The organism is Leisingera sp. SS27 (genome assembly GCF_028368855.1).
Classification (GTDB): domain Bacteria; phylum Pseudomonadota; class Alphaproteobacteria; order Rhodobacterales; family Rhodobacteraceae; genus Leisingera.
In genome coordinates, this window is the sequence record NZ_JAQNCY010000016.1 from 1 (window position 1) to 57,253 (window position 57,253).

Sequence of the window (57,253 nt, forward strand, 5' to 3'; positions counted from 1 at the left end):
CGGACCGGACCCCAGGACCTACCCCAAAATCATTCCGAACTACCTGTCCGCCGAGACCGACTGCCGGACAATCGTCGACGGCATCAATATCGCCCGGCGCATTGCCCGGCATAATCCTTTGGCATCCAAGATTGCCGAGGAATTCCGCCCCAGCGCTGGCCTGGCAATGGAAGATTACGAAGGAACACTGGATTGGGCGCGCAGCAACTCGGTTTCAATTTATCACCCCACTGGCACCTGCAAGATGGGAGCGGGGGAGAATGCAGTGGTAGATGAAAAGCTGCGCGTTCACGGCGTCGAAGGGCTGCGTGTTGCCGATTGTTCCATCATGCCGGAAATCGTCTCCGGCAACACCAACGCACCCGCGATCATGATTGGCGAAAAGGCCAGCGACCTGATCGTAGGCTAACAAATGAAGCCCCGAGCTTCCTCCTACGCTCACCCGAAACCCAAGCATTCGTTCCAAAGGAGAACCCGCCATGAAAATGACCACCGAAGAAGCCTTCGTCAAAACCCTGCAAATGCACGGCATCGAACACGCCTTTGGCATCATCGGTTCGGCCATGATGCCGATTTCCGATATCTTTGAGCCGGCAGGCATCACCTTCTGGGACTGCGCCCACGAAGGGTCGGGCGGCATGATGGCGGACGGCTACACCCGCGCCACCGGCAAAATGTCGATGATGATTGCCCAGAACGGCCCCGGCATCACCAACTTTGTGACCGCCGTGAAAACCGCCTACTGGAACCACACCCCGCTGCTGCTGGTCACCCCGCAGGCCGCGAACAAAACCATGGGTCAGGGCGGTTTCCAGGAAATGGAACAGATGCGCATGTTTGCCGACTGCGTCTGCTACCAGGAAGAAGTGCGCGACCCCTCGCGCATGGCCGAAGTCCTGAACCGCGTCATCATGCAGGCCAAGCGCAACTCAGCGCCGGCCCAGATCAACGTGCCGCGCGACTACTTCACGCAAGTGATCGACATCGACCTGCCCGCAATCGTCGACTTTGAACTGCCCTCCGGCGGCGCGGATGCGGTGAGCCAGGCAGCTGAGCTGCTGTCGAACGCCAAGTTCCCGGTCATCCTGAACGGTGCCGGCGTTGTCATCGGCGGCGCGATCCCCGCGTCCATGGCCCTGGCCGAGCGTCTGGATGCCCCGGTTTGCGTTGGCTACCAGCACAACGACGCCTTCCCTGGCTCGCACCCGCTGTTTGCTGGCCCGCTGGGCTATAACGGCTCCAAGGCCGGCATGGAGCTGATCTCCAAAGCTGACGTTGTTCTGGCACTCGGCACCCGCCTGAACCCGTTCTCGACCCTGCCCGGCTATGGCATCGACTATTGGCCGACCGATGCGAAAATCATCCAGGTTGACATTAACCCGGACCGCATCGGCCTGACCAAGAAAGTCACCGTTGGCATCGTCGGCGACGCCAAGCAGGTTGCAGACACCATCCTGGGCAAACTGTCCGACACCGCAGGCGACGAGGGGCGCGACGAGCGCAAGGCACTGATCGCGCACACCAAATCCTCCTGGGCGCAGGAACTCTCCTCGATGGACAGCGAGCAGGACGATCCCGGCACCACCTGGAACGAGCGTGCCCGCGCTGCCAAGCCTGACTGGCTGTCGCCCCGCCGCGCATGGCGTGCGATCCAAGCCGGCCTGCCGAAGGATGCGATTATCTCCTCCGACATCGGCAACAACTGCGCCATTGGCAACGCCTACCCGTCGTTTGAAGAAGGCCGAAAGTACCTGGCCCCTGGCCTGTTCGGCCCCTGCGGTTACGGCCTGCCGGCGGTTGTCGGTGCGAAAATCGGCTGCCCGGACGTTCCGGTTGTCGGTTTCTCGGGCGACGGCGCATTTGGCATCGCAGTCACCGAGCTGACCGCAATCGGCCGCGAGGAATGGCCCGCCGTGACCCAGGTTGTGTTCCGCAACTACCAGTGGGGCGCGGAAAAGCGTAACTCCACCCTGTGGTTCGACGACAACTTTGTCGGCACCGAGCTGGACCAGCAGGTCTCTTACGCCGGGATCGCCAATGCCTGCGGCCTGAAAGGCGTGATTGCCCGCACCCAGGACGAGCTGACCGACGCCCTGCGCCAGGCCTGCGAAGACCAGAAGAAAGGCATCACCACCCTGATCGAAGCGATGATCAACCAGGAACTGGGTGAGCCGTTCCGTCGCGACGCAATGAAGAAACCGGTCGCCGTTGCTGGCATCAGCAAAGACGACATGCGTCCGCAGCAGGTCTGAACCTGATGCCCGTGCCCTTTGACCTCTCTTTTGGCCAGGGGGCCTATCTGGCCGCCGCGTTATTCGCGGCGGCCGTCATCCGCGGCTTTTCCGGCTTCGGGTTTTCCGCGATCTTTATCATTCTGGCAGCGCTGACCACCAATCCGCTGCCGCTGATCCCGGTGGTGTTTTCCTGCGAAATCGCCATGACCGTGTTTCAGGCGCGCGGCATCCGCCCGCATATCGACTGGCGCCGCGCCTTTGCCCTGCTGGCAGGTGCCGCCGTCGCCACTGTTCCCGCCATCGCCATCATGGCCCGGCTGGGCGAGTACGAGGCGAGGCTGGCGATCTCCTGCCTGATCCTGGTGCTGAGCCTGGTTTTGCTAAGCGGCTGGCAGCTGGAACGCCCGGTCGGGCGCAATGGCACCGCGGGTGTCGGCGCCATCGCAGGCATCGCCAACAGCGCCGGTGTCGGCGGCCTGCCGGTGGCGGCCTTCCTGACCGCGCAACCGGTGCCGCCTGCCGTGTTCCGCGCCACGATGATCGTGTTTCTGACCGGCATCGACCTGATGGCGCTGCCGGTGATGGCCGCAAACGGGCTGGTAGGCCCGGAAACGCTAACCGGCATTTTGCTGGCCTTTCCCATCCTCGGGCTTGGCATCTGGGCCGGCTCCCGCGGTTTTCATGCGGTTTCGCAAAGACTGTTCCGGCGCGCGGTGGTGCTGATGCTGACCGCCTTTTCGCTGATCAATATTGCACGGCTGGCGTTCTGAACGCCCGACGCCCCGAACCGTAGCTACAGGACCAATGCCCGTGACCAAAACACTCTCGCCCCTCGAACTGCTGCAGGCCGAAGCCCCGGCCACCCGTCCTGTTGTTGCCCTTAGCGAAGGCACTGACCCCCGCGTCGTGGCGGGTGCCCTGGCCGCGCATCAGGCCGGTATCGCCGATGTGATCCTGATTGGCCCGCAGGCAGAAGTCGAAGCAGCCCTGCAAGCCGAAGGTGCCAGCGCAAGCGAGGGCGTCGCGGTTCATGACCCGGCCACATCCGGGCTGACCGAGGCCTTCGCGGCTGAGTACCACAGCCTGCGCAAGCACAAGGGCGTGGACGCCGCCGCCGCCCGCGCCGCTGCCGAAACTCCGCTGGTCTATGCCGCCATGCTGGTGCGTTTGGGCCATGCCACCGGCACCGTCGGCGGCGCGGTCCACACCACCGGCGATGTGGTGCGCAGTGCCATTCAGGTGATCGGCATGGCGCCGGATGCGGGCATGGTCTCCTCCTTTTTTCTGATGTACCCGCCCGAAGGCGCCCCCGATGGCGCCCGGGCGATGCTCTATTCCGACTGCGGCCTGGTGATTGATCCGAACCCCGCCGAGATGGTGTCGATCGCCGCCGCCTCGGCCCGGTCCGCACAAGCGCTGCTGCGGGTGGATCCGAAACTGGCCTTCCTCAGCTTCTCCACCAAGGGCAGTGCCAAGCATCCGGCGGTGGACAAGGTGGCCGAGGCGCTGAGCCTGTTTCAGGACGCCCACCCTGATCTGCAGGCCGATGGCGAACTGCAGTTCGACGCCGCCTTTGTGCCCGCGATCGGGGAACGCAAATCGCCCGGATCCAGTGTTGCGGGCAAGGCCAATGTGATGATCTTCCCAAATCTGGATGCCGGCAACATCGGCTATAAGATCACCCAGCGGCTGGGCGGTTATTCCGCCATCGGCCCGGTTCTGCAGGGGCTGGCAAAACCCGCCAACGACCTGTCGCGCGGCTGCAGCGCCGAAGACGTCACCCAGATCATCGCAGTCACCATCCTGCATGCGGACCACGTTCCCCCCCTTTAGAAACAGTAGGCATTTGCCTTTAGAGAAAAGTTGCAACCCCACAGGTAAAAAAGGAAAGTTTCCTGCCATGTCTATTCTGGAGCATTTCACGTTACTTCAATCGGCCGAGATAAAAAGGAAAGCCTACCTGCTTCTACCGGGCGTGGCGGTGTCGGCCATTGTAGCCATCACCGCGCAGTTCCTAGCCGAACACTATGCAACACCTGCTATGCTATTGGCGTTGCTGCTGGGTATTGCCGTCAGTTTCCTTAGTGAAGAAGGCAAGGCTATTCCCGGCATCGCCTTTTCTGCCCGCTCTCTGCTGCGGCTGGGAGTTGCGTTTCTGGGGGTTCGAGTGTCGATGGTGTTGATGATGGAACTGGGCTGGGACTTGATCGCCCTGGTTGCGGGCGGTGTGGTCGCCACCATCGTCTTCGGCTTCGCCGTGGCACGGGTTTTTGGGCACGAGTGGCGCTTTGCGTTGCTAACTGCTAGTTCGGTTGCCATCTGCGGCGCCTCGGCGGCGATGGCAGTAAGCGCCATCTTGCCAAGTGACGAACGCTCCGAGGAACGACTGATCTTTACCGTGCTGGGCGTCACCGTCCTATCAACCATGGCCATGATCGCTTATCCGATCCTGGTGAACCTTCTGGAGTTAAACTCGATCCAGGCCGGCGTCTTCTTGGGCGGCACCATCCATGACGTGGCACAGGTGGTCGGCGCGGGCTTTTCGATCTCCGAGCAGACCGGCGACATCGCCACCTTGGTCAAGCTGATGCGCGTTGCTATGCTGGCGCCCATTGTATTGTTGGCCTCACTGATGATCCGCTCCTTTACCGAGCTGCCCAGTGGCGGCAATCGCCCGCCAGTTCTGCCGGGTTTTGTGATTACATTCCTAGTGCTGGCCGGGATAAACTCCTTTGGGGTGATCCAACCAGCCGTCACCGAATTTCTTAGCCAGGCCTCGCGCTGGCTGCTACTCACCGCCATCGCCGCAGTGGGTATGAAAACTAACTTGAAACAGGTTCTGGCAGTTGGTGGCTCGGCCATTGCCGTGATCATCATCGAAACTCTGTTCATTGCCGGATTGATCCTGGCAGGGATCGAAATGCTAACCTGATCTGTGCAATCGAAAGACAGGCTCGACAATCTGCCACCCGATTAGTGTTCTCATCTGAACCCTGAAAAGTCTCAGCGGTTTAAAGGCTGGACTGGGTTCCCGAACAGCGAGAACGCTCGACTTAAAAACTCGGTAACGGAACGGGGATGTACCTGACCTGCTTCCCGGAACCTAGACCGGTGGAAGAGAGAATTTTCCCGTAATATGCCCGGCAGGCAACGCGGAGAATCCCGATGCGGAAATCACGGTTCAGCGAACAGCAGATCGCCTTCATTCTAAAGCAGGTTGATGATGGGTTGAGTGTGCAGGAAGTCTGCCGCAAGGCAGGCGTTTGCCAGCAGACCTATTACCGGTGGCGCAAGAAGTACGGCGGGCTGATGCCATCCGAATTGAGACGCCTGAAGCTGCTTGAGGAAGAGAATGGCCGAATGAAGAGGATGGTGGCCAACTTGTCCCTCGACAAAGCAATGCTTCAGGAGGTGCTGGCAATAAAGGTGTAGGGGTCGATTTAGGCTGAGTGCAGAATAGGGCGGTAAGTGTCCGTCGTCAGAGATTTTGGGCCAGTTTTGCAGCCTGAGCTAAGAGAGGGTCTGGCTCATCTTGCTGGTTTGATTATGCGGCGGATTTGCGGTGGAGCAAGCGCCGGGTTTCGATAGTCTTTCGTTTGATCCTTTCTCGTTGTTTCAGGATGGTCTGGCCGCGCCCGAAGTAGACATCGGCTGGGGTGAGGTTCTGCAGGCTCTCGTGGTATCGTCGGTGGTTGTAATGCTCGACGAAGGCATCGATCTTCTGCCTGAGATCGCCGGGAAGGAAGTAGTTCTCCAGCAGGATACGGTTCTTCAGGGTCTGGTGCCAGCGCTCGATCTTGCCCTGGGTTTGCGGGTGATATGGGGCACCGCGGACATGATCCATCTGCCGATCTTCCAGCCAATCGGCCAACTCGCCCGAGATGTAACTCGACCCGTTGTCACTGAGCAGGCGGGGCTTGTGCAGAACCTTCGCCTGATCACAACCCGAAGCCTGCAGCGCCAGGTCGAGCGTGTCGGTCACATCGCCTGACTTCATCGTCGTGCAAAGTTTCCAGGCGATGATGTAGCGGCTGTAATCGTCGAGGATCGTGGACAGGTAGAACCAGCCCCAGCCGATGACCTTCAGGTAGGTAAAGTCGGTCTGCCAAAGCTGGTTCGGTCGGGTCGTCTTGTCACGGAACTCGTCAGAGGCGGACAGAACCACATAGGCCGGGCTGGTGATCAGGTCGTAGGCCTTGAGGATGGAGAGTGTCCGACCTTTTGTGTATGACTGATCCGGTCCATGCTTCACCGAAAGGAAGCATGAATGAGCATCTCGAAAGAAATCCTGGACGAACTGCTGAAGGGCGTGGAGCGCCCTGAAGACCTGCTCGGCGATGCCGGGCTGATGAAAGAGCTGAAGATCAAGCTCATGGAGCGGATGCTGGGTGCCGAGCTGACAGCGCATCTGGGCTATGAAGAAGGCGAGGACGCGCCTGCCGGTCAGAGCAACCGGCGCAACGGCACGTCGACCAAGGTGCTGAAAGGCCAGGACGGGGAGATGCCTGTTGCGATCCCGCGGGACCGTAACAGCAGCTTCGAGCCTGAGCTGGTGAAGAAGGGCCAGACCCGGATCGATGGGATCGATGACAAGATCGTCGGGCTCTACGCCGCCGGTCTGACGGTGCGGGACATCCAGGCCCATCTGCTTGATCTCTACGGCCTGAAGGTATCGCCCGACCTGATCAGCCGCGTCACCGATGCGGTGCTGGACGAAGTCAGGGAATGGCAGAGCCGCGCCCTGGACCGGATGTATCCCATCGTGATCTTCGACGCGCTGCGGGTGAAAATCCGTGATGCTGACAGCCGGACGGTCAAGAACAAGGCCGTCTACGTCGCCCTCGGCGTCACCCGCGATGGGAGCCGTGAGGTTCTGGGCCTGTGGATCGCCGAGAACGAGGGCGCCAAATTCTGGCTCTCTGTGATGAACGAGATGAAGAACCGGGGCGTCCAAGACATCCTGATCGCTGTCGTGGACGGGCTGAAGGGCTTTCCTGAGGCCATCACCGCTGCCTTCCCGGATGCCATGGTCCAGACCTGCATCGTGCATCTGGTGCGCCATTCCCTGAATTTCTGTTCTTGGAAGGACCGCAAGGCCGTGGCCGCCGACCTGCGCCGGATTTGCAGCGCCCCGACTGCCGATTTGGCTGAAGCTGAGCTCGATGCCTTCGAGGAGAAATGGGCCGGGAAATACGCCTCCATCGCCCCGGCCTGGCGCCGGGCATGGCAGGAGGTAATCCCGTTCTTTGACTTCGATCCGGCGATCCGGAAAATCATTTACACCACAAATGCCATAGAAAGCCTGAACCGCGTGATCCGGAAATCAATCAAGACGCGTGGCTCCTTCCCGACCGACGAGGCCGCGACCAAGCTCATCTACCTCGCAATCCGAAAATTTGAGAAGGATGGCCGGAACGTACGGGAATGGTTTGCGGCCCGCAATCAGTTCGCCATAATGTTCGGCGAGCGCTTCGACGCTTGAGTATTTGAAACCGCATGGGCCGGGCCAGATACACAGACTTCAGGACACTCCCTGAGGATGCGATAGACCGATGCCTCTGACACAAAATACTTTTCCGTCTCAGTGAATTGCACGGCCAACTCGCGCGGCGACAGATCGCTTTCCTGCAGGGCCAGCTCCTTGATCTTCTCGCGCACCGGCTCAGGGATGCGGTTCTAGACCCGCGACGGCCTGGGACTGCGATCTTCCAGCGCCTCAGGGCCGCCCGACAAATACCGATCATACCAGCGGTAGAAGGTCGTTCTGGGGATGCCGAGCTTGTCCAGCGTGCGCCTGGTCGGCAGGTGCGACCCTTCCACCAGCCGGATGATCTCCAGCTTCTCAGATGCGGGATACCTCATTCGCCGTCGCCCCCATCCGCGATCATGCTTTTTTGAGCAGCCGCAACTCCAGGGCCTGCTCAGCGACAACTTCCTTTAGATCTCGGGCTTCACGGCGAAGGTCTTTGACCTCGCTCGACGTCGCCGCACGCGCCGTATCGCCCGCCAGGCGTTTCTTCCCAGCTTCGAGGAATTCCTTGGACCAGCTGTAATACAAGCTCTGCGCAATGCCCTCGCGGCGACACAGCTCTGCAATGCTGTCTTCGCCCTTCAGGCCGTCCAAGACGACCCTGATCTTCTCCTCCGCCGAGTACTGCTTGCGGGTGGCCCGACGGATGTCTTTAACAACCTTCTCGCCGTGGCTCTGCTTGGTTCCGGATTTCTGTCTCATCTCCACTCCTTGGTGGTTACGATGTGCCAGAAACCCTCTCTTATCAAATAACCCTAAACTGTCCCATTGGCGCTGACGTCAGACAAGCATTTCATCATTTTAACGTACTTATAAAGCTTTTCTCGCCATTGATGAGGGCAGTACGGTCATTCCGCTTTTTCGCAAAGAGGAAGCTTCTTATCAATTTGCTACACAGGAACTAGCCCATTTACTCTCCTCTCGATCCATCCAGGCGTTCCACCAAAAAGTCAACAAACGCGCGGATTTTGGGCGCAAGGTTCCGTTTTTCGGCAAATGTAACAGCAACATCCGCGTGGTCATGAATATATTCCGGGAACAGCCTGACAAGCTCGCCTGAGAACAGCTTTTCCGAAACCAGATATTCTGACAACCTTGCAATGCCCAGCCCCGCCAACACTGCCACATAGACGGCATCGGCACTGTTGCCTTCAAAATTCCCGGTTGCCTCAACCGAGTATTTCTTGCCATCAAATTCAGCTTGCCAGTCATTCCTTTCGACCACATTTGATGTGCGGAGGCAGTTACAGTTAGCAAGGTCACTAAATTCTTCGGGCATGCCGTAGCGTTCCAAGTAAATGGGCGAAGCACACAGGATGCGCTCATTCTTCATTATTCTCTTGGTTATGAAATCTGGATTTACGAATTGCTCACTCAAGTTGACCGCGACGTCGAAATTTTCCTCTTCCAATTCAACTTTGCGATCGGTGAGCTCCAACATGACGGTGACGTCCCGAAACTCGTCGAGAAACTTTGGAAGGAACGGGATCAGTTGAGATTTACCGAATGCGACACTAGACGCGACACGAAGAACACCTTTTGGATGCGTATCAATGTGGTGTATGTGCGCTTCGGCCTCAAAAAACTTTTCCGCCATCGCGCTGCATTTTTCGTAGAATTCGCGACCTTCGTCGGTGACGTACACTCCCGTTTGAGTGCGGTGAAGTAACCGGCATCCGACGTGGTCTTCCAACTGCCTGATCTGTTTGCTGATCGCAGAAGGCGTTTGCCCATTCGAACGGGATGCCGCCGAAATACTTCCCAAGTCCACGACCTTCACAAAAGAAATCATCTGCGAGGAAATATCCATACCGGTTAGCTCCTTTCCAATTTGGAATAGCCCCTATGCGCAATACACGGATTGGCAACACAGAGCTCAGCCCCTAATTTCTGCAGTGCAGCAAAACATACCGCAACGCAGCAAAAAGTAAAGAGTTCACCCAAATGCGATCACGACAACTTGCAAAAACGTTGTGCCAGAAACCGCATCTGAAGGTGCATCGGTGGCTCGGTCTGCAGCACGGTATGGCTGAATTTGAAGGGAAGAAACATGGAACAGAGTAGCAACTTAAAGAACATCTCTCACTTGCAGCACGCAGCAGTTGGTTTCGCAGTTCGCGTCACTTGCAAGGGCAAAGCGGTGTTAAATGACTTTTCAGACGCACTCACAAGTCTGCAAATCGGCAGAATGGAAACGGCGCTTCGTTCGATGTCTGATGACCAGCTGAAAAAAGCTGGCGTTAAGCGCCGCGATATCCCGCAGCACGCGAGATGCCTCCTTACGTGCAAATGAGTTGAATGAGGTGTTAAACAAACGCGCTTTCCTCATCTGACGAAGAGACAAAGAATTGCCGATTTCGTTTGAAACGGCATTAAGCGGCGCAAGAAAAAGGTCCTCCCAAAGATATCTTTGCGTCGCACTTGACGGCTCCTACCCTGGGCCGACTCTACCAAGACCGGCCCTCTCTCCTCCTCCCAGGGGCCGGTCTTTTTACAATTTCAGAAAATCATCTGTTTTCGCGCTTAGTCGTTTGGCTTTGTTAAAGACTCAGAAAGTTCGAGCAACAGCTTCCTGACCTCATTTGTTCAAACCGGGTCCGCACAGACCATCTGATGAGACGAAAAGGTGTCTCAGTTTGTTTGAAATGAGACACCTTTCGAGAGGTACCCCTTTCCGGCTTATTGGAACTTTTTCGATCCCGGGTGGTCAGCGATATTTGAGCGCGAGGAACAATCATCATTGGAGGAAAAGATGAAACGCCTGTTGAACCAAATTCGAAACCTGACATTGGGCCTGTTGGCTGGTTCTTTTGTATTTGTGCATGGGTCACAAGCCGGCATGCCCGGTATGCGCGGGTCGCAGCATCTTGGCATCACCGTGCCGAATGTGCAGGAAGCCGTGGATTTTTTTGTGGATGTCATCGGCTGTGAAGCCTTTTATTCGATCGGACCATTTGGTCCTTTTGAAGACGACTGGATGACCGTCAACCTCAACGTAAACGAAAAGGCAGTTATCAAAATTGCAACTCTGGTACGTTGTGGAAACGGCCCATCGCTTGAGGTTTTTGAGTATACGTCACCTGACCAAGACGCTGAACCGCCACAAAACAGCGATATCGGTGGCCATCACTTGGCATTTTATGTCGATGACATGGACGCGGCTGTCGCATATCTGAAAGAGCAAAACGTCAAGGTTCTCGGTGAGCCGCACACGTTCACCGACACTGGGATGGAAGGTCTGACTTGGGTCTACTTCATGTCACCCTGGGGAATGCAGCTGGAAATCGTGAGTTACCCGTTCGGCCAAGGGTATGAGCGGACAACCGGCAGCCGGATGTGGGATCCTCGCTACTAAATCGGAGGATCAACGAATTGAGGCCGGGTTAAGTACCCGGCCTTGCATTTGCAAAAGGGGAGGTTGTGCAATGTCAATTAAAGGTAGCCAAGGTAGCCAAATTACAAAAGTGATGTGTCGCGTCGGTCTGACGCTCTTGATGACGCTCTTTGCCATCCCGAGCCTCGCCCATTTCGAACAATTTGAACCACGTGTTGTCTTTGCCGGCGAGGTTGAAGGCAAGTTACGCGTCTTCGTCCGGATGCCCCTTGGGCTGGCATTGCTGCCCGCGGACTGGAAAAGTATAGACGACGTTCGAGATTTGCCGTTCCTTATCAAGCATGAAACTGAGGATGGCCCCACGTATCTTGTGGATCGCGACGCATTGGCTGCCTCTCCAGAGAAACCGGCACAAAGTATTTTGGCCGGGCACCGTTTCTGGATCGACGGCCAGGAGATCAGCCAACCCGAGCTGGGGCGGGCGCGGATCGCCACACAGAATACCCTGCCGCAATTCAGCACAATGAAAAGCGCAAACTCAGGTCTTCCCGACCGTTTCATTGCCACTGAAACCGGCGAAATCGACCTTTTTGACGCCACATTGGATGTCGAATTTATACTGGCGGATGCTGGGGCCAACATCGAGAGTTTCAAGGTCGTAAGCACGCTTGGCAAGGATTTCGATACCATCGACCGGCTGGCCAATGTTGTGACCTTTTATGGAGCCGGCAAACCGGCTCGGCAAACTACCATTGGCGCATTGGATATCACCTTTGGCGACGCGCCCGAAGAGATCGGCAGCGTTATCAATCAGCTTCTGCACGGCGCCAAACATATCATGAAAGGTCTCGATCACGTTCTGATCATCGCACTAATCGCTTTGACTGCTTCAAGCTGGGTTGTCGTTCTTCGGAATGCGACCGGCTTCACCGTTGGCCATTCGATTACGCTGGCCCTGGGCGCCTATGGTTTTTTCCCATCCGCGGGATGGTTTGCGCCGATGGCAGAAATCTTTATCGCCGCGACGATCCTGTTTGGTGCCTGGCACATCATCAGGGAAAGACATCGCTCTCTCGGGCTCTATGCCGTGTTTGCAATCGGATTGGTCCATGGGGTTGGCTTTTCGTTCGCGTTGGAAGGTGTTTTGCAGGCGTCGGGCGATCACGCCCTGCTGACGCTGTTGTTCTTCAACCTTGGCGTTGAACTGGGTCAGATCGCTGTCTATCTGGCCTTCCTGCCCATCCTGCTTCTTCTGGACCGTCTGGCCAAGCCTCGCGAAGCAGCGTGGCAAGGCGCGGTAGCTGTCGGGATGATGGCGATTTCTGCCTACTGGGTTTTCGATCGCGGCTCTGACTTTGTTGGCGCCGTGCTCTGACTAGGCCATCCTACACTCTGATCAGGAGCATGCTTTTTTCAATCTGACCAAACCCAGCACATCGCCCGAAACGTCCTTCAATCTTCGTCGAGGGTTTTGAGTGTCGAGCGCTGAAGTCGAACCACGGACCGGACAATCCCAGTCGACACAAGGGCGGCGGATTTTCGAGTGTAGCAGAGGGAAATCGCTCAGGAGATTAGATCTGCTGCCCAGAAGGCAAGAAATCAAGTTAAATTAGTCAGTTACCAGAGGAGCTTATATTCTTGTCAAAAAAATGGACTCCCAAGCCGATCCGCGCAACAATTGAGGAAAAGCGATTACCAGCTAAGCCAGATGAGCTGCAGGAAGTAACTGAGATGACAATTTTCTCGCGGAGCACCGCAATAGAAAAGCTTGTGCGGACCTCAAAAGAACGGTGCAGATCGCAACACGGTCTTGTGTCCGTCAACGCCAATCCCGTTCTGAGATTGCAGAGCAACGAATTGTCGCAACGGCGCGAGAAGTTTTTGGATCAAATTGGCGGTGCCGCGGCAGAACTCGACAAATCCACGCTACTGCCCCATCGGTCACGCTATTGCATGCTGGTGTCCGACGCAGATGGCATTGTAATCGAGTCCTACATCCCTGAAGGACTCGAGGCGGAGTTTCAACGCAGCGGTCTTGCCGTTGGCGGGCTTTGGGATGAACGCGTTGCGGGCACCAATGGTATCGACCTGGCGTCAAAATCCGGACGCGCGGTTACCGTAACCGGCAAAGATCACTTCCATAGTTGTTTTTATGATTTCGCCTGCAGTTCGGCACCTCTTACAGATGCCGAAGACAACCTGATTGGGACCGTCACGCTTGTCGGGTCCACCCGCCGAAGAGCTGAAGAAATCGCGATGTGCGAACAGTCATTGCGACGAGCGTCCCGCCAATTCAAATCACGGCTGTTCAGATCATTCCACGCTGAAAGAATGACCGCGCGTATCATGTCCCGCGACCCAGAAACGCGGCGCTCTTACGAAACGCTTGTCGCCTGTAACGAGGAAGGTGTGATTGTTTCGCACTTGCCTCTTTGGCGATCTGGAGAGCAGCCGCTAGAACACAAAGGTATTGTCGGAAAACACCTAACGGATTTGTCTGGTATGGGCCTAGCCATCAACGTGCGAGGCCCTGCGATTGTACCCCCAAAGCGCAGAGTGAGTCAGCCAGAACATCAGCAGACCCTGCCACTCGTCCGCAAAGACACCAAGCTTGGACGATTTGCTGGCCAGGGTGGCGATTGCTCGGTCCTGGCCGAACGCGCACGCAAGTTAGCCGCACATCGCGTCCCACTCCTCCTTTGCGGTGAACCGGGTGTGGGAACAGAGGAAATTGCTCGCGCACTTATCGAAGATCAAAAGCTCGAATCACCCATGGGGTTGGCTCTGGACGCCGACCGGATTGCATCGGCGTCGGAACTGGCTGAAGCATTGAACAGCCTGCAATTCTTGTGTGAATACCCGATCAACGACCACACTCCGACGCTGATCCTGCAAAATGTTGACAAACTATCTGGTGACGCTCAGTTGAAGTTAGAGACCTTCCTAGCTTCGGCAGAAGACGAACAAGGAGTAGAGACCCGTGAGCGCAAGCCTCTGCTTTTGTTCACGGCTAATGGCACCTGGGACGATCTTGAAACGGGTGGCAGATTAGGACGTAATCTTCTCTACCTGATGGGGCAGTCGGTGCTGGAATTGCCGCCACTGCGGATGAGAGACAAGGCCATCGTGTTGGACGATTTTCTGGCGAACGACGTGGCCCGACCTGCCCAGGTCTCGGATCAGGCACGAGAGGTTTTGCTGAGTTACGACTGGCCGGGGAACAATCGTGAGATGCGTGCTGTTATTCGCGAAGCTCTGATTTGCGGGAATGGGAATAGGATCAACGCGACCGACTTGCCTGACCGTTTGTCGAACCGCCGCACCAAACCTGAAGCAGCGTCGCTCCGCGCATCGCTCAGCGAAGCGCTGGACAGTTCTGATTGGAATGTCACAAAAGCGGCGAAACTTCTCGGCAAAAGCCGTGCGACGGTTAATCGCTGGATCGCCGCCGAAGGCCTTCAGCGTCCGGATTAAAAGAACGGCCAGGCGATAACACCTGGCCGCTTCTATTTCAGACCTTTAAACTAATGCTTAGATGTTCTGAGCATTCATTTCCTGTGCGATGTATTCCGCTTGACGGATCGCCAGAGCAACAATCGTCAATGTCGGGTTACAAGCCGCAGACGAAGTGAACTGGCTGCCGTCTGAGACGAACAGGTTGTCAATGTCATGAGCCTGCCCATAGGCATTCACAACGCCCTTGTCGGCATCTGCATGCATCCGGTTCGTTCCCATATTGTGCGTCGCCGGGTACGCGGGCAATTCATAGACATCGGTCGCACCAACGGCTTCGTAAATCTGTGCGCTTGTTTCGTACATATGCGCCGTCATTTCGTAGTCGTTGTTATGTGGGGTCTTGGATACGATCGGAGCCGGCAAACCATATTGGTCCACTTCGCTATCGTGGAGCGTAATTGCGTTGCGCTCCTGTGCAAGGTCCTCACCCAGTACCCAGACGCCTGACATCTTGTCATAGTTTTCAAGCGCTCCGGCGACACTGCGGCCCCAACCAGTGTTCCCTGGCTCCAGGAAGGCCGCCATGAAGGGCAGGCCCAGAGACAGGAACTCTAAATAGTAGCCCCCGCTGAATCCACGCGCAGGATCGTGATAGACCTCGTCACCCACAATACCGGCAACCGACGTTCCGCGGAACATATGGACCTTCTCAGGTAGAGCCGCGTACACGCCGCCTGTGGTGTGGTTCATGTAGTTCTTGCCGACCTGACCCGAAGAGTTAGCCAGCCCGTCGGGGAACATCGACGAAGCAGAGTTGAGCAGCAAACGCGGACTTTCTATCGAGTTGCCAGCCACACAAACAATCCGCGCCTTTTGCAGGTGTTGATTACCGTCTTTGTCGGCATAGAGTACGCCCGAGGCTTTGCCGTCTTCGTCATGCTCGACTTTCAGAACCATGGCATCGGTGCGGATCTCGCACAGACCGGTTTCTTCTGCCCGCGGCAATTCGGTGTACATGGTGGACCATTTCGCGCCAATCGCGCAGCCTTGCATACAGAAGCCGATCTGCTGACACTGCGGACGATCATCTCGCTCGACCGAATTGATGGCCATTGGACCCGAGTTGTAGTCGGTGCGGCCGGTCCGGCGGCAACCTTCGGCCAGAACGCGGAAACCGTTGTTCCAAGGTAGGTGCGGCATACCCGTTGTCTTGCCCGTCACACCCATCTTGAGCTCGGCCTTTTCGTACCACGGTGTCATTTCATCGAGGTCGATTGGCCAGTCTTCCACATTGGCTCCATCGATCGCACCATAGTTTGTGCGCGTTTTAAACTCAAAATCCTTGAAGCGCAGCGCAACGCCTGCCCAATGATTTGTTGAACCCCCATATCCCTTGACGATCCATGCCGGTAACGTCGGGTGATTAACAGATCCATGCCAGCCACCACCCGAGTAACGCTTGTCCAGCCAGGAAATCTTGCTAAACATCGCCCACTCATCGTTTTCGATGTCCCCGATGTCAAAACGCTTCCCTGCTTCGAGGACAACGGATTTGACGCCTTTTTGAGCAAGCTCGTTGGCAAGCGTACCACCGCCCGCGCCAGAGCCAATGATGACGACTACGCTGTCGTCGTTCAGTTCAAATTGTGCCATTTTTGTCCCCTTATCCCTGAACTTCAGCCATGCGCTCTTCAAGGGTTGGGCCCTCTGGAACGAATGTGATGTCGGAGAAGCCCCGGTCGATGTAACCGCCGTGTTCAACGGAGGAACCCTGATACCCAAAGAGCGGCCAGATGTCCTTGTTATCATAAATGCCGAAATATGCGGTCCAGCGAACGCCCTGGAAAAATCCCTCATGCTGGAAGTGGCGCAGAACGCCTTCACGCGCATCAGCATCTTCCAATTCCGCATAAGGCTTGCCGTAAAGCGCTTGCGACTGTTCGTCGATTTTTGCAAGGCCTGCCTTCAGATCATCCGCGGACTCTGGATTTTCGTCTGCATTCTTACCAATTGTCGCAACGATCGCTTCGTAATGCGACAGTTCTAACAGCCCAGGATGCGGATAAATATCCTGAACCATCCGAAGCAACATTGTGCCTTGAGCTTCATTGATTGACGCAGCGGATGCGATTGAGGCACCTCCCAGCATCGCGCTCGTAGTGACACCTGCCATTGTTGTTGTCATCAAGAACATGCGGCGACTTAGACCTTCATGTTCCTTTCGGTTTTTTTTGAATGGGTGGAACCTAATGTTCATGTCTTCTCCTCCTCAGGATGATTGCTGACGGTCATGCCGCCAATTTTTTCTGGTCAACAAGCGCGGTCAGACGGTCCTCTGCCGCCCTTGCCAGCGCACCAAGAAATGAGTGAAACATCATGCCAGGGGCCAACAGCGCATCCATCGCGATGCGAGGGTGCCGGGCCGCTCCTGTCCTGTTGGATGTCATGGCCTCTTCGATTTTAGCCAGAGTCGCAAAAGGCGATGTGTCGACGTGAATGGTGGCGCGCAGCAGAGCTACCCGTCCATTCGGGGTGACGGATGATTGCTGCGTGAACCATCCAAATTTTTGTCCGTTTGACAGAAAGTCTAAAACCACCCTTTCGGGTGCGTCTTCGTTGATCGCTATTTCCGAGTCGATCTCAAACCGTCTGAGCGCTTCGGCAATCGTATCGAAGACAATGCGGCACCCTGTACCAGCTTCGAAATTGTCGGGGTACGGGACAACCATGGCCATATTCATCAGCCCTGGCCCTTGGGCCTCGAACTTTTCGACACCCTCGCGATGCACAACAGTCCAACCTGCGCTTTTCGCAAGCGTGGAGATATTGCCGCCATCACTGCGATTTGTTGGCTGCACCAACGTGGGCTCGTCAGATTGCCAGAACAAAAGCGACGGCTTGCCCATATGCAATAAGGCCGCCTCTCGCGCGAAACCGTCTGACGCGGTCTTGAAACCAGCTGCGATCATGGCCGTTGGCCTTCTAAAATGGTGATATTTGTTGTCACCTTGCACATCCCTCGTTTCGCCATCCCGGCCCTCCGGGAAGTTCAGCTTTCGGTGGAAGAGCAGGACAAATCAGCCGCAGGCCCTGACAGCGCAGAGACTGTAGTTGAGTGCAAACTTTGCGCGTGCGCGCTCAGCAGTCAGACTCATTGCATCGCGCAGATGAGCGAGCTTTGCACTCCAAGTATCCATCCAAGATCCAGCGGTTGGTTGACCCGGGCAACACAGCTGTCAAATGGCAGTCCCAAATTTGGACAGGTGCCGATGACAATGTTTCAATGGCATTCTTAACACGTTGGCTTTTGAGTGCTTATTCACTGTACAATGTTAGCACCCAATTCGATGGCTACTTGTTGTCCTCCCATTTCCTCGATGCAATGCTGCCGTGTTCCATCCCGAGAATAAAAGGTTAATGATCCCAGTCTGCTGAGTGCTTCAAAACTGTCTCATTTGAGCGAGCGTGAGACACGAATTGGCTCACCTACTTCATCATCTGAACATAGAGCATTCGCGTTTTCGCTATCAGGTGAGGCCAACGGCCCGATGTGGAACTATGTAGCTGACAAAAGAAATTACCAGACGATTTCTGAAATCTGTATGCGCGTGCAGAATTACTCTTTGCAGACGTTTTTTAGACGTCCGAAGAATTATCAGATTTGGTCCGGTTGCGTTTGACTATGACTTGCCAAACACTGAAAGAGCCTCATCGCGAATCGCGTAGAGGTCAGACGGTTCGAAAGCGCCTCGCGCAAGCACGCGCAACCCAACAACTAGGGTGAGTAACGCCTTTGCTTTTGCTTCTGGGTTGATATCTTTGGATACCTGACCCAACTCCTGACCGCGGCGCACGAGTTTCGCAAAAAACTTCTCGAAATCGCCAAAAGCAGAGGTGACAACTTCTTTTATATCACCCTCGTGATTTGGAAGGTCTAGCGCAGTGTTGACCAGGAGACACCCCTTACGATCCATATCGGCAATGCTTTCAGCGATCAGACCGTCGAAGAGCGTCCGCACAGCCTGAGTCGGATCGTCAATCTTTATGATGTCCTCTAGTGCGGCCTGCCGGTTCTCGCGATCATACTTAAGAATGGCACGATCAAAGAGCGCCCTCTTACTACCAAACGCGTTGTAGAGACTGCCTTTGTTGATTCCCATACCTTCAACAAGGTCGCTAAGCGATGTGGCTTCGTAGCCTTTCGCCCAGAAAACGCGCATAGCGCGGTCGGTCGCATCATCTATATCAAAAGATTTTTCCCAGGGCATTTTTAGTCGCCTCAATATTCAAGTTCACCGTATTTAGCCTGTTTAGACCGATCAGTCAATACTTTTGACGTCTTGGGAGTGGCGCTTGGAATGGCACGTTCCGGCCAACTCCAAAAAAGTTCACAGCACAGTCTTGACCAATCGGTTTAAACAATCTAGATGAGTTTATACCGAATGGTTTAAACAATCACTTCCAACCAAAGGAACGTCCAATGACTGACTTCACAACGCATACCGTCGCCACAGCGCCTGTTGGGTCCGCACCTCTTCTTGAGGGTGCTGAGCAGGCATTCAGCTTCATCCCTAACCTTCTGGGAACAATGGCCGAAGCCCCTGCAATGCTTGAAGGCTACATGACCCTGGCAGGTATTTTTGACAAAACCGACCTGACTGAAACCGAGCGTCAGATCATCCTGATGACAAACAACCGTCTGAACGGATGTGTCTATTGCATGGCAGCCCATACCACGCTGTCGCAAATGGCCAACGTACCTGCCGATGTCATTGACGCTTTGCGCAACAACACACCAATTGCCGACACCAAGTTGGAAGTTCTGCGGACATTCGCAGCCGTAATCAACGAAAGCCGTGGCTGGCCCACGGATGAGCAGGTCAACGTATTCCTTGCTGCTGGCTATACGCGTCAGACTGTTCTCGAAGTGATCCTGGGCACCAGCCTGAAGGTCATGTCGAACTACACGAACCATGTCGCCTCAACCGACGTCGACGCGGCGTTTGCTCCGAATGCATGGTCAGCACCTGCACAACAGGCCGCCGAATAAACGCGGCAGGGCGGGTCTGTTTACTCCCCCCGGCAGGCCCGCCCATCAAACCTCAAACACAGGACAATTCCTATGAGACTCCCGTTCCCCCTGCTTACTGTCACCACAGCGGCCGCCCTCACGCTGCTGCCCATGATTTCTTTCGCGCAGGACGAAAGCCCCTACCAGGGCTTTAAAATTCCGCCGACGGAGATTTCCTCAGAATTCCCTTACGAGCACAAATTCGTCGAAATCCTGGGCTCAAAAATTGCCTATGTCGACGAAGGTGAGGGCGATCCGATCCTGTTCTTGCACGGACAGCCAACATCGTCCTACCTGTGGCGTAACATCATGCCATTCGTAGAAGGTAAAGGCCGGATCATCGCCCCCGACAATATCGGTTTTGGCAAATCAGATCAGCCCGAACTGGATTACACCTTCCTTGATCATTACGAGCATTTCGAAGCCTTTGTCGAAGAGCTTGGCCTCGAAAACATCACGCTGGTTGTACATGACTGGGGTTCAGGACTTGGCTTGCACTATGCGGCTCAGCATCCTGATAACGTCAAGGGCATCGTGACGATGGAATCCTTGCTGGCTCCGATCCTGCCGGCAGCCAGTTATGAGGCGATGCCCGAGGAACTGGGCAATTTCTTCAAATGGGTGCGCGACCCGGAGAATGGCCGCAAACTCCTGATTGAGGATAATGCCTGGCTGAGCGATGGCGGAATTCTCGAGGCATTTATCGACCGTCCGCTGGCGGAAGAAGCGCTGCATACCTACCAGGCACCGTTCCAAACTGAACAGTCCCGGATCCAGGTAAACCAGTGGCCAAATGAGATTCCGATCGCCGGTGAGCCCGCCGCTACGACTGAGATCATCGGCAACTATAATAAGTTCCTGGAAGAGACCAGTATCCCGTGGCTGTTCTTGTACGCCTCGCCAGGTGCGACCTCGCCCGAAGCGGCTGCTGATTACTGGGCTGAACGGGCCCAGAACATCGAGACAGTCTATATCGGCCATGGCTTGCACTACGTGCAGGAAGACCAGCCTTACGCCATCGGGCGCGCGATTTCGGATTGGTATCGTCGTCTGGAAGTTAAAGAAGGCCTCTAAGCTCACTTCAGGCCCGGCGCACGCCTTTGCGCCGGGCTAGCACCAGATCAGCGTATCCTCTGAACTAGGTAAGAACCGATGAGACATTTTCTGACAGCTTCTATATTGGCCCTGCTCGCCCTCACCCTGCCCGCCTACGGCGAAAATTTCGAGGTGATCGCAGAATTGGGCAAACGACCCGGAAATCCCGCCCTGGGCCCAAATGGTGAAATCTATCTTTCGATGCACCCGTTCGATGCGCCAGAATTCAAGGTTGTTCGCCTTGATCGCGACGGAGAACTTGCCCCATTCCCCACGCCCGAGATTTCGTCGAGCTTCGTCAATGTCATCGGCATCTCGTCCACCAGTGATGGTGTGATTTGGATGCTGGACATGGGCGGCGATGCCCAGAGCCCGAAACTACTGGGATGGTCGGTTCCCGAAAACGCTCTGACAGCGGTCCACTATATTCCGCTGGAAGGCACAGGAGCCAATCCATTCTTTCAGGATCTGGCGATTGATCTTGGACGCAAACGCGCCTTTATCGCAGATATGAGCCGTGGCGATCTTGTTGGATTGTCCGAGCCCGCCATTGTCGTCATCGATCTGGAAACCGGTGCAACCCGTCGCCTGCTGGAAGGTGCCGCGATCTTTCAGCCCAAGCTGGATGCTCCGCAACGCGCGGGGGGCGAGGAGATGACCTTTACCGGGGCGGATGGCGTGTCCCAGCCTGTACCGCTTGGACTCAACCCGATCGCGATTGATGAAACAGCATCCTATGTTTATTTTTCGACAATCACTCCGGGTCCGGTCTATCGCGTACCCGCGGAGATCCTGGGCGATTTCGACAAGAGCGATGACGAAATCGCGGCGGCTGTTGTTACCGTGGGTGAAAAGGAAACATCAGATGGCATCGCCGTCTCCGGTGAAACCGTTTTCCTGACCAATGTCGACACCGGTGCCATCGAGGCTCTCGAAAACGGTGAGCGCCGCCTCGTCAGCAAAGATCCACGTCTCGTCTGGCCTGACGGGCTCGATATCGACAAGAATGGCGATCTTATCGTTACGGCAAACCAGCTACACAAAGCGGCGCCACTAAATCGCGGCTCGGCTGGCGGCAAACCTCCGTATCTCGTGGTGCGCATCCAAGACGAAAACTGAGATTGGACCGCTAAGCGATACATCAACACGTTCCGCAATACCTGAAACCAAAGGAGAAATTCCAATGCTTCTCGATACCCCTGTCTGCGATTTCGGCTGGAAAGCACCCGACTTCACGCTCAAAGACGCTCATGGCAAATCCTTCACAATGGGCAAGCACCTTGGTGAAAAAGGCCTCTTGGTCATGTTCATCTGCAACCACTGTCCATATGTGCAAGCCATTGGCGATCGTTTGGCGGACGACACCAAAGCGCTGATGAAACAAGGCATCAATGTTCTGGCGGTAATGTCAAACGACTATCGCTATGTGCCCGTTGACGGCCCGCAATACATGCCGAAATTCGCGCAACAATACGGCTGGACCTTCCCCTATCTGGTTGATGAAGGTCAGAAGGTCGGTAAGGCCTATGGTGCTGTTTGCACACCTGATTTCTTTGGCTTCAACAAAGATGGCGAGTTGCAATATCGCGGACGTCTGGACGATGCCCGGATGGGTAACCCCAAAAACCGTACCCGCGAACTGGTCAGTGCCATGCAGCAGATTGCTGAAACCGGTGAAGGCCCAAGCGAGCAGATCCCGTCCATGGGCTGCTCAATCAAATGGAGTTAAGACCATGACAAACATCGATCTTTACACCTGGGCGACACCAAATGGCTGGAAAGCCTCTGCGACGCTGGAAGAGCTGGACCTGCCTTACAGCCTCAAGCCCATCGACATCACGACGGGCATCCAGAAGGATCCATCCTATGTTGCGATCAATCCCAATGGACGAATTCCCGCGATAGTCGATCACGACGAAGATGGTTTAGCGGTTTTTGAATCCGGGGCGATCATGGTTTACCTGGCGGAAAAAACCGGCCGATTGATGCCAACCGACGTCAAAGGCCAATCGCAGGTCATGCAATGGCTGATGTTCCAGATGGGCGGCCTTGGTCCGATGCAGGGACAAGCCAATGTGTTCCATCGCTATATGGACGAGAAAATTCCGACCGCGATCGACCGCTATCAGAACGAAACCCGTCGGCTATATGGTGTTCTGGATTCGCGCTTGGCCGACAATGAGTTCCTGGCCGGTGAGTATTCGATTGCAGATATCGCGAACTGGAGTTGGGCCCGTATCCATAACTGGGCTGGCGTCAGCATCGACGAGTTCGAAAACCTCAAGCGTTGGCTGGACCAGCTGGAAGCACGGCCCGCTCTGATCCGCGGTGCCGCGGTGCCCCATGCCACGAATTACAATGCGCCGGAGGAAGAATCCGCCGCCGCTGAATCCACGAAAAAGATGGTGACAGCTTAGGCCCTGGATTTCAGGGTCCAAGCCACACCAAGACACAGGAAAAACCAATGAAACTGTTTGATATGACAGGCGCACCCAACCCTCGGCGTGTCCGCGTATTTCTTGCTGAAAAAGGCATAGATGTTGAGAAAGTCCAGATTGACATCATGGGGGGCGAAAACCTTCAGTCCAACTACTTGGCGATCAACCCGCGAGGAGTTCTGCCAACTGTACAGCTCGATGATGGGTCGATCATCGATGAAACCAGCGCGATTTGCCGCTATTTCGAAGAAACCAATCCGGAGCCCGCACTATATGGCCAGGATGCAGTTTCGAAAGCGCAAATCGAATCCTGGATCCGGCAGATCGAAGGCGATGCGTTTGCGCCAACCGCAGACGTTCTGCGCAACAGCAATCCAGCGTTCGAGAACCGATCAATCCCCGGGACTGACAACACACCGCAAGTCCCTGCCCTGGCAGATCGCGGGACGGACCGCGTGAAAGCTTTCTATGCCCGGCTCGACAACCATCTGGCTGGCTCAGACTACGTCGTCGGTGAGAACTATTCCGCTGCCGACATCACCGCAATGTGCGCGATCGATTTTGCCGAATATGTCGGAATCGCTGTTCCCAAAGCCCTGGGCAATATCACCAAATGGCGCAATCGCGTCTCTTCCCGCCCAAGCGCACAGGCCTAACTGGCCCCTACCCCACAGGAGAAACGCAATGAAGCCGACCTACGCGCTGGATGTCTATGGCACCTTGATAAACCCATTGGGAATTGGTGATCAGCTGGCTCTTTATGTCGGTGATAAAGCTCCTTACCTGGCGGAGCTGTGGCGCAGCAAACAGCTGGAATACAGCTTTCGCCGGGGTCTGATGCGTGCCTACAAACCCTTTCCTGATGTCACGCGCGCCGCGCTTGATTTTGCATGTCAAACGTTCGGCGAGACGCTGAGCGAAGACATCAAGACCGATCTGATGGAAAAATACCGTACACTGGATGCCTTCGACGATGTGCCCGATGCGCTGCACGACTTAAACATCAATGGCGCAACGCTGCATGCTTTTTCCAATGGAACCGCATCAGATGTTGCGGCCCTCTTGGCCCATGCAGAAATTGGTGAACAGATCCAATCCATCATCAGCGTAGAGACTGTGAAGAGTTTCAAACCCGACCCGGACGTCTATGCTCATTTCAACACGGTCACCGGATCCCGACCCGAGACGACCTGGCTGGTGTCCAGCAATCCTTTTGACATTATCGGAGCATCCTCCTGCGGCTGGAAAACGGCTTGGGTGCAACGCAAACCGTCGGCCTTGTTTGACCCTTGGGAACACGGGCCAACGAAAATCATCAAATCACTCACGGAACTGGCGGCTGCCAGCACCTAAACAACCCCAGTAGGAGGCCCAAATGCCGACTGTAATTGAAGCACTGCTCGTGACCAAAGGGCACATTTTTGAACGCGAACCATTCTTTGAAATGATCGACACCCTGAGCCGCCCAGGGCCGGACATCTACATCAACTGGACTCATGTTGAACAACCTGCAGCCGAAGCGCTGATGGATGTAAAACGCGCTGAAAGATATGATGTGATCGTCTGGTACGATATGCCAGGTGTAATCTTTACCGGATCAAACCCGCCCTTCGCGCATTACGATCCATCACCGGAATACAAAGAAGGGTTCCTGTCTCTTCTTGACGCCGGAAAACCCATGCTATTTTTGCATCACGCGATTGCCGCTTGGCCCACCTGGCCCGAATTTGCAGAACTACTGGGCGGCCGTTTCCACTTCCTGCCTGGTGAATTGGGCGGCAAGAAATATCCGGGGTCAGGGTACCGGTTCCGGGTGCCGCAGGTCATCACCGTGGAGAACCCAAATCACCCGATTGTCGCCGGGCTGGCACCTCAGTTCGACCTGAACGATGAAGCCTATATGTATGCCGTATTGGAGGACGAGGTGAACCCGCTTCTTTCAAGCGATTTCAGCTTTACCGCAGACAAATTCCACCACGGTGGCATCGGATTCCAGGATCACCCCAGGGGTTCGAATTTGATTGGCTGGACCAAGTTGGCACGAAACGCCCCAATCGCATATCTGCAGATCGGGCATGGTCCAAAAGTCTACTCAGATCAGAACTTTTTGCGGCTTATTGCCAACAGTGTTCTTTGGGCGAAGTCCGACAACCCCACGATCTGACGGTGAAGGGATCGCTGCTGAGACAATCGTACTCATAAAGCTTCAAAAACAGAAGCGGTTAATGCACGACATCAACCGCTTCGCCAGTGATTTTGATATCGCACTTATCAATAGCGCCGCGGATTTTGCGCTTCGCTGATTGGTGATTCCATGAGCAATCTTGTTCCGCAAAAGGTAGAGCGCCGATGTGATCATTTAGCTTAGAACGAACGATAACCTATTGGCCAATCCTCCAGTCCTGATATGAAGCGGCGCACCAGAAAGATGTGTCGTTATTCACTCTGAGAGGCCAATCTTGGTACGCGGCTCTGCCCGGCCTTTACGCGGCGCAAAGGAATGGATGACTCAATAGAGGCCACGCCCTTTATCTTGGTTAGACGACCAACCAGAAATTTTTCAAAATCTCTGAGGCCCGTCGTTGCAACGCGAAGCAGATAATCTCTGTTTCCGGTCATCAACCAGCAATCTACGACCTCGTCTAGGTCTTCGAGTGCTGTCTCGAATTTTACAAGCGCTTCATCAATTTGTTTGTCGAGCTGAACAGAAACAAAGACCGAAACCTCATACCCAAGGGCGGCTTCGTCGATCACGGCTGCATAACCGGAAATAACCCCCGACTGTTCAAGGTTTTTGATACGCCGGGAGACCGGTGTTGGGCTTAGTCCTATCTGCTCGCTGAGTTCGTTTACCGACATACGGCCGTCGGCCTGCAAACTACGCAGAATTCTTTTGTCAAATTCGTCCATACTTGCACACTTACACCATGTTTCCGGAAATTTGTAGGTGATTTCGCTACAGATACCCATTCCCACTAGGGAATTAGCAGGGACTCCCTCACAGCAAAGCTGATAGATGGTAGCAAAACAAGTTGAGGCCCGTAATGACCGCTCATGCACAACATCTGAAGACAATCGAACAACGCCTGCTGTGGCTTTCACACTGGATGATTCACAACGCTAACCACATTCGCCCCAAGGCGGATGGTATCAAGGTTGGCGGGCACCAGGCCTCATCAGCGTCAATGGTCTCGATCATGACAGCCCTCTATTTTTCAGCTCTAAAGCCGGAGGATCGGGTGGCTGTAAAACCCCATGCCTCGCCGATTTTTCATGCGATGCAATACCTGATGGGGCTACAGACCCGCGAAAAGATCGAGAATTTTCGAGGCTACGGGGGTGCGCAATCTTATCCGTCTCGAACCAAGGATATAGATGATGTCGATTTTTCCACCGGTTCTGTTGGCTTGGGGGTCGCGATCACATCTTTTGCATCGCTCATCCAAGACTATGTGAAGGCTAAGTCTTGGGGAAAAGATCTCCCGTTGGGACGAATGGTGGCATTGGTTGGCGACGCTGAGTTGGATGAAGGCAACATCTATGAATGCCTTCAGGAAGGCTGGAAGAACGATCTCCGAAATACATGGTGGATCATCGACTACAACCGTCAATCCCTTGATGGCATCGTCCGCGAAGGGTTGTTTCAACGCATCGAGAAGATCTTTGATACGTTTGGGTGGGATGTCGTACTCGTAAAACACGGCCACCTGCAACGTGCTGCTTTTGCCGAACCCGGAGGGGACAAGTTGCGCGCGTGGATCGATGGGTGTTCCAATCAACTGTATTCTGCGCTGACTTACATGGGGGGCTCAGTTTGGCGCGACCGCCTGATCAACGATCTCGGTGATCAAGGCGATGTTTCCGCATTGATCGAACGCCGCACTGACGACGAACTGGCTGCTTTGATGGAAAATCTTGGCGGCAATTGCGTAGAGACCATGGCCGAGACATTCGCAAGTATCGATCATGATCGCCCTACCTGCTTCCTGGCCTACACCGTGAAAGGTTGGGGAACGCCAATCGCTGGGCATAAGGACAATCACGGAGGCCTGATGACAAAGGCTCAGATGGCCGCCTGGCAAAAAGACATGGGTGTGCCGGACGGGCAAGAATGGGAACCGCTCGCGACCGTTGCGGACCCTGCGGCCTTGCAGGCCTTTCTTGACACAGTCCCGTTTTACGAGAAAGGCGCGAGGCGCTATTCCGATGAGCAGTTGGATGTTCCAGACATCGCGGTGAACTCGGAGAAGGAAATCTCGACACAAACGGGATTTGGCAAAATTCTTGATGAGCTGTCCAAAGGAGACAGCTCTCTTGTAGACCGGCTTGTAACAACCTCTCCAGATGTAACAGGAACCACAAGTCTGGGCCCTTGGGTCAACCGGCGAAAACTGTTTGCGCGCACCGAATTGGCTGACACATTCATCAACGAAAAGATCCCATCCACAGCGAAATGGGAGTTCACGCCGGATGGTCAACATATCGAATTGGGCATCGCCGAGATGAACCTGTTTCTGTTGTTGGGCGCTGCTGGACTGTCGCACTCGCTGTTTGGCAAACGCCTGCTGCCAATCGGCACCGTCTACGATCCATTTGTCGCACGGGGATTGGATGCCCTCAACTATGCCTGTTACCAGGACGCGCGATTTATGATCGTGGGTACGCCTTCGGGCATCACGCTTGCGCCAGAAGGTGGCGCACATCAGTCCATTGGATCTCCCCTAATCGGAATGTCCCAAGACGGCCTAGCATCTTTCGAACCGGCCTTTGTTGATGAATTGAGCGTTATCATGAATTGGGCGTTCGATTACATGCAACGAAACGGCGATGGCGACCCGGATGAACGCACCTGGCTGCGCGATGAAACTGGTGGATCCGTCTACTTGCGCCTCTCTACGAACCCGATTGAACAGCCTGGCCGGCGTGTCGATGACGCCTTCAAACAAGGCGCTGTCGACGGAGCATACTGGCTGCGGAAACCCGGGCCGAACTGTGAAGTCGTTATCGCTTACCAGGGTGTTGTGGCACCAGAGGCGATTCAGGCTGCAGGCCATATTGCACAAGGGCGACGCGACGTTGGAGTGCTGGCCGTCACGTCCGCAGATCGCTTGAATGCGGGATGGACCGCTGCGCAACGTGAACGCGCTCGCGGGAACTCGGATGCGGTGAGCCATATCGAATGTCTCTTGGACAACATTCCGGCCCATTGCTCGCTAATCACTGTGATTGATGGTCATCCGGCGACATTATCCTGGCTTGGCGCCGTGAGCGGTCACAAAACGATTCCGCTTGGGGTAGAGCATTTCGGGCAGACCGGCGCCATTTCTGATCTCTACCGGCATTTTGGCATTGATGCCGCGTCCATCGTTGCAAAGGCCAATGGCCTGACATCAGGCCGCCAAATTCTTTAAACTCTACAGGAGGTCAAAAATGAAAGTCGCAATTGTAACTGGAGCGGGAAGCGGAATTGGCCGGGCTACAAGCCGCAAATTGCTTGATGCTGGCTATCAGGTTGCCCTCTTTGGGCGACGTCAGGGGCCATTGGAAGAGACAGCTGCCGGGCACAAGGCAGCACTTGTTCTTCCGACCGATGTTTCAGACGAAAATGCTGTGGAAAAGTCGTTCATGGCTGTCTCCGAGATGTTTGGTCATCTGGATCTGCTATTTAACAATGCCGGAGCTTTTGCACCTGGGAACACCATTGATGAGATACCTTATTCCGATTGGAAAACTACCGTAGCTGTAAATCTGAACGGGGCATTTCTTTGCGCCAGAGCGGCTTTCAAGTTAATGCGCCACCAAACGCCACAAGGCGGCAGGATCATCAATAACGGTTCGATTTCCTCTCATTCTCCGCGTCCAGGATCAGCCCACTACACGTCCACCAAGCACGCCATAACCGGTCTCACCAAATCCGTCTCTTTGGATGGACGGCGCTTTAACATCGCGTGCGGTCAAATCGACATAGGCAACGCCGCGACCGATATGACCGCTGCAATAGCGGAGGGCGTGCCCCAAGCAGACATGACCCTAAAGGCAGAGCCAGTCATGGACGTTGCTCATGTCGCGGACGCTATTGTCAACATGGCGTCACTGCCGCCAGAGGCGAATGTGCAATTCATGACAATCATGGCAACCACGATGCCTTTTGTCGGACGTGGCTAGTCAGGCCGCTGGTCGTTCTATCTCATGGCTTTTCATTTTCCGATGCATGGTTGCACGGCTAACGCCAATGACTTCAGCAGCCTGACTGACGTTCCATCCCGCAGAGACCAATGCCTGGGTGATACGTTGTCGTTCTGCATCTGCACGGCTTTCATTGAGTGTTTGTGTTGATGCCACGCGTCTCGGCGGCAGGGTTTCTGAGCAGATTCCTGTCGTAAACGTATTGGGAACAAACACAATTTCCGATGGAAGATGATCCAAAGTAACAATACCGCTTACACAAGAAACTGCGGCATATCGGATAGCGCTAACCATCTCTGAAAGATTACCAGGCCAATTGTAATTCAGCAGAAGATCTCGGGTGTCGCTGGAAATCGTCAACTCCCCGCCGCCAAACCTGGCCAGATGTTCATTCAAAATGGCTTCCAGATCCGTGCGCTCTCGTAGAGGCGGGATTTGGATGGCGGCGCCATTAATTAAGTGCAAAAGTTCGGGTTTGAAACTTCCCCTGTCCCGCAACTTTTGGACACCCAAACTTGATGTGCAAATGATCCGCTTTCTGGCGTCTATTGCCGACTCCAATCCAAGGTCAGCTGACATGTCAGATGCCAGCGTGGCAAACAACGTTGCCTGCTGCTCGAGCGGGAGTTCTCCAACTTCGCGCAGGATCAACGTCGACGTACCGCCAGCCAAAGACGGATCACTTTCGCTATCGTCAGGCGGCGCAAGAAACTTCTTCAATTCGGATTCAAGGTCTTCGACGCTGATAACAGCACAATTTATCAGTATTGGCGCTCCGACCGTGTTTTGAGTACGTTCATGCAACGCACGCGCAAACGAGACCTTACCTGTCCCGGCTTCGCCATTCAGCATCAGCGGAACCCCATTGAGCAGCATGCGCTCTGACAATTCTAGATTGTTTCGCATCCTTGCATCGTTGCCGACAAGGCGGCGCAGATCCGAGCCTTGCGCAATCTTTACCGAAGGCATTATGCCCGATTTGGACGTAACCTTCGTCGGAAGATTGTTCCTTCCGGATCTTGCAATCTGCCATGACGTCGGAATGTGTTGAGGTGTTGCGAAACAGGTTCGTTGGTTGTTCAATTCAATGTACTGTGTCCTGCCAACCGAGGGAATTAATGCTTCGATATCCGTGTTAAGAAATTCATTGACGTCGCGCCCGCTCAGGTCTGCGGGCGTCAAGCCTGAGACAATCTTGGCTGCCACATGCGTCGCACCGGCGATTGTGCCATCTTCACTGACGGCAAGGAGCGAATTCGGGGGTGCCTCCGACCCTTCACGAATTTGAATGAGCAAACTTTCGTCATGCGCGCGACGAAACACCGAGGTTTGAATCTGGGCAGCAGCATGCGAGACAACATACCGCACAAACTCCGCATTCGAGGTGTTCCGGTCATGATGCCCTGACAAGTTAATGACCGCCACGACTTTACCGAGCTCATCCAAAACCGGTGCGGCGGTGCATGAAAATGACTCAAAGAGTTTGAAATAATGATCTCTACCGGAAACGGTAACGGTCCTGCCCAGGTCTTTGCTTAATCCAATCGCATTGGTACCGGCGCGTGTTTCATCGAACATTGCACCGCACTTGAGACCTTTGTTGGACAGCTGTTGAGCATCGACGCTGTCACTGAATTCTTTCACGATCACGCCATCACTGTCCGCGATCAGCATGCAGTAACCAGCGGCATTTGACAGCGTACGCAGCGTTTCGATAACGGGCCTGCACCCTCCAAGATAGTGTTCGACCGCTTTCCGGCGCACCTGGACTTCGTAGTTGGAAAGCCGCTTCATTTTTGCATTTGAATAATGTTTCAATCGATGATCAATTTCGCAACGAAGCTTCGAAAGATCCACGGCATCGGCAACGGCTTCATCCAGCATTTGATAATCCTCCCAAAGAATTGGAGCAGCGACTGGAGGCATCGAACCTCATTAACACCGCTCAAATATCGGCTCTTGAGAAACTCATCGTTTTGGACAGACACACACATCCTCAAGTGGTACTGGTCCGATTTCCTCCCAAGCCGAACAACGCAGCCTTAAGCTGCTCACTCGCCTTTTACAGTTGGTAGAAAGTTTGAATGAGACAGGCAACAAGTACTCTCTAGGGCCTGGGCGTCCCATAATTCTGAGACAGTTTTACGCGCCCCCTCCCCCTTGCTCAGCTTCGCCTTCAGGTCAGTAAAATGTTATAATTACAAGGTAATAGGCGAAAATCTGAAGGATGGTTCAATGCCGAAACAACCTGTCTCAAGAATGAGACAGTATCAGGGGGCGCAAACGCTCGACATAAATGCAAGGCACTCCGTCAACCTCATTTTCAATGACCGTTGATCTCACTCGCACGTGGCGGTGAGCTGAATTCACGCCAATCTTAGCAGTTAAGACAAAAGGAAAGACCACATGACCAAAAGCTACAAAGAAGACGTTGCAGCCGTCGACAAACGCGTCGGTGCGCTGTTCAAGGCCGCCCCCAAAACGATGACCCCCTATAGCCAGCTCGTAAAAGCCGCATCGGCAGACGGTGCTTTAGACAGCAAAGTCAAAGAACTGATGGCGCTGTCAATTTCGGTTGCGATCCGCTGTGACGATTGCATCGTTTTTCACTTGCGTGCTGCGCTCAACCATGGGGCCAGCCGCGAAGAAGTTATCGAGACGATTTCAGTCGCCATTGAAATGGGCGGTGGTCCTTCGGTTGTCTATGGCGGACGCGCCTTTGCAGCTCTGGAAGAGCTGTCTTGAACACTATGACATTTGCCCCTGACGCAATCGCGCGCCGGGGGTCACCGGAACAAAGGATATCCCTCGTGGCCGATACAGACATTCCCAAGCTAAGACATCCGGAAAAAGCCCATCGCGCAGATAATGCGCAGCCGAAAAAGCCAGACTGGATACGGGTAAAGGCCCCGGGCGGTGACGGTTATGCCCGCACGATGGACATCATCAAGTCCAATCAGCTGGTCACGGTCTGTCAGGAGGCGGGCTGTCCCAATATCGGCGAGTGCTGGAACCAGGGCCACGCCACCATGATGATCATGGGCGAAACTTGCACCCGCGGCTGTACTTTCTGCAATGTGTCCACCGGCAAGCCGGATGCGCTTGATGTCTTCGAACCCGGACGGGTTGCGGATGCCGTATCGCGTCTGGGCCTGAATCATGTGGTCATAACCTCAGTGGACCGCGATGATCTCCAAGATGGCGGCGCCGAACATTTTGCCCAGACAATACGAGCGGTGCGCCACAAGGCACCGAAAACGACAATTGAAATTCTGACACCGGATTTCCTGAAATGCGAAGAGAGCGCGATTGATCTGGTGATTGACGCTCGCCCAGATGTATTCAATCACAACCTGGAAACGGTGCCGGGGCTCTACCCGAACGTCCGCCCCGGCGCGCGGTATTTCCATTCCTTGCGCCTGCTCCAACGGGTGAAGGAACGGGATCCTTCTATCTTTACGAAGTCCGGCGTCATGGTTGGCCTTGGCGAAGACCGTCAGGCTGTCATGCAGGTGATGGATGACATGCGCGCCGCCGATATCGATTTTCTGACCATCGGCCAGTACCTGCAACCCACGCCGAAACATCATGCAGTGGACCGGTTTGTGACTCCCGACGAATTCAGCGGATACCAACGGGCCGCCTACGGCAAGGGGTTCTTGATGGTCTCGGCCACGCCGTTGACCAGATCAAGCTATCATGCAGGCGACGATTTCGCGCGGATGCGCGAAGCCCGGACAAAAAAATTGCGGTTCACAGGCGGCCTCTAGAGAATAAAGGTCCATAGAAAAGGCCACACGGGATTTCACCGAGTGGCCTTTTGATGTCATCGACGACGTTATTACCGGGCGAAACCTGCCTCGAATGTCAGGATTGAAGGGTTCAGGCCCGCAAGCGCCTTACGCGCGGCAGCGTTCGGATTGCCCATAACGGTCATCGCCGTCGGCGTCACCGCGCCCAGGAAGCGTTCCGCGAATTTGCTGCCAAACCCTTCAAGATGGATCAGAACCGCTTCGGAATCTGCATAACGCTCATAGATTTTGAACGCGGTCTTGTCTTCGTTGAAGCACCATTCATAGATCAGGGCCCCCGGCTCTGTCTTGGTATTCTCGATCATGTCTTCCATGACGGCGGTCAGGTCATCCAATTTACCGGGATTGATGTCCAGCTCCAACAGCCAGTGAACAACGTTACTCATGGTTTTTCCTCTCCAGATTCAAGTTGTTGATGTCGTGATGTCGTACAGATCCTGCTCGTAGGCGGCTTGAAGCCAATCCATGTAGCGGTTGGTGTCAAACGCGCGCGCATGAGCCGGCTGCAAGTGTTTCAGATTGGTATGCGCCGTGGTGCGCACCCGATCGGGCATCCCGCAGGCACGGTACAGCGTGTTCGTGGCGGCAATTCCTGCTTTCAGGTCGGCCTCCGCCAGAATTAAGGCGTGGGCGAAAATGATACATTCACCAGGCCACTTGGCACTTCGACGCCAACGCTGTGCCGTGCCCACCAGTTTCTGGTTGTCGACGGCCACGTTATACGCTCCATCGCAAAACGACATTTCGACCGCCGAGTAATCAGGTGCCAGGCCCCAGGATCGCAAATGTTCCAGGATCGGATTGCACAGCACATCATACTGCTCCCGGATGCAAGGTGGCGTGGCCTTGGGCAGCCGGTAAACCAGCGTCACATTCACCGTGCCGCTATCCTGAGGCGTTACGTCCCCACCGGTGGTGCGCTCAAAAACCGGCCAGCCCTGCCTTTGGCACTCGGCCACGCCATCGCCAAATCGTTCGCGTTTGGAAAACCCGCGCGGAACGACCAGGCATTGCTCCGTTTGCCAAATTGCGACCTCATAGGAACGTTCGCCGCTGGCAACCCGCTCCATCAACGCGGCTTCCAGCGCAAAGGCATCCCGCCCAGAGAGAGAGCGATGCCCACCTGACCGCAAGATATCGGATGGGTAGGCGTTCATTTCAAATCTTCGATCGACGTGCAGACATCGGTCAGGAATTCTGCTGCAGGCGCGCCGTCAATGGCCCGATGGTCAAATGTCAGCGACAGGCCAATATGTGGAGCCATCCTATAACTACCATCCTCGGTTGCTACCGGCTTCATCTCTGTGCACCCGATGCCCAGGATGCCGATTTGAGGTGTGTTCAGGATGGGCGTGAAGTAATGCACTCGCGTCAGGCCCAGATTGCTGACTGTGAAGGTTCCGCCGGTCATTTCCGTGACCGAAAGCTTGTTGGTTTTGGCGCGCGCAGACAGGTCCTGGCGGGCCTCTCGCAGCCCCTGAATGTCTTTCACCTGAGCATCAAAAATTGCAGGTGCAACCAGTAAGTTCCCCGGCAATGCCATCGCGACACTCAAATGCACAGCTTCAGCCAGATGAACCTCTTTGCCTTCAACTGTTCCGTTGATGTCAGGATGACGCTGCAAAACCTCTGTCACAACCTGCATCAGCAGATCTTCGATGGACACTTTGGTGCCAGCCTCGGCGTACCGCGCCTTCGCTGCCAGCAGGTTGGTTGCGTTGCATGATGCATGGTGGGTCAGCTGAGCCGCCTCCAACAAGCTTTTCTGCATCTTGTCAGCAATCATGCCGCGGACGCCTCGCAGGGCGACCTTGGCAATCCCGTCTTCATACGTTGGCGTTGTCATGCAATTTCACCGATCACGTCGCCCTTTGCGACAATGTCATCAATCTGTTTGATGATTTTCAGTGTCCCGGCTGCGGGCGCATCGATTTCGTGCTGAACTTTTTCAGTCATGATCTCAGCGATCAGTGAGCCCTGCTCTACTTTGCTGCCATCGCTGGCCAGCCAGCTGGTCACAACCGCTTCGGTGTCTTCTTCCCACAGATCGACGGGGATAACGATCTCAGTTGCCATCGGTTTTGGTCCTTGTCTTTGATGTTGAAAGAACCGGGGCGCGGGAGAAGCACCCCGGTTCTCAGGGAGGTGGCCTTACATGTCCTTGTAAGCGGCCACGATCTTGTCCGCGTTGGGCAGGCAGAACTGCTCCATGTTGCGTGCAAACGGGATTGGCACATCCGGATAGGTCACACGTTTGGGTGCGGCTTTCAGCTTGGAAATGTCGTGCTCGCACACCGTGGTGATGATCTCACCCGATACGCCGTAGCTGTTGTAATCCTCATCAACCACAATCAGACGGCCGGTTTTCGCAACCGAGTTGATCACCGTTTCGCGGTCCAGTGGTACAAGCGACACCAGGTCAATTACCTCGGCGCTGACGCCTTGTTCAGCCAGGTTATCAGCCGCTTTCAGCGCATTGTGCACACCCATTGCGAGGCCAACGAGAGTCACATCTGTGCCCTCACGTAAAACTTTGGCCTTGCCAATCTCAACCGTGTAGTCGCTCTCTGGCGTGTTCACATTCGCGCCGGGCTCTGTCCCAAGCCACCCCATGCCCTGAAGGCCCTTGTGATACATGTAGATCACAGGGCTGTCGTCGCGCATGGCCGCCGTCATCAGACCTTTGGCATCGTAAGCATTGGACGGTGAGACGACCTTCATACCTGGCAGGTGCGCAAATGAGCCATAAAGGCATTGCGAGTGTTGACCTGCGTCTGAGTATCCGCCACCTGTTGACGTCATCAGTACCATCGGCACAGAAGACTGTCCGCCAGAGAAGTAGATGTTTTTGGCCATCAGATTGTAAATCGCGTCAAAGCAGACGCCAAAGAAATCGACGAACATCAACTCGACCACAGGCCGCATGCCGTCCATCGCTGCACCAACGGCAGCCGAAATGAAGGCTGTCTCGGAAATCGGCGTGTCGCGAATTCGATCCTTACCGAACTCCTCTACCAATCCCCGGGTGTTTCCGAATACACCTCCGAGATCACCGATATCTTCGCCCATGACAAAGACGCGATCATCAACGCGCATCTCTTGGGCGATGGATTCGGCCATCGCCCGTGCTACCGTCAACCGACGTTCGTTTGATTTAGTATCGAGCATTTTTTCTCCCCTTCCTTATGCCGCAAACACAGACGTCAACGCGTCTTCATCAGGCGCGTATTCGCTGTCACGGGCGAACTGGATCGCTTCCTCGACTCTCGCGAGAGCATCCGCTTCGATCTTGTCGAGACCTGCCGCGTCGGAAACACCGTCAGCCAGCAAGCGCTCCCGCATAGATGGGATAGGATCCTTCTCAAAGAGCGCATCTTTTTCGCCTTCTGGGCGGTATCCTTCTGCGTCACCCATAAAGTGACCAGCCAGACGAAATGTTTCGATTTCAATCAGTGTCGGGCCCTCGCCTGCGCGGGCGCGTTCTATCGCCTGACCGGCGATTTCGAAAATCGCATATGGATCGTTATTCTCGATGAAATGGCCTGGCATCCCATAGGCTGCGGCACGCACATCGTTTCTGGGAACAGCGGTCGAATCTGCTTTGGATACTGAAATGCCCCAGGCATTGTCTTCGACCACAAAGACCACCGGCAGTTTCCAGACTGCCGCCAGATTCATCGCTTCGTGAAACGCACCCTGATTAACCGCGCCTTCACCAAGGAAGGCAACCGCGACACCTGGTTTGTTTTGCATCTTGCGCGAGAGCGCGGCACCGCAGGCTGGCCCGCAGCCTTGAGCGATGATGCCCGAACAGGCAAAATTCACGTTGCTGTCGAAAATGTGCATATGACCACCGCGGCCACCGCTTAACCCAGTCACCTTGCCAAAGATCTCTGCCGCCATCTTTTTGAGGTCGACACCCTTGGCAATCGCCTGATGGTGCGGCCGGTGCGTTGCTGTGACGATGTCATCCTTTGTCAGGTGCGCACATACACCGACGGCCACAGGTTCTTGACCATTCGACAAATGCATCTCACCTGGTATTGGACCGTTTGCCATGTTGAAGGCAGGTGACTTGCCTTCCATGTAAATTTTCTCGATGGATTCCTCGAAGCGGCGGCTTACCACCATGTTCTCGTACATCCAGAGCTGTTGTTCTTTTGTCGGGCTCATCTGTTCCTCCCAATGGTTGACGGGCAAGGGTTAAACGGGGCTAAATCCCGGTGCCGCCACTCCTTTTGAGGGAGAAGAACTTTCAAAGGTAGTCTTGTACTGAAATTAATTTTCAGGCCGAATTACAGTGTGTTACGATCTGTCTCACTTGTGAGACAGTGCCTGTTTCAAAGATGAGAATTTGGACAATAGTCGCGACGAAATTCGCTGCAAATGCTCAAAAAACTGCGAGTTCTTTCTCGCTCAATCTAATAGCTGCTACACGTAATGACACTAGAATTGGTTGGTGTCTCATCGAATTTACCAGAACCTCAAACAGGTTGACGCGAACGGACCAATGACGCCACTAAACAGCACTCGAGCATGCCCGTCACCAAGAAACTCGAAATCCATTACACAAATCAAGATGTCTGTATCGCCATATAAACCAAGACAGGTGTTACCGTACTCTTGAGGCCAAGTGGGCCATGGCCTCTTCGAACCGGGCGGGATTTTCTTCGGCCCGTGCGGAGAGCTGGGCGCCTTCTAGCAAGGACAATGTCGCCGCCGCTTCGATTGCGGAGTCTGAGGTATTCAAGATCGTGCCATCAGATCGCCCAAGCTCAAAGACAGCCCCGATCCACTTCCGCATCATCGCCCTGAACCGGCTGATTTGGCCCACGACTTCTGGCGAAAGGCTTTCGCGACTTATTGAGAAGGCGACGCAGAGGCAGACCCATTGCGCGTCGTTGTGCGCAATTCGATATCGGTCGATGAGAGCTTGCAGGCGCGCACCACCGGTGGCGTGGTGCGCGTCTATTTCTTCGCAGATCGCTGCAAAACTCTCGTGATAGCGCTGCATCAAAGCGGTCGACAAATCTGCTTTGCTGGGGAAATGGTAGTGAATGCTGGCTGTACGAATGCCCACGTCCTTTGCCAGATCGGCATAGCTGAAACCGTCGAACCCACGGCTGCGCGCTGCACGTTCTGCGGAATCTAGCAGGGCGGTCTTTCTGTCGGGTGGTGCTTTAGATTTGTCAGTCATTATTCAATCTCAATAGAGCATGTTCTGCTGCTTCCAAAGCCCCTTCAAGATAGCCGCCGAACTGATGGGCTGTCTCTGTACCGCTGAAGATCAACTTGCCATCCCAAAGGCCTGTCATGGATTTCGGTAGTCCGTAGTGCGGATGGGCATAAAGTGGCTGTCGATCGGCTTTGGTTGCTGTGAACGGATCGAAAGCCCAGTCCTTCACATACAGGGCAAGCGGGCTCGCAGCCAGTGGCCCGAACAAACGCCCTAGTTGCGATTTCAATGCGTCTTTCAGCTGCCTTTCATCGCGTCGTTGCGCAGGGCCAACCCCGATAAAACCAAAGAGTGCATAGGGCCCTCCGCTTGCGGGTGATGCATCATGTAGTTCGACCATGGGACCGCGCCGACTCATCGCGTCACCCGAAAGGCCTTGTGCGCGCCAGAATGGCCTCTCGTAAATCGCGATGGCTTTGGCCTGTCCTGCCATCCAGGTGGCGCATGTCTTCATTGCAGCGGTCGCCGCTTCCGGTAGGGCGGGGAAGAAAATCAATTCGCTGGCGATGCGCGGAGGTAGCGCGAGGACGACTTGTTGCGCGGTGATAGTTTGATCGGAGGCAAGCCGCGCAATGACCTTTTCTGCTGCCAGATCCAGGCTCACGACTTCGTTGCTCAGATGCAAGTACTCCACAGGAAGCGCTGCTGCCAAAGCATTGGTCAAGGCGGTCAACCCTCCAGTCAGGCGATAGGATCCCTGCATCGAAGAGTACCCTTGGCCTTGCTGCACCAGCCCGTGTTCATCTTCGTAGCTCAAATCGCCAGTGGCGTATTGGTCGAACGGGTGCAGGCCCAGTTCTTCAATAATGGCGGCCATGCGCGGTTGCCCCAACCAGAACCATGCCGGTCCTAAGTCGAACTGCGCGCCTTGGATGTCCACGGTGGAAATCCGGCCGCCGACACGGTCCCGCGCCTCGACAAGACGGTAATCCCGCCCCTGCGCTTGCAGGGTCTTCGCAAGGGCCAAACCGCTCAGCCCGGCGCCGATAATGAGTGTCTTCGTCTGCACTAAAATCCCTCAGACGCGGGGCGCAGATCGAGTTCATGCGTCCAGGTTGATCGGGGCTGATGCGCCAATTGCCAATAGGCCTCGGCAATCTCGTACGGATCCATCATATTCGCAGGATCAAGGTCATGCAGATCGCGTGAGCGCGATGTGTCGATGATGCCGTCAAGAATAACATGCGCCACGTGGACCCCGGTTGGCTGGTATTCACGGGCAAGCGATTGGGTCAGGCCGCGCAGGGCGAATTTGGTGCTGGCAAAGGCGGAGAAGCAGGCGCCACCGCGCATCGATGCAGTGGCACCGGAAACGATGAAAGCCCCACCGCCTGCGCGCACCATCGGGGGCAACGTTGCCTGCGCCAGGAGGATTGCGGATTGAACCATGGAAGACCACGTGCGTTGATAGTCCTGCAATGTGGTCTCCGTGAACGGGGCAATGACAAGCTCGGCCGTGTTATGGACGACCAGCTTTGGAGGCCCATGTTCTACGGTGATGTCAGCGATCTCAGAGGTCACCGCATCCGCGTTCGAGAGGTCGAGTTCGTGAAACGCGCCAACCGGGTTTTCCGGTTGCGTCCGCCCGAGCCCGACTGGCTGATACCCGCCATCTTCAAAACGTGCGAGCAAGGACTGGCCAAGGCCAGCCCCCGCGCCCGCCACCAGGACAAGAGGTTTTGCATCAGCCATAGGCTACACCGCAGGCGGCTTTGCAAAGGGCAGATGGCCGGTCTTCATCCAGACCTTTGCACCCTCTGGGCCCGCCTTGATTGAAAGCGATTGCCCTTCCGGTAGCCGCAGCCAAGACCCCTTGCGCAGCTCTTCACCGCTTTTCAAAACTGTACCATCAATCATCAAGAGCTCGATCCCGCCGGCCTCTGACACTTCAAGTGATGCTCCGGCATCCATATGTGCATAGCGCACTGTTTCGCGATCGTCCCTATGCAATTCGGCCATGGCAACGCCGTCTCTTGCCGAGCCCAACTCATCCGCCATGTTCTTGCGGAACTGATCGCGATCTTCCATATTGAACTGCCAAAGCTTCACGAAGATTGTGCAGCCCGGATCGGAGCCCGGTGTATGACTGGTCGTGGGAGGATTGCGGACGTAAGTGCCGGCTGGAAAGTCACCATGTTCGTCCTGAAACACACCATCGAGCACGATGAACTCTTCTCCACCCGAATGGGTGTGGGCCGAGAATTTGCTCTCCGGCGCATAGCGCACGATTGTCGTTGCACGCGCGACCTCACCGCCGATCCTGTCAAGCATGCGCCGATCAACACCAGGCATAGGCGAGGCCAGCCAGTCCGCCTTGTCGGAATGAACAAGTACGCGCTTTGTAAAATCAGCATTCAATTCCATCATTTGGTCCTTTCCTGTTTCAGGGCCTACCGGTATTGCGATCAGCGTTAGCCCGCAATGCTGGGCCGAGCGGCCATTTTTGCGCGCCATGCTGTTAGGTTATTGAGGCTTTCGGGGATGTCCACTTTGGCAAAATCGGCAAAGGCCAGTCCGGCAAAGGCGGTGATATCGGCGACAGAGAATTCGTCACCTGCCAGATAGTCATTTTTAGCGAGAACGCTATCCAGATAAGCCATTGTCTGCACGGCAACTGCTTTTCGCCTGGTGCCCCATTCGGCACATTGATCGGTTTCCAGATCGGGTCCGAGGCCCGGTGTGGCGTGGTGGAAATAGTCCCCCACCGCGTTCAACAACCCGGATTCGGCGCGCAGGTTCATCATGGTGATGCGAGCGCGTTCTTTCGGATCAGTTCCGGTCAGGGACGGGCCATCGAAGGCGCCGTCGATATATTCAGTGATCGCCATGCATTGAGAGATGTGGCTACCGTCCTCGAGTTCGAGGCACGGGACAACCGCATCCGGGTTCTTCTGTTTGAACGCGTCAGTGCGATGTTCTCCACCCATCACATCAACCGGAATGAATTCGACTTTGTCAGTCGCACCCTTCTCGGCAAGTGCGATGCGTACCCGGGCAGGGTTTGGGAAACCTTCGGTGTCATAGATTTTCAAGGGAGTGACCTTCCTGTTAGCGTTGTATTAGAGATGCTACCTACTAGTAGATAGATGTCATTGACAAGAGGTAACTTCAGAAATATCCACACCTTCACGCGGACGTGATTGCGACTAGTTCCGGAAAGAGTTGCGATGGGTGCGCGGGTATCGGTATCGGCCGACAGCCCTACCCGCCTGTACTTGACCACGTGGTCGTTAGCAAAACTCGTTGCCCTGCTTTATTGGTTTTATTGTGGGTAGTCATGCGTGTGAAAAGGCATGCAAAATTGACCCCGTAGCGGGGTGATCGGCGTCCAAAAATGATCCCCTTACACTGATGTGGATGATGCCCCCGAGGTCATCGGGGAGCACAGTGTGGGATGTTGGTTGTGGAGACGATTGCGAAGATCCGTCGGGCGTATTTTCAGGACAAGAAGTCAATCAAGCAGATCTGCCGGGAACTGCGGGTTTCGCGGAATACGGTGCGGAAGGTAATCCGATCCGGCGTGACGAAGATGACGTATGAACGCACGATCCAGCCTCAGCCGAAGATCGGGCCTTGGAAAGGCATGCTCGACGAGATGCTGGCGGCCAACGCCCGAAAGCCCAAGCGCGAGCGCCTGACCCGCATCCGCATCTTCGAGGAACTCCGGGCCCGAGGAAATGACGGCGGCTATGATGCGGTCCGGCGATACGCGGCCACGTGGTCCAAGGAGGAACAGGAGGCCTCAGCCGCTGCCTATGTGCCGCTGATCTTCGACCCAGGCGAGGCCTACCAGTTCGACTGGAGCCACGAGATTGTGGTGATCGATGGGGCGACGACAACCGTGAAGGTGGCGCATGTCCGGCTTTGCCACAGCCGGATGTTGTTCGTCCGGGCCTACCCGCGCGAGACGCAGGAGATGGTCTTCGACGCCCAGGACAAGGCCTTCGCCTTTTTCGGCGGAGCCTGCGCGCGGGGCATCTACGACAACATGAAGACTCCGGTAGACACGATCTTCGTCGGCCGCGAGCGCGCCTACAACCGCCGGTTCCAGCAGATGTGCGGGCACTACTTGGTCGACCCGGTCGCCTGCACACCTGCCTCTGGCTGGGAGAAGGGACAAGTCGAGAACCAGGTCGGGGTTGTCAGGCGACGGTTCTTCGTGCCCAGACCGAAGTTCAAGAGCTATGCCGAGCTCAACGCCTGGCTCGAGGACCGCTGTGTGGCTTGGGCCAAGTCCCATCCGCATCCGGAACTGCGTGACCGGACAATCTGGGAATTACTCGAGGAAGAGCGCGCAAGCCTGGTGCCCTATGCCGGGCTTTTCGACGGCTTTCATGCCGTGCCGGCGTCCGTGTCAAGACCTGTCTCGTTCGCTTCGACAAGAACCGCTACTCTGTGGATGGCCGCGCTGTTGGTCGCCCTGTCGAGATCCGCGCCTATGCCGAGCGGGTTGAGTTCTGGCAGGACGGCAAGATCGTGGGGCAACATGCCCGGTCCTTCGGCCGCGACAAGGCCATCTGCAAACAGAGAACACGGACACTGCACGGCCCGAAAAACAATGAGTCCGCAATAACTGCGATTGACACTAATTTGATATTCGTGTCACACATCAAATACGGGATGCCATGGCTTCTCGTCAAACAATCATCTTGCTAGGAAGTCGTCGCCAACAGGGGACGACACATGCCGATAGAACGTTACAAATCCTTGGTCACGATCGCTGGCGTTTGCAGCTGGAAGAAAGCGGGACAAGTTTTTCAAGTTCGGTATGACCTGGTAAAACCAGGGGTGAACAGCGGTGCTCCGGCGTACAATTGTATTTACATTGTGGACGGACAGGAACACGTTCTGGTCCCGTCTAATGCCAGACCGAGCGGCTTTGTTGAGGAACGTCAGATCAACCTCTGGCCCGGTATTCTCAAAAAGCACCACTTGGAATACGGCGACGGTTCAATGCTGGTCTTCAACCCGGAGGATCAAACCATCTCTACTTGGATGGTCGGCCCTGACGGCAAGGCTGAACTCAGTACAACCGGCGAAAACAGAACAGCGGCGGAAAGCTAGCCACGGCGCGGCGCAGCCGCTGCTTCCTGCAACTGACGCTGAAAAAAGGCACCAAGTTCGTGCCGCAATCTCCCCGCCGGAAAAGTCTGCGCGGCGCATGGGCGTGTGCATGTCCAGGCATGCGTCGAGTTTCCCTAAAATCACGAACATTCTGAATATCGCTCGGTATGGGCGAGATCCCGCGGTGTCGGACCCGCGGGTATTTCCCGTGCATCTGAGACTATGAAAGGAACAAGGGATTCCCCCCTGCGCAAAGCTGGGAACCGGCGCTGGCCAAAGGCGTGGAGACCGCTGTCTGCCGGTAATACTGCACCAGCCAGCCGCACGCATAGCCCCGGTATTCAGGTCAGGCAGGCAGACTTTGTTAGCGTAAGCGGGCTTTTGGTAAAACGATGAAACACTCAAAAGAACAGAAAGGAAGGCGGCATGACCACCATCTGCCAATGGTTCTATCTGGCTGGATACGGCGGATGGATCATGCCTCGCTTCCTGCGCAGGCTGACTGCGCGTTCTGAGTTTCATCGGGCGTGGGTGACCGGCTGTCTTGGCTTCTTCGAGGAAGGCGGCGTGAGGTTTGGTCCAGCCAGCCCCTACTATCCGCCCAGCTGACCACAGCGATTTTCTCAGTGAAAGAAAATAGCGCGGCCCAGGAGACATCCGGGCCGCGGCACCCCGGCTATTGCCGTTCGAAAACAACAACTAGCGAAGTGCCGCGGGTGTCCCGAGCTGTTGTCGGACTGCTCGCGTTGCAAAAGGAACGAGGGATTCGTCATGCGCAACAAAGGACACACCCAGCTTGTCAGAGGCGGCCAGACGACACAACACTGGACCCGCATGGCAACTCAGGTGTTCAAGTACAGCACCTCGGTAGCTGCTGCAGCGTTCACCATCACGTTTCTGTTTCTAGTCGCTCAGAACTACGAAATAGATAAGGTGCGCCTCACCGGCATCTACTGGATCGCGGAATTCAACGTTGAACAGCGGGGCACCGAACTCCGCGAACTCAACTATGTGGATCTCGACGGCAGGCGCGTGAAGCGTACCGCCGGACGGATCTATGCCGACCGCGACATGCGCGCGACCTATAACCTCTACACTGCCAATGCCTGGCGCTACCTCTATTTCTCCCTGCTGCCAGCCGCCGCGGCGTTCGCCTTCACCTTCGCGGTCTTCGCCATGGTTGGCCGGTCGCTGAAAGAGGAAGAACATATCCGGGGTGCGCGCCTGGTCACAGCCAAGGAACTGAAAGCCTGGTCAAAGCGGAAGTGGCGCGAATACGAGAAGCGCTTTGGTAAGGACACCAAGAAAGGCCCCCGCTACACGCTGGCCGGGATTGAGTTTCCGCCCAATGCCGTAGAGGCGCAGATCGGCATTACCGGCACCGTCGGCACCGGTAAGTCGAACCTCATGCACGAGCTGCTGAACACCATCCGGGCTGCTGACGGCAGGGCAATCATCTATGACAAGATGGGTGGATTGCTGCGCGACCACTACGACCCGGAAAAAGACATCATTCTCAATCCCTTCGATGAACGTTCCGTGGGCTGGTCGCCTTTCAATGAGGTGGCTTCACTGGAGGGCTTCGCGCAGATCGCCGAGGTGATGATCCCGGATCAGCAAGGCTCCATGGACAGTTTCTGGACGCAATCCGCCCGGCTGGTCTTCCAGTACACCGCCCGCGAGCTGGCAAAGGCCGGAAAGACCACCAATGCAGATCTTCGCAAGGCTATCATGAACATACCTTCCGAGGAGCTGGGCAAGCTGGTCGCCTCGACACCGGGCGCTCACTTCTTCGGGGAGCATGTTGCGAAAACCTCCGGCTCGATCCGCGCCAACATGATCACCGAGCTGCGGTTTCTGGAATATCTGCGCGATGACGCCGAACCCTTCTCGATCCGCGAATGGGTTGTGAATGACCGGCCCGGCTTTGTGTTCCTGACCGGCGATGCGGAAAAGTCGGCCGCGACACGCAACATCATCTCGACCCTGTTTGAGGTGGCAGCCAACGCGCTGATGACGACAGAGGAAAGCCGCGACCCCAAGGTCTGGTTCTTCCTGGATGAGGTGCCAACCCTCAACAAGCTGCCCTTCCTTCCCAAGAGCCTTGCGGAGATCCGGCAGTTCGGCGGCGCCTTCGTCGTCGCCTACCAGGTGTTTTCACAACTGGAAGACATCTACGGCGACAAAGCGGCAGAGACGATTTCCGGCGTTCTGAACAACCGGGTTGTGTTCAACACTCCGGACTACAACACCGCGCAGCGCTCCTCCCGCTCACTTGGTGAGGAGGATGTGATCGAGCAGCAGGAAAACATCACCCTCGGCGCGCATGACACCCGCGACGGCGTGGGCATTGTCGGCCGCCGTACTCAGCGCGCCATCGTCACCCCGGCGGAAATCCAGTCATTGCCGCAGTTCGTGGCCTACTTTCGCCCGGCCTATGACGCCCCGACCGCCAGGGTGCGTTTTGAACCTGTGCCGACCACGGCCACTGCGGAGAAGTTCGTCCCATACAAGGGTAATGGCTTCGATGCGGGCGGAATGCAGGTTGCCGCCTTGAATGTGGAAATCGAGGAGGGCGAGACTGCTGAAGAGGGGTTCGCGGCCCTGAAACCCGAAGAACAGAAAGCTGAGTTTTTTCGGTTCTTGGACCGCGTGCGCCCCGAAGGCGCGGTGGGAATTGAGGAACCCGCCAAAATCTCGGAACGGGACTGGTACTGGCAGCATTTTGCCACAGCCCGGGTGCGCGGCCACGATGTGAAAGAGATTGCTCCGCCAGACCCTTATGCAGGCTTCGCAGGCAACGGCACTGCCAAGGCCCGCGAAACTGCCGCACTCCCCTACCCCGGCACCACGCCGGCACAGGCTGACCAGGAGACTGCAGCCGCCGCGCCAGCGAAAGAGCCAGCTCCAGAGGAGCCAGCGCAGGCAACAGAAATACCCGCAGACGGAGACCCGGCGGCCGAAACCGTCAGCCCTTCCCTGCCCCTTTCTGTTAGCGCCCATCCCGCCGTCGGCCGCGCCCAGCCGGACAGGAAAACACCCAACCGGCCGGAACACCCGCAGGAGCTTCCAGCCAAAAAATCCGCCGCCAGCGCATTGCTGGCGATGGAAACCACCATCCGGGGAGTGAAGTGACATGATGTCGATCTCAAACGTCTCGGCCGGGGCGGCTGCCAGCGGCTATTACAAGGAAGAAGGCTATTACAAAGCGGGTACAGAGGAGGGCGAACGGGCGGCCACCTGGTTCGGAAAGGCCGCGGACGAAAACGGCCTGAGCGGCTTTGTCGATGACAGGCACTTTGCACAACTGCTCGATGGCGAAGCACCGGACGGCAAGCTGATGGGCCGCTATGTGGACGGCGAACGCCAGCACCGCCCTGGCCTCGACCTTACCTTTTCTGCGTCCAAATCGGCTTCAGTGGCCGCCCTGGTGATTGGCGACAAACGCATAATTGAAGCCCATGACGCCGCAGTGCGCGCGGCTATGGCAGTGGTGGAAGAGCGGTTTATTAAAACGCGCTTCCAGCAAGACGGGGAAATCGTCACGAAAAACGGGGAAGGAATTATTGCCGGAATTTACCGACACGACACCTCCCGCGCGCTTGATCCGAATTTGCACAGCCACGCCGTCATTGCCAACATGGTGACAAACGAAAACGGCGGATATTCCGCAATTCGGAATGAGTCTGTTTACAAAAACAGGAAACTCATCACCGAGATTTACCGATCCGATTTTGAAAATCGGATGGCAGATCTTGGTATCGCCACAGAGCGGGGAAAATACGGAGAGGTGAATATCTCCGGCATTTCCCAGGAAGTGACAGAAGCCTTTTCAAAGCGGCGGCAGGAAATAATGAATGCGCTTAACCAAAAGGGTGCCGAATACTCTGCTGATACCGCTAGTAAAGCCGCACTTGCCACGCGGGCAGCCAAACATAAAGAAATCGACCGGGATGCGTTGCGGGTAACCTGGCGCGAAGACGCACTTGCGGCCGGTCTTGGCCGGGATCAGCTGGACCTTGGCAGAATGGGTCACGCCGCCCCGCAGCCTGTGGTGCCACTCGATCAGCAGCGCCCGATCGAACCCCTCGCGGAATCCGGCCAACCGTCCGGAGTGTTCGAGAAGGCCAAGGCCATGCTGTCCAGTGCTGCGGCAGTGGCGCGCGTGGAGACTGACCCCCGGCAGGCTGTAAACCGCGCCGTCGAGCACATCAGCGAACGGGAATCCGCCTACAGCAGGGCAGATCTCACGGTGGCGGCGATGCATTTCGCTTACCGCTCTGACTTCAAGGCGGTAGATGCGGAAATCAATCGCCAGATCAAGGCTGGCAGGCTGTTTGAAAGCGGTGAAGACGGGCAAATCCTGACAGACAAGGCATCTGTGGAACTGGAACGCTCTATCCTAGCAACCTGGCGGAAGGCAGAAAAAAGTGGCGGCCTCGAACTCCCGTCAGAACAGGGGCGCTCGGGAGACAATCTCTTGGCTCGCAGGCTGAGCGTTGTCCGTTCCTTGACCGACGGCCAGCGCGCAGCCATCGAAACTTCCCTGACCGGAAACGGTCGCTACGTCGGCATTCAGGGTTATGCTGGGACGGGTAAGACCTTCATGCTGGAAAGCACCAAGGAAGCCCTGACCCGTATGGAACATTATGCCGGTCAGAGCGGGTATGAGGTGAAAGGCTATGCGCCCAGCCACCAAGCGGTGAGTGAGCTGAACAAGGTTCTGGGCAGCGCCGAGACCCTGGCGAAAGTGGTCACGGCCGAGCGCCACCATCCGCAGGACGTGGACAACAGCAGAACCATTCTTGTGGTCGATGAAGCATCTATGGTGTCCGCCCAGGACATGCGTAGCTTCATGGATTACGCGGAGCGCACCGGTGCCCCGCGCGTCGTCTTCGTTGGCGATACGCAGCAGCTCGATGCGGTAGCCGCCGGTCAGCCATTCGCCCAGATGCAGAAGGCCGGGATGCGGACGGCTGTCATGGATGAAATCCGCCGACAGCGGAACGATGATTTAAAAGCAGCAGTCTATCACTCCATCCGGGGCGAAATCACGGAAGCATTCAACCGTTTGGAAGACAACGTTCTGAAGGTGGATGACCCTCGGCAAGAGGCTGCAGAAAGGTTCCTTGCTCTCACCCCCGCGGAGCGGCAGGGGACCCGGATCCTCGCCCTCACAAACGCCGCACGCGCAGAAATCAACGAGGCGGTACGCGGCGGCCTCCGGCAGGAAGGCCGCATCGCCTCCGATGAAGTCAAGGTGAACGGTCTGCTGAACCGCCAGCTCACCGAGGCCATGCTTGCCGACGCCCGCAGCTACGCCCCTGGCGATGTCGTCATGTCCGTGGCGACAAGCAAAGAATACGGCCTAAAGAAGAACGGCCTTTATGTGGTTCGGGAAGCTGATCACAGGGGCAATAAGCTGACCGTTGAGCATGAGGAAACCGGTGTCCGGACCACCCTGCCCCTGGCTGCGAAGTTCAATCAGCGGGAGCTTGGAAAGGCGCTGGTAGCCTATGAGCGCGAGGCCAGAGGCATGGCTGAAGGCGACCAGGTGCGGTTTCGGATCACAGACCCGGAAAGCGGCATCAAGAACGGTTTGCGGGCTGAAATCAAATCAACTAGGGGTGGAGTGATTGAGGCCGAAACGCAGGAAGGATCGCGCATCGCCATTCCCGCTGACAGCCTCGCAGCCCGTGGCTTGGAACACGATTATGCAGCCACCGCGCACGCCGTTCAGGGCGAGTCCGTTGACAGGGTGATTGTGGCAATGCGCTCCACAGAGCGGCTGGCGACCCAGAAGAGTTTTTACGTTGAAATCAGCCGGGCACGGGATGAGGCGATGCTGCTGACTGAAGATCCGGACCGGCTGTCCAAAACCATCGAGAACGAAACCGGGATCCGCCAGACCGCGCTCGATGCCTGGCTGGACGGCCGCCTCGCTGGCGCCCGCGCCCGCCAACCGGAAGAAGAACAAACCCGCGAGGACCCACAGGTGAAGCCTGAGGCTGTGAAGGAAAAAGAGGCCAAGGAGAAGGAGCCGGACACCCCTGCCCTGCCCGGCCTTTTCGATGAGAAACTTAAAGAAGTTGAAAAGCAGGCTGAAATCGTCCTGCAGAGAGACAAGGACATTGAACGATGAGCGAGACACCCCAGAACGTCCGTATCGTGCTCGGCCCTGTGGCCCGGCAGCTGATCGACGGCGCAGGAGAGAACCGCCCCAAGGCATTGGACGATGCGATTACTGCCCTTCTGGAAGGGCAGAAAAGCGGGCAGGCAGAAGCCCCTGAACAGGCCCCGCTGGACACTCGTTTGGCGTCCCTGGAGGCTGCGATGGAGCGCCAAACCGAAGCGCTCCGGAACCTCTCCTATACCGCGTCACTGGAGCTGAAAATGACCCGCATCCTGATTGCCTCCCTGATGAGTGAGGGCAATGAGGATCAGCAGACTCTCCTTGCTTTGGCCTCCCAGGCCACCGAAGAGGTTCAATCAAAACTGCAGTTGCTTGAAGATTCCGAGATTGAGAAACTGCGGGAAAACGAGGCATCGGTTCAAACGGCGATCCTGCGCGATTTAGAGCGTGGCGGCATAGAAAACGAACCGGCAGCAGAGGCGGAGATTGAGCGATGATGAGCTTCATGAAGCGGTCCGAAACCGGCCAGTACCGGGCTGCCATGCCGTGCCATTCGCGTGGCATGGCATGGCACAGCTCTGCCACAACCCCTGCCACGGGCCATTTTGGGGCCTCTGGACCCCTTAAAAATACGGGTTCACAGGGTGCTGCCACTCCTAAATTGACAAAATGCCAATTTTGTCAATTAAATCAGCGATTTGCGCTGATTTGCAGCTTGCTGCGTTATGTGTGGACCTTCTATGAGGACCGAAGGGCCGAATTGGGCGTTGCTGGCCCGAACCATCAGGGAGGGCTGAGCCAAAAGCCCGCCAACGAGGCGGCGCAAAGCGCCTCAACTCCCCTCTGGGGTCAGAAGCCAAGGACTGCCCTTTCGGGCCTCCTGATGGCGCTCCTGGCTCCTGCGGCTGTCTCTGCCGGAGACTGGTCCAGCTCCGGCAGCTTCGACCTGAAAGAGACCACTGAAATCCGCGAAAGTCTGGCCTCGGCTCCGGCTTCCTCCCAGGGCGGCTGGAACTTCGCCACGAGAGAAAGTGAGTGGGTTGCCCTTGATGCCTTTGAACGCTCGCGGCCGGGAAAGCAGCCCCCTGCCCCGGCCACCTTCCGCCTTCCCTCCGGCTCCAATGTCGAGCAGCTGTTTGCCCTCATTGCATTTGCTGAAGCTCCCGGCGGCCGCTATGACGCGATCCATCACGGCGCCAAGGTGAAGCCCGGCAAGAAACCCTCGCAGATGACGCTTGCGGAAATCTACGCCTGGATCGACCGCACGCCGGGCCAGCCCCATGCCATCGGAAATTTCCAGATCATACCTTCGACTTTGCTTAACTTGCAGAAACGTCTGGGCCTGCCTGGCGGAACCCTGTTCAGTCGGGAGACACAGAACCGTATGGCCGCGCTTCTGATTTCGGACGCCGGGTATCAGAAGTTCGCGGCTGGCCGGATGTCACGTTCACAATTCATGGACAACCTGGCGCGCATTTGGGCTGGCCTGCCGCTGGTGTCCGGCAAGTCCGCCTATCATGGGTATGCTGGAAACCGCGCAACCATCACACGGGCGTTTTATAGCGAGCAAATGGAAAGGATCTTTGGCTCCGGTAAGGCAACGGTGACCACTGCCTCCTCTGCTCCGTCCACAAAGCCATCGGCCGCTGGCTGGACCGGGCTTGGGCAATGATGCAGCGAGGCCAGCTGGCAGATCCTGCAGCACGAAACAGACAAGCGCCAGGATTTAGGAAATCCACTTTAAGGCGAACTAGGCGACGGAAACAGACCGAGGCAGAACGCCCGATTCAGCTACAGTCCGAGCGCTTGTATGAGGTCTTCAAATGCGACATGAAAGCAGCGGACTATGCGCTGAAGGCGGCAGCTATGATTGTGGTGGCTGGCGCTCTCTCAGGAGGGGCTTACAGCGTGCTCAAGTCTACCAGCAGCTTCGTGCATGTGCTCTTTCCGATAGCCGGGTTTGCAGGCACCGCCGCCTTGCTGTGGGTTGCCTGTCAGCTCTTGTTTGCATTTGCTCTTTCCCTGGACAAGTCAGGCAGACTTCGACGCGCCACGCACCTGGTGCAAGTGGTAGCGGCCATTTTCATCGCCGCTATTATCGGCCAGTTGTTCCCTCTGTTCGTGATGATCTGGACGGCCGGCCTATGATCCGATCAGCCCCGCCTCCACTCCCGGTATTCGTCCAGCGTCCGGTAAAACCCACCGGACCCGATCCCGAGCAGGAAGAGAAAGTACACGGCAGCAAAAAGCCCTGACCAGACGCCGAAGATCGAGGCCCAGGATACGGTCAGAATAAAGAGTGCGTAGTGTCCTGTCAGCTGCCCCTCCAACCCTTTGACAGCCTCGGTCTGAAGCCGGGGCGACTCTGACTGTAACACGTTTCCGGTTAATTTTCTGGACCGCCCTTGCTGTACCGGAACTGACAGTTGATCTCCCTGGCTAACCTGCAGGAGTATCCAAAGCACTTCGGGCAGCTCTAGCGGTGCAGACTTCAAGGTTTGTGAGCAAACCGCTCAACAGACCTGCTTCGAAATGAAAAGGCCAAGGTGTTTTGAACACCTCGGCCTCTGTCATTTTTCTGGTAGGAGCAGGAAATCTTGAGCCCTGTCAGCTCGTCATGTGATTTCCAGGTCTGTAAGGTCAGCTCCGCCCTGCAGCACCTCGTTGATCCATTTGGGTTTGCGGCCCCTGCCCGTCCAGGTTTGGTCTGGGTTCCCCGGGTTCCTGTATTTCGGGACCGCCTTCCCCTTTGGTCTCTTCACGGCTGACGTAAAAACGTCCTCCAGCGAAAATCCGAATTCACCTACGGCCTTTTCCGCCGCCAGATGTGCCGCTCTCAGATCTTCTTTTTGCCGCACGTCAATCGCGTTTGCCAGTTCGGCCTGAAGCTGCTTCAATTCGGCAGACGACATTGCTTTCAAATCCATTGCCATTCCTATAACTTTGCCTCTGGTGAGCACTGAATAGTTTAGCGACTAAAAAAAATCCAGAATATCCTCTGCGCGTAGAAAACTACCCGCACCAACTTTGTCTCCGCCCTCCTCTATATGGACGTGCTAGTCCTTCAGAAATCAGAATACTGCCCAGGTCGTGCCCGTGAAGAAAAATACGGGCAAGCCCCCTACCGTATTTATCCCGGCCAGGAAGCACAATGAAATCGACCGTTCCGGCTTCCCTGACCAGTTGGCGAGCACGGCGTGTCGCTTCATCGCCAAGGGCTTTTTCATACCGGCACTGCGGCTTGTATGTTTCCGGGGTGTCGTAACCCACAAGCCGGAACCGATCGTTTCCAACATCGGCCGTGTCACCGTCGATCAGATATATGTCCCGGCTGCTTAACGGTGCTGCTTGGGCCACGGCAGCCGAGACTAGAAAGAGTATTGCAGCAAGGAACCTCATGCCGGGGCCTCGAAAACGCGTTCAGCTTTATTGGCTGGCAAGCGCTCTCCCCTGTGGTTCAGCGGCCATCCGGTTTGATCGGTATCCTTTTCCAGCTCGGGGGCGAGATAGAAACCCGGCGCCCAGCGTTCAGCACCGCAAGAGCACCGCTCCAACCGATCGGTCGCTCGCACTATCGGCAGATCGTTCTTGAAGCGCGGCCAGCCAAGCGTTGCAAAGCCGGCGCACCTCATGCTTCCTGGGCCACCCGCTGGCTTGAATTCGCATTCGTGTTCTCCCCTACCGCCTGGAAGAGTTTTGGAGGGCAAGGAAAATCCGTCGCGCACTATTTGCAAAGGGTTCAGGCCGAGTACAACTCCCACCGCAGTCACGGTTATAAATAACAAGGGGTATCCGTGCTGGAGCATTGGCGCCTCCTGGATCACCACTAAGACGTCAGCTGCTGCCACTGCGAGCAAGCCAGCTCTGAAAATGTCGAAACAGAAGTATGCGAACGGCGCGGTAAGCATGTTTGCCAGTCCGAAGTCGCCAAGGCGCAAATTTCGCAGGGCAGCTGCTATACAGAAAATTGCGACACCGCAGAAAAACCAAGCATACCCGATGTAAGGTGCGGCGTCTCTGGCCTGGTCGAGGACGACCCAAAAATCTTGAAACATTCTGAAACCTATATGCCTATGTGGATGCCCGGTTAGCGAGCTTTGGAAATCACCCCGTCTGTCCGGATCGCCGCGAAGTCTGAGGCTGTTCGTCTGGACATTTCCACGCCGTCTCCTGACATGATCGCTTCGACGTGATCTGTCACTTTGATCACGGAACCGTCCGCCTCGATGGCTGTTAGATCTCCATCCCGCGTGTGGGAAACAGAACCATCGGCCTTGATGCGGATCCACGCGCCGTTGACTTGTACAGCAACCTCGTAATCATCGACCTTGATCCCCTGCCATCCTTGAGCTGGATCCCGGCGTAGGACTATTTGATCCGGGCGCAGTTTGATTTGCACGTCGCCGTTTTCAGTTTGGTCAGACGCTTTGACCACCACGAACGCCTCTTGCTCGGCCGGATCCCGGTGAATAGACGCGTTGCCATTTCTGGGCGGCCACAGTTTGGCGGCCTCCCGCTGGTTTCCTGACTGGTCCCTGTGAAACCCGATGTACATCTGCGCCGAACGCCAAGTCCGGTTCAATCCTTCAGACAACATGTTCATGACTGCCAATCCTCATATTGCAGGCCCGGGACTCTGCTAAATTCTTTGACGTTGTGGGTGATCAGCGCCAGAGACCGGGAAACAGCCTGCCCCGCAATCAGCACATCATAGGGGCCAATCGGGTTGCCCTGCCGTTTCAGCTCTGCCCGGATCTCGCCTGCCGCCCTGCCGTCGCTTTCTGAGAAATCCAGAACTTCGAACCGCAGTGCCTCAATGCGTGCAAGGTTGGCCTCAACCTTCTGGCTCTTATAAGCGCCGAAGTACAGCTCGTGCATCACAACTGACGGGACGCCAAAGTCCCTGGGTGCGAATTCGGAAAGCCGCTCGATTACATTGCTGTTTCCAGCGATGATGGCGATGACAGCATTGGTGTCGAGCAGGAACTTCATTCGAAAACGTCCAGTCCTGGCCGGTCTTGCTGCGGAACTTCTTCAGTTGCTGCATCCACAGCATCTTGATCCAAAGGCCCGAGTTCGTGCAGCTCCTTCAGCCACCTCCAGTCCTCTTCAATTGGCTCCAGGATGACCTTGCCCCCTTCAGCCCGAATACGGACTTCATCAGTGCTGAAGCGAAACTCCTTAGGAAGCCGCACCGCCTGGGAACGACCTGTCATGAAAACCTTTGCTCTCGATGGTTCAGTAGTACTTGGCATTGCGCGGCCTCCTTGATACATATCAATAATATATACCACCAGCATTAGAACTCAAGAGCTAGCACTCCAAAATGAGTGAGAAGACCGTTATTTTTCAGCAAACTGGCAAGATTTAACTCAAAGGGGTTTCGCGTGCCGCAATCAGAAACATGGTGGCATCACCAACCAGCAAAACGCCTATTGCCCCTGGCAGCCTTTGATCACCTTCTAGGTCTTTGCGTACTCAGCACGTCACCAAAGCAGGTATCTTCGTTGATGATCAGCCCTGTAACTATACACCCTACAATCAAATATTGACTGCATTGTCGGACCATTTTGGTGCCTCGAAGCGGGCTATTGAAATCAGGCTAAAGAGAGCGGGCCTCGTTACAGATATGCGTGGCACAGGCTCTGCAAATGGAAGCTGATGGCGCGACCCGCGAAGAGCGAGCCAAAGCGATTGGATGCAGCCGGGCGACTTTGCAGCGGAAAGTTAACCCCAGGAATTCGCCCTTCAGACCCGCTCAATGATTTTGCAGTCCAGGACCTCGATACTCTCGGGCCTCAGGACGCAATACGAAAAATCTTCGTCGTCACCTTCATGAGCATTTCGATAGCGGATCGCGCTGATATCCAAATGCTCAGTCGCCTTCATAATCATTAACCTCGCCCTCAACGGATCATTTCTTTGAACTTCATTGAAAGGCCTAAGAAACTCATGTTTCTCCTTAGCGGACACGGCTAGGAGACCAGATTTTATCAAGGCAAGGATTACCCCGGATGGCTGGGCAATGTCCCAGTCAGGCAAGTCCACAACGTTTGCACCCAGGACCAGTCTACATTTGTTCAAAACGCACTGCGGGTCTTCGCCAGGAAAGCACTCTTCGTAGTTTACCGTGATGCGGTCCATGGCAGCCTGCAGGGTTCCAAAGTGCGTGATGGGCCAGATCTTTCCATTCTGTAAGCGGCTCCCACCGTGAAAAAGGATCACTTCGAGACCTCCGGAACCATTCTGAATTTTGATAGAAGGAGGGACTGCCCCCGGCTAAGTGAATGCTTCCGGCATATATGAATCTCTACCCTCCAGGGCAAGTATCAGTTATCGATGCCTGGTGCATAATCTCACGTGATTGCCCACCGCGTTCTCACACTACAGACCAGGCGATCTTAGCAAGACAGTCCGGTAACCAGCCGATCAGAGGCCACTTGCGGGATAGCTGCCCTTCAAGCGCGGTACGGCCAATTCACCGTCAGAGCCCTCAGCCGTCATTACTCTAGGGGCTGCCCTTCGCTAGCGCAGCACGTCATTCAAGCCCCAAAGCGGACATTGCCATTTTGCTCATCGGGCAGAAATTGGGGTTTCGCCGGACTTGCAAATCACCTTTACGAAGCTTGATAAGTGGATTTTGGGCGACTAGTGGGAATTTCCATCTCGAACCGTTGCTGGATGGTTCATTATTTGAGATGCTTGAGCTTGGCGACCACGGAGAACGTTCGTCTTCTTCTTTCGGTTGCCGCCAGGTTTCGAGAAATCCGATTGTGCTGCTGACAGCTTCTGATGCTGCCGATTTGGCAATCTGAGTCCTTCAGGACCAACAATTGCACCTGTTACTCCCGCTGGTTTATTCACTATCCAGCGTGTCTTCCCAACCTTGATCGCCAGTCCGTGCTTGTGGATTTCCTTCTGAACTTTCCAGATCGTACTCTTCAAAACCACTTGGCCTGAGACCGTCAGATCGTCGATGTATAAGGTGAATACGTTCCCCGCTTCCTTTGCGACGTTGAAAATTGCATCCCACATCTCCGAATATGCCCAGTACGAAAGTATCGGGCTTGACGGAGAGCCTTGAGGCAAGGAGCCTTTATCGCAACAAAGTCTCGCTAGAATGACCGCGACGTCGGGTGAACACCTCATGCGATGTTGGAAGAAAGCCAGCACTTTCTCTTCACGACAAGATGGGTAAAAGCTATCAATGTCCATCAAACAAAATGATCTTGAACCTTGATGAGCGGCCGCGTTGGTTACGTAAGTTCTTTTGGGAACCGGGGCATGAACGTAACTTGGCGTTTCGATGCAGGCCAACAAATAGGCGACGCGGCTTTGAGCTTTGTCTAGCCCTTCATGGGGTCGACAAAGCGGCCTCATAGAGCCGTCCGCCTTTTCTTCTTCCCAGTATTCGTAGTGTGGAACAGACTTGTCCGTCATTCCTTCTAGAGCCTTGACGGAGGTAAAGAGAAGCTCAGCTAGATCTTTTTTTCGCTGCAACCCGTAAAAAGGGCTTTGCTCCAAAGCATAGAATTTCTTCGCTTTTTTTCGCCATGGTTTCCGTGTGTTAGTCATTTCAAAGCTCTATCTCACTGTCAACATCGAGCAGTGTCATCAGCGCAATAACTTTCTTAGCGACGATGCCCTTTGCCTTCTCAAGTCGA

The 57,253-nt window shown here is 55.7% G+C and carries 55 protein-coding genes and 4 pseudogenes (1 of these 59 cut by a window edge); 30 read left to right on the plus strand and 29 right to left on the minus strand.

Going from position 1 to position 57,253, the window contains the following annotated elements:
* The 6 genes and pseudogenes from N6L27_RS21250 to N6L27_RS21275 form a co-directional block, all read left to right on the plus strand.
* On the plus strand, window positions 1-409 hold a 409-nt coding region (locus N6L27_RS21250; protein ID WP_271909434.1), incomplete at its 5' end, for a GMC oxidoreductase.
* A 70-nt stretch (window positions 410-479) separates the two neighbouring features.
* Window positions 480-2,252, plus strand: a complete 1,773-nt coding sequence (xsc, locus tag N6L27_RS21255; protein WP_271909435.1) for a sulfoacetaldehyde acetyltransferase — start codon at window positions 480-482, stop codon at window positions 2,250-2,252.
* 5 nt (window positions 2,253-2,257) lie between these two features.
* On the plus strand, window positions 2,258-3,004 hold the full coding sequence (locus N6L27_RS21260; protein WP_271909436.1) for a sulfite exporter TauE/SafE family protein: 747 nt from the start codon (window positions 2,258-2,260) through the stop codon (window positions 3,002-3,004).
* 40 nt (window positions 3,005-3,044) lie between these two features.
* Entirely contained in the window at window positions 3,045-4,067 is a 1,023-nt protein-coding gene (pta, locus tag N6L27_RS21265) for a phosphate acetyltransferase (protein WP_271909437.1), read from the plus strand.
* Window positions 4,068-4,134: 67 nt separating this feature from the next.
* Window positions 4,135-5,166 (plus strand): YeiH family protein, encoded by a 1,032-nt coding sequence (locus N6L27_RS21270; RefSeq protein ID WP_271909438.1) that lies wholly within the window; start codon window positions 4,135-4,137, stop codon window positions 5,164-5,166.
* Window positions 5,167-5,399: 233 nt separating this feature from the next.
* Window positions 5,400-5,660: pseudogene (locus tag N6L27_RS21275) on the plus strand (transposase); the annotation flags it as partial.
* 118 nt (window positions 5,661-5,778) lie between these two features.
* Here the strand turns inward: N6L27_RS21275 and N6L27_RS21280 are convergent.
* Window positions 5,779-6,438, minus strand: a pseudogene (locus tag N6L27_RS21280) (transposase); the annotation flags it as partial.
* A 63-nt stretch (window positions 6,439-6,501) separates the two neighbouring features.
* Here N6L27_RS21280 and N6L27_RS21285 point away from each other — a divergent pair.
* Window positions 6,502-7,716, plus strand: coding sequence for an IS256 family transposase (locus N6L27_RS21285; protein WP_271909439.1), 1,215 nt, complete (start codon window positions 6,502-6,504; stop codon window positions 7,714-7,716).
* A gap of 8 nt (window positions 7,717-7,724) precedes the next feature.
* On the opposite strand, the pseudogene N6L27_RS21290 reads toward N6L27_RS21285, so the two are convergent.
* Window positions 7,725-8,466 (minus strand): annotated as a pseudogene (locus N6L27_RS21290) (helix-turn-helix domain-containing protein); the annotation flags it as partial.
* Between the two features lie 208 nt (window positions 8,467-8,674).
* Window positions 8,675-9,574, minus strand: coding sequence for a LysR family transcriptional regulator (locus tag N6L27_RS21295; RefSeq protein ID WP_271909440.1), 900 nt, complete (start codon window positions 9,572-9,574; stop codon window positions 8,675-8,677).
* Window positions 9,575-10,516: 942 nt separating this feature from the next.
* Here N6L27_RS21295 and N6L27_RS21300 point away from each other — a divergent pair.
* The 3 genes from N6L27_RS21300 to N6L27_RS21310 all read left to right on the plus strand — a co-directional run bounded on the left by N6L27_RS21300 (window position 10,517) and on the right by N6L27_RS21310 (window position 14,572).
* Window positions 10,517-11,119 carry a VOC family protein gene (locus N6L27_RS21300; RefSeq protein WP_271909441.1) on the plus strand — a complete coding sequence of 201 codons (603 nt, stop codon included), beginning with the start codon at window positions 10,517-10,519 and terminating at the stop codon, window positions 11,117-11,119.
* A gap of 70 nt (window positions 11,120-11,189) precedes the next feature.
* On the plus strand, window positions 11,190-12,473 hold the full coding sequence (locus N6L27_RS21305; RefSeq protein WP_271909442.1) for a HupE/UreJ family protein: 1,284 nt from the start codon (window positions 11,190-11,192) through the stop codon (window positions 12,471-12,473).
* A gap of 263 nt (window positions 12,474-12,736) precedes the next feature.
* Window positions 12,737-14,572: a helix-turn-helix domain-containing protein gene (locus N6L27_RS21310; protein ID WP_271909443.1), complete on the plus strand. Its 1,836-nt coding sequence runs from the start codon at window positions 12,737-12,739 to the stop codon at window positions 14,570-14,572.
* A 57-nt stretch (window positions 14,573-14,629) separates the two neighbouring features.
* On the opposite strand, the gene N6L27_RS21315 is transcribed toward N6L27_RS21310, so the two are convergent.
* From N6L27_RS21315 to N6L27_RS21330, 4 genes are all read right to left on the minus strand, one after another.
* The gene (locus N6L27_RS21315) at window positions 14,630-16,207 is read right to left on the minus strand and encodes a GMC family oxidoreductase (protein ID WP_271909444.1); all 1,578 of its coding nucleotides are present in this window, start codon (window positions 16,205-16,207) and stop codon (window positions 14,630-14,632) included.
* 10 nt (window positions 16,208-16,217) lie between these two features.
* The gene (locus N6L27_RS21320) at window positions 16,218-16,811 is read right to left on the minus strand and encodes a gluconate 2-dehydrogenase subunit 3 family protein (RefSeq protein ID WP_271909445.1); all 594 of its coding nucleotides are present in this window, start codon (window positions 16,809-16,811) and stop codon (window positions 16,218-16,220) included.
* Between the two features lie 31 nt (window positions 16,812-16,842).
* Window positions 16,843-17,523, minus strand: coding sequence for a hypothetical protein (locus N6L27_RS21325; protein WP_271909446.1), 681 nt, complete (start codon window positions 17,521-17,523; stop codon window positions 16,843-16,845).
* A 711-nt stretch (window positions 17,524-18,234) separates the two neighbouring features.
* On the minus strand, window positions 18,235-18,822 hold the full coding sequence (locus N6L27_RS21330; RefSeq protein ID WP_271909447.1) for a TetR/AcrR family transcriptional regulator: 588 nt from the start codon (window positions 18,820-18,822) through the stop codon (window positions 18,235-18,237).
* A gap of 212 nt (window positions 18,823-19,034) precedes the next feature.
* Here N6L27_RS21330 and N6L27_RS21335 point away from each other — a divergent pair, with 212 nt between their 5' ends.
* From N6L27_RS21335 to N6L27_RS21370, 8 genes are all read left to right on the plus strand, one after another.
* Complete coding sequence (locus N6L27_RS21335) at window positions 19,035-19,604, plus strand: carboxymuconolactone decarboxylase family protein (RefSeq protein ID WP_271909448.1); 570 nt, start codon at window positions 19,035-19,037, stop codon at window positions 19,602-19,604.
* Window positions 19,605-19,676: 72 nt separating this feature from the next.
* Window positions 19,677-20,699 carry a haloalkane dehalogenase gene (locus N6L27_RS21340; protein ID WP_271909449.1) on the plus strand — a complete coding sequence of 341 codons (1,023 nt, stop codon included), beginning with the start codon at window positions 19,677-19,679 and terminating at the stop codon, window positions 20,697-20,699.
* A 78-nt stretch (window positions 20,700-20,777) separates the two neighbouring features.
* Window positions 20,778-21,839 carry an L-dopachrome tautomerase-related protein gene (locus N6L27_RS21345; RefSeq protein ID WP_271909450.1) on the plus strand — a complete coding sequence of 354 codons (1,062 nt, stop codon included), beginning with the start codon at window positions 20,778-20,780 and terminating at the stop codon, window positions 21,837-21,839.
* 64 nt (window positions 21,840-21,903) lie between these two features.
* Entirely contained in the window at window positions 21,904-22,449 is a 546-nt protein-coding gene (locus N6L27_RS21350) for a thioredoxin family protein (protein ID WP_271909451.1), read from the plus strand.
* Window positions 22,450-22,453: 4 nt separating this feature from the next.
* On the plus strand, window positions 22,454-23,137 hold the full coding sequence (locus tag N6L27_RS21355) for a glutathione S-transferase family protein (RefSeq protein WP_271909452.1): 684 nt from the start codon (window positions 22,454-22,456) through the stop codon (window positions 23,135-23,137).
* Between the two features lie 47 nt (window positions 23,138-23,184).
* Entirely contained in the window at window positions 23,185-23,814 is a 630-nt protein-coding gene (locus N6L27_RS21360; protein ID WP_271909453.1) for a glutathione S-transferase family protein, read from the plus strand.
* 28 nt (window positions 23,815-23,842) lie between these two features.
* Window positions 23,843-24,511: a haloacid dehalogenase type II gene (locus N6L27_RS21365; RefSeq protein WP_271909454.1), complete on the plus strand. Its 669-nt coding sequence runs from the start codon at window positions 23,843-23,845 to the stop codon at window positions 24,509-24,511.
* 22 nt (window positions 24,512-24,533) lie between these two features.
* Window positions 24,534-25,322 (plus strand): ThuA domain-containing protein, encoded by a 789-nt coding sequence (locus tag N6L27_RS21370; protein ID WP_271909455.1) that lies wholly within the window; start codon window positions 24,534-24,536, stop codon window positions 25,320-25,322.
* A 272-nt stretch (window positions 25,323-25,594) separates the two neighbouring features.
* Here the strand turns inward: N6L27_RS21370 and N6L27_RS21375 are convergent, their stop codons facing one another.
* The gene (locus tag N6L27_RS21375; RefSeq protein ID WP_271909456.1) at window positions 25,595-26,068 is read right to left on the minus strand and encodes an Lrp/AsnC family transcriptional regulator; all 474 of its coding nucleotides are present in this window, start codon (window positions 26,066-26,068) and stop codon (window positions 25,595-25,597) included.
* Window positions 26,069-26,202: 134 nt separating this feature from the next.
* On the opposite strand from N6L27_RS21375, the gene N6L27_RS21380 reads away from it, so the two are divergent.
* Together N6L27_RS21380 and N6L27_RS21385 are read left to right on the plus strand one after the other, a co-directional pair.
* Window positions 26,203-28,569, plus strand: a complete 2,367-nt coding sequence (locus N6L27_RS21380) for a transketolase (RefSeq protein WP_271909457.1) — start codon at window positions 26,203-26,205, stop codon at window positions 28,567-28,569.
* A gap of 19 nt (window positions 28,570-28,588) precedes the next feature.
* Window positions 28,589-29,323, plus strand: a complete 735-nt coding sequence (locus tag N6L27_RS21385) for an SDR family oxidoreductase (protein WP_271909458.1) — start codon at window positions 28,589-28,591, stop codon at window positions 29,321-29,323.
* Here N6L27_RS21385 and N6L27_RS21390 read toward each other — a convergent pair whose 3' ends face one another.
* Window positions 29,324-31,228, minus strand: a complete 1,905-nt coding sequence (locus N6L27_RS21390) for a sigma-54-dependent Fis family transcriptional regulator (RefSeq protein ID WP_271909459.1) — start codon at window positions 31,226-31,228, stop codon at window positions 29,324-29,326. It abuts the gene before it with no gap.
* Window positions 31,229-31,750: 522 nt separating this feature from the next.
* Here N6L27_RS21390 and N6L27_RS21395 point away from each other — a divergent pair.
* Together N6L27_RS21395 and lipA are read left to right on the plus strand one after the other, a co-directional pair.
* Window positions 31,751-32,089, plus strand: coding sequence for a carboxymuconolactone decarboxylase family protein (locus N6L27_RS21395; protein ID WP_271909460.1), 339 nt, complete (start codon window positions 31,751-31,753; stop codon window positions 32,087-32,089).
* 65 nt (window positions 32,090-32,154) lie between these two features.
* Window positions 32,155-33,114, plus strand: a complete 960-nt coding sequence (gene lipA / locus N6L27_RS21400) for a lipoyl synthase (protein WP_271909461.1) — start codon at window positions 32,155-32,157, stop codon at window positions 33,112-33,114.
* A gap of 71 nt (window positions 33,115-33,185) precedes the next feature.
* Here lipA and N6L27_RS21405 read toward each other — a convergent pair whose 3' ends face one another.
* The 11 genes from N6L27_RS21405 to N6L27_RS21455 form a co-directional block, all read right to left on the minus strand.
* Entirely contained in the window at window positions 33,186-33,542 is a 357-nt protein-coding gene (locus N6L27_RS21405) for a putative quinol monooxygenase (RefSeq protein WP_271909462.1), read from the minus strand.
* Between the two features lie 18 nt (window positions 33,543-33,560).
* A complete protein-coding gene (locus N6L27_RS21410; protein WP_271909463.1) occupies window positions 33,561-34,313 on the minus strand; it encodes a lipoate--protein ligase family protein in 753 nt (250 codons plus the stop codon).
* Window positions 34,310-35,002: a 2-oxo acid dehydrogenase subunit E2 gene (locus N6L27_RS21415; RefSeq protein ID WP_271909464.1), complete on the minus strand. Its 693-nt coding sequence runs from the start codon at window positions 35,000-35,002 to the stop codon at window positions 34,310-34,312. The genes N6L27_RS21410 and N6L27_RS21415 overlap by 4 nt, the downstream gene beginning before the upstream one ends.
* Window positions 34,999-35,232, minus strand: a complete 234-nt coding sequence (locus tag N6L27_RS21420) for a lipoyl domain-containing protein (RefSeq protein WP_271909465.1) — start codon at window positions 35,230-35,232, stop codon at window positions 34,999-35,001. Before N6L27_RS21420 ends, N6L27_RS21415 begins: the two co-directional genes overlap by 4 nt.
* A gap of 75 nt (window positions 35,233-35,307) precedes the next feature.
* On the minus strand, window positions 35,308-36,324 hold the full coding sequence (locus N6L27_RS21425) for an alpha-ketoacid dehydrogenase subunit beta (RefSeq protein WP_271909466.1): 1,017 nt from the start codon (window positions 36,322-36,324) through the stop codon (window positions 35,308-35,310).
* 15 nt (window positions 36,325-36,339) lie between these two features.
* Entirely contained in the window at window positions 36,340-37,329 is a 990-nt protein-coding gene (locus N6L27_RS21430) for a thiamine pyrophosphate-dependent dehydrogenase E1 component subunit alpha (RefSeq protein WP_271909467.1), read from the minus strand.
* Window positions 37,330-37,768: 439 nt separating this feature from the next.
* On the minus strand, window positions 37,769-38,353 hold the full coding sequence (locus N6L27_RS21435; RefSeq protein ID WP_271909468.1) for a TetR/AcrR family transcriptional regulator: 585 nt from the start codon (window positions 38,351-38,353) through the stop codon (window positions 37,769-37,771).
* Complete coding sequence (locus N6L27_RS21440; protein ID WP_271909469.1) at window positions 38,346-39,401, minus strand: flavin monoamine oxidase family protein; 1,056 nt, start codon at window positions 39,399-39,401, stop codon at window positions 38,346-38,348. Before N6L27_RS21440 ends, N6L27_RS21435 begins: the two co-directional genes overlap by 8 nt.
* Window positions 39,401-40,084: an SDR family NAD(P)-dependent oxidoreductase gene (locus N6L27_RS21445; protein WP_271909470.1), complete on the minus strand. Its 684-nt coding sequence runs from the start codon at window positions 40,082-40,084 to the stop codon at window positions 39,401-39,403. Before N6L27_RS21445 ends, N6L27_RS21440 begins: the two co-directional genes overlap by 1 nt.
* Window positions 40,085-40,087: 3 nt before the next feature.
* Window positions 40,088-40,756, minus strand: a complete 669-nt coding sequence (locus N6L27_RS21450) for a cupin domain-containing protein (RefSeq protein ID WP_271909538.1) — start codon at window positions 40,754-40,756, stop codon at window positions 40,088-40,090.
* A gap of 47 nt (window positions 40,757-40,803) precedes the next feature.
* Window positions 40,804-41,424 (minus strand): glutathione S-transferase family protein, encoded by a 621-nt coding sequence (locus N6L27_RS21455; protein ID WP_271909471.1) that lies wholly within the window; start codon window positions 41,422-41,424, stop codon window positions 40,804-40,806.
* Window positions 41,425-41,786: 362 nt separating this feature from the next.
* Here N6L27_RS21455 and istA point away from each other — a divergent pair.
* The 8 genes and pseudogenes from istA to N6L27_RS21495 form a co-directional block, all read left to right on the plus strand.
* Window positions 41,787-42,910 (plus strand): annotated as a pseudogene (gene istA, locus N6L27_RS21460) (IS21 family transposase); the annotation flags it as partial.
* Window positions 42,911-43,075: 165 nt separating this feature from the next.
* Window positions 43,076-43,456 carry a hypothetical protein gene (locus N6L27_RS21465; RefSeq protein ID WP_222506626.1) on the plus strand — a complete coding sequence of 127 codons (381 nt, stop codon included), beginning with the start codon at window positions 43,076-43,078 and terminating at the stop codon, window positions 43,454-43,456.
* Between the two features lie 426 nt (window positions 43,457-43,882).
* The gene (locus tag N6L27_RS21470; protein WP_271909472.1) at window positions 43,883-44,065 is read left to right on the plus strand and encodes a hypothetical protein; all 183 of its coding nucleotides are present in this window, start codon (window positions 43,883-43,885) and stop codon (window positions 44,063-44,065) included.
* A gap of 162 nt (window positions 44,066-44,227) precedes the next feature.
* Complete coding sequence (locus tag N6L27_RS21475) at window positions 44,228-46,591, plus strand: type IV secretion system DNA-binding domain-containing protein (RefSeq protein WP_271909473.1); 2,364 nt, start codon at window positions 44,228-44,230, stop codon at window positions 46,589-46,591.
* 1 nt (window position 46,592) lies between these two features.
* Window positions 46,593-49,598, plus strand: coding sequence for a MobF family relaxase (mobF, locus tag N6L27_RS21480; protein WP_271909474.1), 3,006 nt, complete (start codon window positions 46,593-46,595; stop codon window positions 49,596-49,598).
* Entirely contained in the window at window positions 49,595-50,086 is a 492-nt protein-coding gene (locus tag N6L27_RS21485; protein ID WP_271909475.1) for a hypothetical protein, read from the plus strand. Before mobF ends, N6L27_RS21485 begins: the two co-directional genes overlap by 4 nt.
* Window positions 50,087-50,304: 218 nt before the next feature.
* Entirely contained in the window at window positions 50,305-51,261 is a 957-nt protein-coding gene (locus N6L27_RS21490; RefSeq protein ID WP_271909476.1) for a hypothetical protein, read from the plus strand.
* A gap of 158 nt (window positions 51,262-51,419) precedes the next feature.
* Complete coding sequence (locus N6L27_RS21495; protein WP_271909477.1) at window positions 51,420-51,737, plus strand: hypothetical protein; 318 nt, start codon at window positions 51,420-51,422, stop codon at window positions 51,735-51,737.
* 467 nt (window positions 51,738-52,204) lie between these two features.
* Here the strand turns inward: N6L27_RS21495 and N6L27_RS21500 are convergent, their stop codons facing one another.
* From N6L27_RS21500 to N6L27_RS21540, 9 genes are all read right to left on the minus strand, one after another.
* Entirely contained in the window at window positions 52,205-52,516 is a 312-nt protein-coding gene (locus tag N6L27_RS21500) for an H-NS histone family protein (RefSeq protein WP_271909478.1), read from the minus strand.
* Window positions 52,517-52,601: 85 nt separating this feature from the next.
* The gene (locus N6L27_RS23320; RefSeq protein WP_442915816.1) at window positions 52,602-52,988 is read right to left on the minus strand and encodes a thermonuclease family protein; all 387 of its coding nucleotides are present in this window, start codon (window positions 52,986-52,988) and stop codon (window positions 52,602-52,604) included.
* On the minus strand, window positions 52,985-53,644 hold the full coding sequence (locus N6L27_RS21510) for a hypothetical protein (RefSeq protein WP_271909480.1): 660 nt from the start codon (window positions 53,642-53,644) through the stop codon (window positions 52,985-52,987). The genes N6L27_RS23320 and N6L27_RS21510 overlap by 4 nt, the downstream gene beginning before the upstream one ends.
* A 32-nt stretch (window positions 53,645-53,676) precedes the next feature.
* A complete protein-coding gene (locus N6L27_RS21515) occupies window positions 53,677-54,192 on the minus strand; it encodes a hypothetical protein (protein ID WP_271909481.1) in 516 nt (171 codons plus the stop codon).
* Entirely contained in the window at window positions 54,189-54,581 is a 393-nt protein-coding gene (locus tag N6L27_RS21520) for a type II toxin-antitoxin system VapC family toxin (protein ID WP_271909482.1), read from the minus strand. The genes N6L27_RS21515 and N6L27_RS21520 overlap by 4 nt, the downstream gene beginning before the upstream one ends.
* Entirely contained in the window at window positions 54,578-54,889 is a 312-nt protein-coding gene (locus N6L27_RS21525; RefSeq protein WP_271909483.1) for an antitoxin, read from the minus strand. Before N6L27_RS21525 ends, N6L27_RS21520 begins: the two co-directional genes overlap by 4 nt.
* Window positions 54,890-55,337: 448 nt before the next feature.
* On the minus strand, window positions 55,338-55,733 hold the full coding sequence (locus N6L27_RS21530) for a hypothetical protein (RefSeq protein WP_271909484.1): 396 nt from the start codon (window positions 55,731-55,733) through the stop codon (window positions 55,338-55,340).
* A 504-nt stretch (window positions 55,734-56,237) separates the two neighbouring features.
* Window positions 56,238-57,164: a reverse transcriptase family protein gene (locus N6L27_RS21535; protein ID WP_271909485.1), complete on the minus strand. Its 927-nt coding sequence runs from the start codon at window positions 57,162-57,164 to the stop codon at window positions 56,238-56,240.
* A gap of 1 nt (window position 57,165) precedes the next feature.
* Window positions 57,166-57,253: the 3' portion of a helix-turn-helix domain-containing protein gene (locus N6L27_RS21540; RefSeq protein WP_271909486.1), read on the minus strand. It continues 224 nt past the right edge of the window; the window shows 88 of its 312 coding nt (coding positions 225-312); its start codon lies beyond the right edge, outside the window; its stop codon occupies window positions 57,166-57,168.

Excerpts from the sequence above, each read along its gene's own strand:
- xsc (WP_271909435.1), top strand. The coding sequence starts at position 480 with ATGAAAATGACCACCGAAGAAGCCTTCGTCAAAACCCTGCAAATGCAC.
- N6L27_RS21260 (WP_271909436.1), top strand. The coding sequence starts at position 2,258 with ATGCCCGTGCCCTTTGACCTCTCTTTTGGCCAGGGGGCCTATCTGGCC.
- N6L27_RS21270 (WP_271909438.1), top strand. The coding sequence starts at position 4,135 with ATGTCTATTCTGGAGCATTTCACGTTACTTCAATCGGCCGAGATAAAA.
- N6L27_RS21285 (WP_271909439.1), top strand. The coding sequence starts at position 6,502 with ATGAGCATCTCGAAAGAAATCCTGGACGAACTGCTGAAGGGCGTGGAG.
- N6L27_RS21295 (WP_271909440.1), bottom strand. The coding sequence starts at position 9,574 with ATGGATATTTCCTCGCAGATGATTTCTTTTGTGAAGGTCGTGGACTTG.
- N6L27_RS21300 (WP_271909441.1), top strand. The coding sequence starts at position 10,517 with ATGAAACGCCTGTTGAACCAAATTCGAAACCTGACATTGGGCCTGTTG.
- N6L27_RS21305 (WP_271909442.1), top strand. The coding sequence starts at position 11,190 with ATGTCAATTAAAGGTAGCCAAGGTAGCCAAATTACAAAAGTGATGTGT.
- N6L27_RS21315 (WP_271909444.1), bottom strand. The coding sequence starts at position 16,207 with ATGGCACAATTTGAACTGAACGACGACAGCGTAGTCGTCATCATTGGC.
- N6L27_RS21320 (WP_271909445.1), bottom strand. The coding sequence starts at position 16,811 with ATGAACATTAGGTTCCACCCATTCAAAAAAAACCGAAAGGAACATGAA.
- N6L27_RS21325 (WP_271909446.1), bottom strand. The coding sequence starts at position 17,523 with ATGATCGCAGCTGGTTTCAAGACCGCGTCAGACGGTTTCGCGCGAGAG.
- N6L27_RS21330 (WP_271909447.1), bottom strand. The coding sequence starts at position 18,822 with ATGCCCTGGGAAAAATCTTTTGATATAGATGATGCGACCGACCGCGCT.
- N6L27_RS21335 (WP_271909448.1), top strand. The coding sequence starts at position 19,035 with ATGACTGACTTCACAACGCATACCGTCGCCACAGCGCCTGTTGGGTCC.
- N6L27_RS21340 (WP_271909449.1), top strand. The coding sequence starts at position 19,677 with ATGAGACTCCCGTTCCCCCTGCTTACTGTCACCACAGCGGCCGCCCTC.
- N6L27_RS21345 (WP_271909450.1), top strand. The coding sequence starts at position 20,778 with ATGAGACATTTTCTGACAGCTTCTATATTGGCCCTGCTCGCCCTCACC.
- N6L27_RS21350 (WP_271909451.1), top strand. The coding sequence starts at position 21,904 with ATGCTTCTCGATACCCCTGTCTGCGATTTCGGCTGGAAAGCACCCGAC.
- N6L27_RS21355 (WP_271909452.1), top strand. The coding sequence starts at position 22,454 with ATGACAAACATCGATCTTTACACCTGGGCGACACCAAATGGCTGGAAA.
- N6L27_RS21360 (WP_271909453.1), top strand. The coding sequence starts at position 23,185 with ATGAAACTGTTTGATATGACAGGCGCACCCAACCCTCGGCGTGTCCGC.
- N6L27_RS21365 (WP_271909454.1), top strand. The coding sequence starts at position 23,843 with ATGAAGCCGACCTACGCGCTGGATGTCTATGGCACCTTGATAAACCCA.
- N6L27_RS21370 (WP_271909455.1), top strand. The coding sequence starts at position 24,534 with ATGCCGACTGTAATTGAAGCACTGCTCGTGACCAAAGGGCACATTTTT.
- N6L27_RS21375 (WP_271909456.1), bottom strand. The coding sequence starts at position 26,068 with ATGGACGAATTTGACAAAAGAATTCTGCGTAGTTTGCAGGCCGACGGC.
- N6L27_RS21380 (WP_271909457.1), top strand. The coding sequence starts at position 26,203 with ATGACCGCTCATGCACAACATCTGAAGACAATCGAACAACGCCTGCTG.
- N6L27_RS21385 (WP_271909458.1), top strand. The coding sequence starts at position 28,589 with ATGAAAGTCGCAATTGTAACTGGAGCGGGAAGCGGAATTGGCCGGGCT.
- N6L27_RS21390 (WP_271909459.1), bottom strand. The coding sequence starts at position 31,228 with ATGCTGGATGAAGCCGTTGCCGATGCCGTGGATCTTTCGAAGCTTCGT.
- N6L27_RS21395 (WP_271909460.1), top strand. The coding sequence starts at position 31,751 with ATGACCAAAAGCTACAAAGAAGACGTTGCAGCCGTCGACAAACGCGTC.
- N6L27_RS21405 (WP_271909462.1), bottom strand. The coding sequence starts at position 33,542 with ATGAGTAACGTTGTTCACTGGCTGTTGGAGCTGGACATCAATCCCGGT.
- N6L27_RS21410 (WP_271909463.1), bottom strand. The coding sequence starts at position 34,313 with ATGAACGCCTACCCATCCGATATCTTGCGGTCAGGTGGGCATCGCTCT.
- N6L27_RS21415 (WP_271909464.1), bottom strand. The coding sequence starts at position 35,002 with ATGACAACGCCAACGTATGAAGACGGGATTGCCAAGGTCGCCCTGCGA.
- N6L27_RS21420 (WP_271909465.1), bottom strand. The coding sequence starts at position 35,232 with ATGGCAACTGAGATCGTTATCCCCGTCGATCTGTGGGAAGAAGACACC.
- N6L27_RS21425 (WP_271909466.1), bottom strand. The coding sequence starts at position 36,324 with ATGCTCGATACTAAATCAAACGAACGTCGGTTGACGGTAGCACGGGCG.
- N6L27_RS21430 (WP_271909467.1), bottom strand. The coding sequence starts at position 37,329 with ATGAGCCCGACAAAAGAACAACAGCTCTGGATGTACGAGAACATGGTG.
- N6L27_RS21435 (WP_271909468.1), bottom strand. The coding sequence starts at position 38,353 with ATGACTGACAAATCTAAAGCACCACCCGACAGAAAGACCGCCCTGCTA.
- N6L27_RS21445 (WP_271909470.1), bottom strand. The coding sequence starts at position 40,084 with ATGGCTGATGCAAAACCTCTTGTCCTGGTGGCGGGCGCGGGGGCTGGC.
- N6L27_RS21450 (WP_271909538.1), bottom strand. The coding sequence starts at position 40,756 with ATGGAATTGAATGCTGATTTTACAAAGCGCGTACTTGTTCATTCCGAC.
- N6L27_RS21465 (WP_222506626.1), top strand. The coding sequence starts at position 43,076 with ATGCCGATAGAACGTTACAAATCCTTGGTCACGATCGCTGGCGTTTGC.
- N6L27_RS21470 (WP_271909472.1), top strand. The coding sequence starts at position 43,883 with ATGACCACCATCTGCCAATGGTTCTATCTGGCTGGATACGGCGGATGG.
- N6L27_RS21475 (WP_271909473.1), top strand. The coding sequence starts at position 44,228 with ATGCGCAACAAAGGACACACCCAGCTTGTCAGAGGCGGCCAGACGACA.
- mobF (WP_271909474.1), top strand. The coding sequence starts at position 46,593 with ATGATGTCGATCTCAAACGTCTCGGCCGGGGCGGCTGCCAGCGGCTAT.
- N6L27_RS21485 (WP_271909475.1), top strand. The coding sequence starts at position 49,595 with ATGAGCGAGACACCCCAGAACGTCCGTATCGTGCTCGGCCCTGTGGCC.
- N6L27_RS21495 (WP_271909477.1), top strand. The coding sequence starts at position 51,420 with ATGAAAGCAGCGGACTATGCGCTGAAGGCGGCAGCTATGATTGTGGTG.
- N6L27_RS21500 (WP_271909478.1), bottom strand. The coding sequence starts at position 52,516 with ATGGATTTGAAAGCAATGTCGTCTGCCGAATTGAAGCAGCTTCAGGCC.
- N6L27_RS23320 (WP_442915816.1), bottom strand. The coding sequence starts at position 52,988 with ATGAGGTTCCTTGCTGCAATACTCTTTCTAGTCTCGGCTGCCGTGGCC.
- N6L27_RS21510 (WP_271909480.1), bottom strand. The coding sequence starts at position 53,644 with ATGTTTCAAGATTTTTGGGTCGTCCTCGACCAGGCCAGAGACGCCGCA.
- N6L27_RS21515 (WP_271909481.1), bottom strand. The coding sequence starts at position 54,192 with ATGAACATGTTGTCTGAAGGATTGAACCGGACTTGGCGTTCGGCGCAG.
- N6L27_RS21520 (WP_271909482.1), bottom strand. The coding sequence starts at position 54,581 with ATGAAGTTCCTGCTCGACACCAATGCTGTCATCGCCATCATCGCTGGA.
- N6L27_RS21525 (WP_271909483.1), bottom strand. The coding sequence starts at position 54,889 with ATGCTGGTGGTATATATTATTGATATGTATCAAGGAGGCCGCGCAATG.
- N6L27_RS21530 (WP_271909484.1), bottom strand. The coding sequence starts at position 55,733 with ATGGACCGCATCACGGTAAACTACGAAGAGTGCTTTCCTGGCGAAGAC.
- N6L27_RS21535 (WP_271909485.1), bottom strand. The coding sequence starts at position 57,164 with ATGACTAACACACGGAAACCATGGCGAAAAAAAGCGAAGAAATTCTAT.